At 69.5% G+C, this 55,822-nt stretch carries 49 protein-coding genes and 1 tRNA gene (1 of these 50 running past the window's edge); 30 read left to right on the top strand and 20 right to left on the bottom strand.

Annotated elements, in window-relative coordinates; genetic code table 11:
- Window positions 1-21: 21 nt before the first annotated feature.
- Together RNB18_RS46245 and RNB18_RS46240 are read right to left on the bottom strand one after the other, a co-directional pair.
- Window positions 22-735, bottom strand: a complete 714-nt coding sequence (locus RNB18_RS46245; protein ID WP_311720171.1) for an SDR family NAD(P)-dependent oxidoreductase — start codon at window positions 733-735, stop codon at window positions 22-24.
- Between the two features lie 27 nt (window positions 736-762).
- On the bottom strand, window positions 763-1,644 hold the full coding sequence (locus RNB18_RS46240) for a helix-turn-helix transcriptional regulator (protein ID WP_311720170.1): 882 nt from the start codon (window positions 1,642-1,644) through the stop codon (window positions 763-765).
- 163 nt (window positions 1,645-1,807) lie between these two features.
- On the opposite strand from RNB18_RS46240, the gene RNB18_RS46235 reads away from it, so the two are divergent.
- On the top strand, window positions 1,808-2,830 hold the full coding sequence (locus RNB18_RS46235; protein ID WP_311720168.1) for a zinc-dependent alcohol dehydrogenase family protein: 1,023 nt from the start codon (window positions 1,808-1,810) through the stop codon (window positions 2,828-2,830).
- A gap of 59 nt (window positions 2,831-2,889) precedes the next feature.
- Window positions 2,890-3,759, top strand: a complete 870-nt coding sequence (locus tag RNB18_RS46230; protein WP_311720167.1) for an aldo/keto reductase — start codon at window positions 2,890-2,892, stop codon at window positions 3,757-3,759.
- 162 nt (window positions 3,760-3,921) lie between these two features.
- On the opposite strand, the gene RNB18_RS46225 is transcribed toward RNB18_RS46230, so the two are convergent.
- Window positions 3,922-5,349, bottom strand: coding sequence for an esterase/lipase family protein (locus RNB18_RS46225; RefSeq protein ID WP_311720166.1), 1,428 nt, complete (start codon window positions 5,347-5,349; stop codon window positions 3,922-3,924).
- Between the two features lie 68 nt (window positions 5,350-5,417).
- Between RNB18_RS46225 and RNB18_RS46220 the strand changes: the two genes are divergently transcribed.
- The 6 genes from RNB18_RS46220 to RNB18_RS46195 all read left to right on the top strand — a co-directional run bounded on the left by RNB18_RS46220 (window position 5,418) and on the right by RNB18_RS46195 (window position 12,376).
- Window positions 5,418-7,586, top strand: coding sequence for a hypothetical protein (locus RNB18_RS46220; protein WP_311720165.1), 2,169 nt, complete (start codon window positions 5,418-5,420; stop codon window positions 7,584-7,586).
- The gene (locus RNB18_RS46215) at window positions 7,573-9,930 is read left to right on the top strand and encodes a WD40 repeat domain-containing protein (protein ID WP_311720163.1); all 2,358 of its coding nucleotides are present in this window, start codon (window positions 7,573-7,575) and stop codon (window positions 9,928-9,930) included. The genes RNB18_RS46220 and RNB18_RS46215 overlap by 14 nt, the downstream gene beginning before the upstream one ends.
- A gap of 218 nt (window positions 9,931-10,148) precedes the next feature.
- A complete protein-coding gene (locus tag RNB18_RS46210; protein WP_311720162.1) occupies window positions 10,149-10,835 on the top strand; it encodes an RES family NAD+ phosphorylase in 687 nt (228 codons plus the stop codon).
- A 262-nt stretch (window positions 10,836-11,097) separates the two neighbouring features.
- Window positions 11,098-11,283, top strand: a complete 186-nt coding sequence (locus tag RNB18_RS46205; protein WP_311720161.1) for a hypothetical protein — start codon at window positions 11,098-11,100, stop codon at window positions 11,281-11,283.
- Between the two features lie 231 nt (window positions 11,284-11,514).
- Window positions 11,515-11,916: an XRE family transcriptional regulator gene (locus tag RNB18_RS46200; RefSeq protein WP_311720159.1), complete on the top strand. Its 402-nt coding sequence runs from the start codon at window positions 11,515-11,517 to the stop codon at window positions 11,914-11,916.
- Window positions 11,917-12,303: 387 nt separating this feature from the next.
- Window positions 12,304-12,376: transfer RNA gene (locus RNB18_RS46195), tRNA-Arg, on the top strand.
- Between the two features lie 63 nt (window positions 12,377-12,439).
- Here the strand turns inward: RNB18_RS46195 and RNB18_RS46190 are convergent.
- Both RNB18_RS46190 and RNB18_RS46185 read right to left on the bottom strand, forming a co-directional pair.
- On the bottom strand, window positions 12,440-12,799 hold the full coding sequence (locus RNB18_RS46190; RefSeq protein ID WP_062044321.1) for a hypothetical protein: 360 nt from the start codon (window positions 12,797-12,799) through the stop codon (window positions 12,440-12,442).
- A 46-nt stretch (window positions 12,800-12,845) separates the two neighbouring features.
- A complete protein-coding gene (locus tag RNB18_RS46185) occupies window positions 12,846-13,241 on the bottom strand; it encodes a winged helix-turn-helix transcriptional regulator (RefSeq protein ID WP_394817778.1) in 396 nt (131 codons plus the stop codon).
- An 85-nt stretch (window positions 13,242-13,326) separates the two neighbouring features.
- On the opposite strand from RNB18_RS46185, the gene RNB18_RS46180 reads away from it, so the two are divergent.
- Window positions 13,327-13,689, top strand: a complete 363-nt coding sequence (locus tag RNB18_RS46180) for a DoxX family protein (protein WP_311720158.1) — start codon at window positions 13,327-13,329, stop codon at window positions 13,687-13,689.
- Between the two features lie 16 nt (window positions 13,690-13,705).
- Here RNB18_RS46180 and helR read toward each other — a convergent pair whose 3' ends face one another.
- Entirely contained in the window at window positions 13,706-15,859 is a 2,154-nt protein-coding gene (gene helR, locus RNB18_RS46175; protein ID WP_311720156.1) for an RNA polymerase recycling motor ATPase HelR, read from the bottom strand.
- A 294-nt stretch (window positions 15,860-16,153) separates the two neighbouring features.
- Between helR and RNB18_RS46170 the strand changes: the two genes are divergently transcribed.
- Together RNB18_RS46170 and RNB18_RS46165 are read left to right on the top strand one after the other, a co-directional pair.
- Window positions 16,154-16,822 (top strand): glycoside hydrolase family 11 protein, encoded by a 669-nt coding sequence (locus RNB18_RS46170; RefSeq protein ID WP_311720155.1) that lies wholly within the window; start codon window positions 16,154-16,156, stop codon window positions 16,820-16,822.
- Entirely contained in the window at window positions 16,822-17,499 is a 678-nt protein-coding gene (locus tag RNB18_RS46165) for a polysaccharide deacetylase family protein (RefSeq protein ID WP_311720154.1), read from the top strand. The genes RNB18_RS46170 and RNB18_RS46165 overlap by 1 nt, the downstream gene beginning before the upstream one ends.
- 106 nt (window positions 17,500-17,605) lie before the next feature.
- On the opposite strand, the gene RNB18_RS46160 is transcribed toward RNB18_RS46165, so the two are convergent.
- Window positions 17,606-18,382, bottom strand: a complete 777-nt coding sequence (locus RNB18_RS46160; RefSeq protein WP_311720153.1) for an SAM-dependent methyltransferase — start codon at window positions 18,380-18,382, stop codon at window positions 17,606-17,608.
- A 195-nt stretch (window positions 18,383-18,577) separates the two neighbouring features.
- Here RNB18_RS46160 and RNB18_RS46155 point away from each other — a divergent pair, with 195 nt between their 5' ends.
- Together RNB18_RS46155 and RNB18_RS46150 are read left to right on the top strand one after the other, a co-directional pair.
- Window positions 18,578-19,495, top strand: a complete 918-nt coding sequence (locus RNB18_RS46155; RefSeq protein ID WP_311720152.1) for a peptidoglycan recognition protein family protein — start codon at window positions 18,578-18,580, stop codon at window positions 19,493-19,495.
- A gap of 118 nt (window positions 19,496-19,613) precedes the next feature.
- On the top strand, window positions 19,614-20,759 hold the full coding sequence (locus RNB18_RS46150) for a DUF2235 domain-containing protein (RefSeq protein WP_311720151.1): 1,146 nt from the start codon (window positions 19,614-19,616) through the stop codon (window positions 20,757-20,759).
- A 44-nt stretch (window positions 20,760-20,803) separates the two neighbouring features.
- On the opposite strand, the gene RNB18_RS46145 is transcribed toward RNB18_RS46150, so the two are convergent.
- Window positions 20,804-22,015 (bottom strand): MFS transporter, encoded by a 1,212-nt coding sequence (locus RNB18_RS46145; protein WP_311720150.1) that lies wholly within the window; start codon window positions 22,013-22,015, stop codon window positions 20,804-20,806.
- A gap of 71 nt (window positions 22,016-22,086) precedes the next feature.
- On the opposite strand from RNB18_RS46145, the gene RNB18_RS46140 reads away from it, so the two are divergent.
- Window positions 22,087-23,091 carry an ArsR/SmtB family transcription factor gene (locus tag RNB18_RS46140; protein WP_311720149.1) on the top strand — a complete coding sequence of 335 codons (1,005 nt, stop codon included), beginning with the start codon at window positions 22,087-22,089 and terminating at the stop codon, window positions 23,089-23,091.
- Entirely contained in the window at window positions 23,088-23,591 is a 504-nt protein-coding gene (locus tag RNB18_RS46135) for a glutathione peroxidase (RefSeq protein ID WP_311720148.1), read from the top strand. The genes RNB18_RS46140 and RNB18_RS46135 overlap by 4 nt, the downstream gene beginning before the upstream one ends.
- 144 nt (window positions 23,592-23,735) lie before the next feature.
- Here RNB18_RS46135 and RNB18_RS46130 read toward each other — a convergent pair whose 3' ends face one another.
- The 3 genes from RNB18_RS46130 to RNB18_RS46120 all read right to left on the bottom strand — a co-directional run bounded on the left by RNB18_RS46130 (window position 23,736) and on the right by RNB18_RS46120 (window position 26,067).
- Complete coding sequence (locus RNB18_RS46130) at window positions 23,736-23,927, bottom strand: DUF397 domain-containing protein (protein WP_266518024.1); 192 nt, start codon at window positions 23,925-23,927, stop codon at window positions 23,736-23,738.
- 189 nt (window positions 23,928-24,116) lie between these two features.
- Complete coding sequence (locus tag RNB18_RS46125) at window positions 24,117-24,986, bottom strand: helix-turn-helix domain-containing protein (protein ID WP_311720147.1); 870 nt, start codon at window positions 24,984-24,986, stop codon at window positions 24,117-24,119.
- A gap of 325 nt (window positions 24,987-25,311) precedes the next feature.
- Window positions 25,312-26,067, bottom strand: coding sequence for a GOLPH3/VPS74 family protein (locus tag RNB18_RS46120; RefSeq protein ID WP_057608460.1), 756 nt, complete (start codon window positions 26,065-26,067; stop codon window positions 25,312-25,314).
- Between the two features lie 235 nt (window positions 26,068-26,302).
- Here RNB18_RS46120 and RNB18_RS46115 point away from each other — a divergent pair, with 235 nt between their 5' ends.
- From RNB18_RS46115 to RNB18_RS46085, 7 genes are all read left to right on the top strand, one after another.
- Window positions 26,303-28,876, top strand: coding sequence for a D-alanyl-D-alanine carboxypeptidase (locus RNB18_RS46115; protein WP_311720146.1), 2,574 nt, complete (start codon window positions 26,303-26,305; stop codon window positions 28,874-28,876).
- 154 nt (window positions 28,877-29,030) lie between these two features.
- The gene (locus RNB18_RS46110) at window positions 29,031-30,884 is read left to right on the top strand and encodes an MFS transporter (protein WP_311720145.1); all 1,854 of its coding nucleotides are present in this window, start codon (window positions 29,031-29,033) and stop codon (window positions 30,882-30,884) included.
- A gap of 110 nt (window positions 30,885-30,994) precedes the next feature.
- Window positions 30,995-31,852, top strand: a complete 858-nt coding sequence (locus RNB18_RS46105) for a hypothetical protein (protein WP_311720144.1) — start codon at window positions 30,995-30,997, stop codon at window positions 31,850-31,852.
- 517 nt (window positions 31,853-32,369) lie between these two features.
- Window positions 32,370-34,676, top strand: coding sequence for a protein kinase domain-containing protein (locus RNB18_RS46100; protein ID WP_394817777.1), 2,307 nt, complete (start codon window positions 32,370-32,372; stop codon window positions 34,674-34,676).
- A gap of 548 nt (window positions 34,677-35,224) precedes the next feature.
- Entirely contained in the window at window positions 35,225-36,799 is a 1,575-nt protein-coding gene (locus RNB18_RS46095) for an ABC transporter substrate-binding protein (RefSeq protein WP_311720142.1), read from the top strand.
- 278 nt (window positions 36,800-37,077) lie between these two features.
- The gene (locus tag RNB18_RS46090; RefSeq protein ID WP_311720141.1) at window positions 37,078-37,866 is read left to right on the top strand and encodes an SDR family oxidoreductase; all 789 of its coding nucleotides are present in this window, start codon (window positions 37,078-37,080) and stop codon (window positions 37,864-37,866) included.
- Between the two features lie 126 nt (window positions 37,867-37,992).
- Window positions 37,993-39,567: a sodium:solute symporter family protein gene (locus RNB18_RS46085; protein WP_311720140.1), complete on the top strand. Its 1,575-nt coding sequence runs from the start codon at window positions 37,993-37,995 to the stop codon at window positions 39,565-39,567.
- Between the two features lie 19 nt (window positions 39,568-39,586).
- Here the strand turns inward: RNB18_RS46085 and RNB18_RS46080 are convergent, their stop codons facing one another.
- Both RNB18_RS46080 and RNB18_RS46075 read right to left on the bottom strand, forming a co-directional pair.
- On the bottom strand, window positions 39,587-40,705 hold the full coding sequence (locus RNB18_RS46080) for an ADP-ribosylglycohydrolase family protein (RefSeq protein WP_311720139.1): 1,119 nt from the start codon (window positions 40,703-40,705) through the stop codon (window positions 39,587-39,589).
- Between the two features lie 141 nt (window positions 40,706-40,846).
- Entirely contained in the window at window positions 40,847-41,671 is an 825-nt protein-coding gene (locus RNB18_RS46075) for an NAD(P)H-binding protein (RefSeq protein ID WP_311720138.1), read from the bottom strand.
- A gap of 92 nt (window positions 41,672-41,763) precedes the next feature.
- Here RNB18_RS46075 and RNB18_RS46070 point away from each other — a divergent pair, with 92 nt between their 5' ends.
- Both RNB18_RS46070 and RNB18_RS46065 read left to right on the top strand, forming a co-directional pair.
- Window positions 41,764-42,192, top strand: coding sequence for a winged helix-turn-helix transcriptional regulator (locus RNB18_RS46070; protein WP_394817776.1), 429 nt, complete (start codon window positions 41,764-41,766; stop codon window positions 42,190-42,192).
- A complete protein-coding gene (locus RNB18_RS46065) occupies window positions 42,189-42,590 on the top strand; it encodes a DUF2750 domain-containing protein (protein WP_311720136.1) in 402 nt (133 codons plus the stop codon). The genes RNB18_RS46070 and RNB18_RS46065 overlap by 4 nt, the downstream gene beginning before the upstream one ends.
- On the opposite strand, the gene RNB18_RS46060 is transcribed toward RNB18_RS46065, so the two are convergent.
- The gene (locus tag RNB18_RS46060) at window positions 42,578-45,883 is read right to left on the bottom strand and encodes a tetratricopeptide repeat protein (protein ID WP_311720135.1); all 3,306 of its coding nucleotides are present in this window, start codon (window positions 45,881-45,883) and stop codon (window positions 42,578-42,580) included. The genes RNB18_RS46065 and RNB18_RS46060 overlap by 13 nt on opposite strands.
- Before the next feature lie 89 nt (window positions 45,884-45,972).
- On the opposite strand from RNB18_RS46060, the gene RNB18_RS46055 reads away from it, so the two are divergent.
- The gene (locus RNB18_RS46055) at window positions 45,973-46,485 is read left to right on the top strand and encodes a DUF2165 domain-containing protein (RefSeq protein ID WP_311720134.1); all 513 of its coding nucleotides are present in this window, start codon (window positions 45,973-45,975) and stop codon (window positions 46,483-46,485) included.
- Here the strand turns inward: RNB18_RS46055 and RNB18_RS46050 are convergent.
- The 3 genes from RNB18_RS46050 to RNB18_RS46040 all read right to left on the bottom strand — a co-directional run bounded on the left by RNB18_RS46050 (window position 46,482) and on the right by RNB18_RS46040 (window position 50,628).
- Window positions 46,482-47,042, bottom strand: coding sequence for a hypothetical protein (locus RNB18_RS46050; RefSeq protein WP_311720133.1), 561 nt, complete (start codon window positions 47,040-47,042; stop codon window positions 46,482-46,484). The genes RNB18_RS46055 and RNB18_RS46050 overlap by 4 nt on opposite strands.
- 72 nt (window positions 47,043-47,114) lie before the next feature.
- On the bottom strand, window positions 47,115-49,727 hold the full coding sequence (locus tag RNB18_RS46045; RefSeq protein ID WP_311720132.1) for a bifunctional FO biosynthesis protein CofGH: 2,613 nt from the start codon (window positions 49,725-49,727) through the stop codon (window positions 47,115-47,117).
- 58 nt (window positions 49,728-49,785) lie between these two features.
- On the bottom strand, window positions 49,786-50,628 hold the full coding sequence (locus tag RNB18_RS46040; RefSeq protein ID WP_311720131.1) for an LLM class F420-dependent oxidoreductase: 843 nt from the start codon (window positions 50,626-50,628) through the stop codon (window positions 49,786-49,788).
- 202 nt (window positions 50,629-50,830) lie between these two features.
- Here RNB18_RS46040 and RNB18_RS46035 point away from each other — a divergent pair, with 202 nt between their 5' ends.
- The gene (locus tag RNB18_RS46035) at window positions 50,831-51,964 is read left to right on the top strand and encodes an FAD-dependent oxidoreductase (protein ID WP_311720130.1); all 1,134 of its coding nucleotides are present in this window, start codon (window positions 50,831-50,833) and stop codon (window positions 51,962-51,964) included.
- A 37-nt stretch (window positions 51,965-52,001) separates the two neighbouring features.
- Here RNB18_RS46035 and RNB18_RS46030 read toward each other — a convergent pair whose 3' ends face one another.
- Window positions 52,002-52,388: a hypothetical protein gene (locus tag RNB18_RS46030; RefSeq protein ID WP_311720129.1), complete on the bottom strand. Its 387-nt coding sequence runs from the start codon at window positions 52,386-52,388 to the stop codon at window positions 52,002-52,004.
- A gap of 53 nt (window positions 52,389-52,441) precedes the next feature.
- On the opposite strand from RNB18_RS46030, the gene RNB18_RS46025 reads away from it, so the two are divergent.
- Window positions 52,442-52,606 carry a DUF397 domain-containing protein gene (locus RNB18_RS46025; RefSeq protein WP_311720128.1) on the top strand — a complete coding sequence of 55 codons (165 nt, stop codon included), beginning with the start codon at window positions 52,442-52,444 and terminating at the stop codon, window positions 52,604-52,606.
- Here RNB18_RS46025 and RNB18_RS46020 read toward each other — a convergent pair.
- On the bottom strand, window positions 52,598-53,416 hold the full coding sequence (locus RNB18_RS46020; RefSeq protein WP_311720127.1) for an endonuclease/exonuclease/phosphatase family protein: 819 nt from the start codon (window positions 53,414-53,416) through the stop codon (window positions 52,598-52,600). The genes RNB18_RS46025 and RNB18_RS46020 overlap by 9 nt on opposite strands.
- A 104-nt stretch (window positions 53,417-53,520) precedes the next feature.
- Here RNB18_RS46020 and RNB18_RS46015 point away from each other — a divergent pair, with 104 nt between their 5' ends.
- Window positions 53,521-53,913 (top strand): nitroreductase/quinone reductase family protein, encoded by a 393-nt coding sequence (locus RNB18_RS46015; RefSeq protein WP_311720126.1) that lies wholly within the window; start codon window positions 53,521-53,523, stop codon window positions 53,911-53,913.
- Window positions 53,914-53,982: 69 nt separating this feature from the next.
- Window positions 53,983-54,807 carry a helix-turn-helix transcriptional regulator gene (locus RNB18_RS46010; RefSeq protein WP_311720125.1) on the top strand — a complete coding sequence of 275 codons (825 nt, stop codon included), beginning with the start codon at window positions 53,983-53,985 and terminating at the stop codon, window positions 54,805-54,807.
- A gap of 20 nt (window positions 54,808-54,827) precedes the next feature.
- On the opposite strand, the gene RNB18_RS46005 is transcribed toward RNB18_RS46010, so the two are convergent.
- Window positions 54,828-55,214 (bottom strand): VOC family protein, encoded by a 387-nt coding sequence (locus RNB18_RS46005; RefSeq protein ID WP_311720124.1) that lies wholly within the window; start codon window positions 55,212-55,214, stop codon window positions 54,828-54,830.
- 63 nt (window positions 55,215-55,277) lie between these two features.
- Here RNB18_RS46005 and RNB18_RS46000 point away from each other — a divergent pair, with 63 nt between their 5' ends.
- On the top strand, window positions 55,278-55,822 hold the 5' portion of the coding sequence (locus RNB18_RS46000; protein WP_311720123.1) for a helix-turn-helix transcriptional regulator. The gene runs 427 nt beyond the window's last position; only the first 545 of its 972 coding nucleotides appear in the window; the start codon lies at window positions 55,278-55,280; the stop codon falls past the right edge of the window.

Raw genomic sequence — 55,822 nt, 5'->3', positions numbered from 1 at the left:
GTACGCCGCTTGCGACCCGCCTCAGCCGAGCGGAACGCCTGTGTGGCTCTCCAGGAACCGGATGAGCCGGGCCTGGAACTCTTCGTCCCGCGCCGCCGGGTGCGGTGTCTGCGTCCGCCGGTGGTACCAGTAGCCGCCGGTGCTCGGGGTCACGCCGTCGTGCGTGGCGAGCCACACCTGGGTCCGGTGCCCTTCGATCAGATCGTCCGGTGCGCCGGCACCGCCCATCCGTGTGGGCACCCACCCGGGGTCGACCGCGTGGCTCGTGGTTCCCTCCCACCGGGACGCGAAGGCGAGCGCGAGGGTGGTGACCCACAGCTTGCTGTCGTCGTAGGACGCGGAACCGGCGGCCAGCCGTCGCAGGTCGGTGGAGCCGCCGCGGTGCATGGAACTGCTGAGGTGGACGAGCCTGGCCGGCTTGGCCATCAGGGCCGTCAGCACATAGGGCGCGACCGTGTTGACCGTGCCCGCGTCACGGGTGTTCATGGTGCCGGCGTTGTGGATGACGGTGTCGAAGCGGCCGAACGCGGCCGCCTGCCGGGCGACGTCGCGGATCTCGTCGAGATCGGCGAGGTCACCCGTGACGACGCCCTTCCACCGGCCGGTGTCCTCCGCGTCGGCGAGCCGGGCCGGGTTCCGGACGTGGACGACCACGTCGTGCCCGTCGTCGGCCAACGCGCTCGCCGTGTCGCGCCCCAGCCCGGCGGCTGCGCCGGTCACCAGGATCAGTGCCATGTCGGTCCTCTCCGTCCAGCTGTGCCGTCAGAGGCTGTCGGCAGGGGCGGCATCGTCGTGGGAGGCGGTCCAGGAGGCGAGCAGGCGTAGGGCCTCTTCGGAGGGCGAGCCGGGTTCGGCGGTGTAGATGAGGAGGGTGAGGCCGGGTTCGTCGTCCGCGGCCGAGCCGTGCCAGGCAAGGGTGAGCTCGCCGACGACCCGGTGGTGGAAGCGTTTGATGCCGCTGCCGTGACGGCGCACGTTGTGGGAGCCCCAGCGGGTGCGGAAGGCATCGCTGCGGGTGGACAGCTCACCCACCAGGTCGTGCAGGTCCTTGTCGTGCGGGTTGCGGCCGGCCTCGGTGCGCAGCACGTCCACCGTCATGTCGGCGATGAGGTCCCAGTCCGGGTAGAAGCGGCGGGCCGCCGGGTCGAGGAACTGGAAGCGGGCCATGTTCGGCGGCTGGGTGCCGCTGTCGTACATGTCGGCGAAGAAGGCGCGGCCCAGTTGGTTGGCGGCGAGCAGGTCCTGGCGGCCGTTCGTCACGAACGCGGGCCCGGTGGTGACGGCGTCCAGGGCCCACTGCAGGCTTTTGGGCAAGGTCCGCTGCCGACTTGAACGTGACCGGGGGCGGGCAAGGGTGTCGGAGCCCTCCTGTGCCTGGGCCAGGTGGAGCAGATGCGCCCGTTCGACGTCGTCCAACTGGAGTGCGCGGGCGACCGATTCGAGCACCGCGGGGGAGACACCGGCCAGGTTGCCGCGCTCGAGCTTGCCGTAATAGTCGACGCTGACGTCGGCCAGCGTGGCGACCTCGCTGCGGCGCAGTCCGGGCACGCGGCGCCGGGTGCCGGCCGGCAGTCCGGCCTGCTCCGGGGTGATCTTGGCTCTCCGCGAGGTGAGGAACTCGCGGACTTCGTCACGGTTGTCCACACCCCTGACCGTACGACGTCTGCGCGGCCGTAGGGATGTACTGCCAGTACATGGTTCAACAGCAACTGGTTGACCAACCGGAACACCGGTTACCTGGATGCCGTGGCACCCAGCCCGCCCGGCCGTCCTACCCAGCCGGTCCCCCGTATGCAAGGAGCCCGCCATGCGCGGTGTCGTGATGCACGCCCCCGGTGACTTCCGGGTGGAGGAGCGCGAAGACCCGAAGATCCTCGAGCCGACCGACGCGGTCATCCGGGTGGCGGCGGCCTGTGTGTGCGGCTCGGACCTGTGGCCGTACCGCGGGGCCGAGCCCTTCGAGGCACGCTCCCCGATCGGCCATGAGTACGTGGGCGTGGTGGAGGAGGTCGGCAGCGCCGTCACCAGCGTCGAGCCGGGTCAGTTCGTGGTCGGCGGCTTTTCCGCTTCGGACAACACCTGCGCCAACTGCCGTTCCGGCTACCAGACTTCGTGCGTCCAGCGCGAGTGGATGAACGAGATGGGCGCCCAGGCGGAGCGGCTGCGCGTGCCGCTCGCCGACGGCACCCTCGTCGCCACCCCGGGCGCACCCGACGCCGACCTGATCCCGAGCCTGCTGACCGCCTCCGACGTGCTCGGCACCGGCTGGTTCGCAGCCGTCGCCGCCCAGGCGGGTCCCGGCAGGACGGTCGCCGTGGTCGGTGACGGCGCGGTCGGCCTGCTCGGCGTGCTGGCCGCCCGGCAGCTCGGCGCGGAGCGGGTCATCGCCATGAGCCGGCACGACTCCCGCCAGAAGCTGGCCCTGGAGTTCGGCGCGACCGACATCGTCACCGAGCGCGGCGACGCGGGCGTGGCGAAGATCAAGGAGCTGACCGACGGCTTGGGCGCACACTCCGTCATCGAGGCGGTCGGCACCCAGGAATCGATGCTCCAGGCGATCCGCTCCACCCGTCCCGGCGGCCACGTCGGCTACGTCGGTGTCTCCCACGACGTCACGCTCGACGGCCAGGAGCTGTTCTTCTCCCATGTGCACCTGCACGGCGGCCCGGCCCCGGTCCGCCAGTACCTGCCGCAGCTGATCGACCTGATCTGGACCCGGCAGATCGACCCGGGCAAGGTCTTCGACCTCACCCTCCCCCTCGACCGGGCCGCCGACGCCTACCGGGCGATGGACGAACGCAGCGCCATCAAGGTCCTGCTGAAGCCCTGACCTGATCCGAACACAGGGGGCCCGGACACACATCAACGCGAACGAAGAGCGAGGACACCATGAGCGATCCGACAGTCCGCCCCGTAGCGGCGAGCGGCACCTTCTCCATCGGCGGTGACCTGCCGGTACACCGGCTCGGCTACGGCGCCATGCAGCTCACCGGCCCGGGCGTGTGGGGTGAGCCCGCCGACCGCGACGAGGCGATCCGGGTGCTGCGCCGTGCAGTCGAGCTCGGCGTCACACTCATCGACACCGCCGACGCGTACGGGCCGTACGTCAACGAGAACCTGATCGCCGAGGCGCTCCACCCGTACGCCGACGACCTGCTGATCGCGACGAAGGGCGCGAACACCCGTCCGGGGCCCGCCCAGTGGGTACCGGACGGCCGTCCGGAGTACCTGCGGCAGTGCGTGGACGGAAGCCTTCAGCGTCTGAGGCTGGACCGCATCGACCTCTACCAGCTGCACCGGGTCGACCCGAACGTGCCACTGGCCGAGCAGGTCGGCGCGCTCGCCGAGCTGCGGGATCAGGGCAAGATCCGGCACGTCGGCCTGTCGGAGGTGACGGTCGAGCAGCTGGTGGAGGCGCAGCAGTACGTCCCGATCGTGTCCGTGCAGAACCTCTTCAACCTCGCCGAGCGCGGCTCCGAGGCGGTGCTCGAGCACTGCGAGCGGGAGGGCATCGCGTTCATCCCGTGGTTCCCGCTGGCGACCGGGCAGCTGGCGCAGCCGGGCGGCATCCTCGCGGAGGCCGCCGCCCGCCACGAGGCCACTCCCGCCCAGCTGGCACTCGCCTGGCTCCTGCACCGTTCCCCGGTGATCCTGCCGATCCCCGGCACCTCCAAGGTCGCCCACCTGGAGGACAACGTCGCCGCAGCGACCATCTCGCTGACCGACGACGAGGTCGCGCAGCTGAGCGCCCTCGGCTGACCGTGAACGGGGCGTCCGGCATGCGCTGAAGCGGACCGCATCTTCATGACGGTCGCGGAGCAACTCCAGGGTGGCGGGTGCTCGCTGACGCAGACGGCCGCGGTGAGGCGGGACGCGGCCGGGTGTGCGTCCGGGAGCCAGGCCGGCACCAGTTGGGTGGCTCTATTCCACTTCCCGCATGGCGCCGCCCTCACCGGCCAGCACAAGTTGGGTGATGGTGTGGCCGTCAGCGGTGCGAACCGTGACACGGTACAAGCCAGGAACATTCACGGTAGCCCTGGCCTTGATATGTCCCTCGCCCCAGCCCGCTTTGAGGACCCGCGAGTTCTGACCCGTGGCGTCGGCTATTTCACACCGGAGGCCGGCCAAGGAATCCACGTCGCTGAGCGTGATGTTCCAAACGGTTCCGACTTCTACCAGGTCAGGAACGTCCAGTCCGCAGCCGGGGGCGCCCTGAGGCGGGCCCAAGTGTTCGTCGTCCCGCAGCATTTCCGCTACGGCCTTGAGCGCGACGCGATCGGAAGCAACAGCTCCATGCTGTAGGGGAAGTGGTGTGACCGCGGGTCCGACGGCTGCGGAATCCTTGTAGACGGTGCCGTCGCCCTTGACGTCGTAGAACCTCAGGTCGCCGCGCGAGTCGCGGATGAAGTCACCACTGGTGTGCTGGCGGGCTCCGTGGTGATGCGGGTGAACCACGCCGTCGCGGAGGGTGAGACTCTGCATGGTGGCCTGGTTGGTGCCGGTCACCGCCCAGTGCCCGGGCAGCCTCACGTTGGCCTGCTTTTCTTGGAACTCGACTGCAGCTTGGGCGAGTTCGGCGTTACCGCCGATGCCTTTCACATCGCTGGGGGCGAGTCGACGGACATCGTTCCCGTCGATGAGGCAGGCGTAGTGCGGAAGAAGATCATGAAGGCCTGGCATGGTCGCTGAGATGGATTGCAGTTGCCGGTGCGGCAGCGGGACTGGGCCACCGCGCCCGGTGTTGAGGATCGCGGCTGCCTTCACCGCACCGTAGAAGGGCGTACCAAGGGTGAGTACGGCGCGGGTGTCGTCGGCCAGGGCGCCGTCGTGTGTGGCATCAAGGGCGGCCCGAGTGACGAGGCCTCCCATGGAATGGGCGACGAAGACGAGGCGTGCGGGACGCTCGTCGACACGGTTGCGCCGAGCGGCGTCATGAGCAGGATGCAGTCGCCAGGCGGTCAGGTGCCGGCGGGCGGCCTCGGCCAACAGGCGGCCGTTGACGGCTACAGGCAGGCGCCAGTCGTAGGCGAACTCCAGGACAGCGGCCGAATCGGCGACGCAGGCTTGGACCGCGTTGATCAGGTTGGTGTAGGGCTCGAACCCCTGGAGGTAGGGAGTCCAGGATGAGTGGCGCATCAGTTGAGTGGGCTTGATCCGGGTGGTCTTGCCTTCCAACTCCTCCGGAGTCAGGCGCAGCGGATCGAGGCCCTTGGGTCGTGTCCATGCCTTCAAGAGCCACGACACGCCGGATAAGCCCCAGACGGTCTTCTGGGTGACGGTGTCGTAGAGCTCACTGCCCATGATGCCCGGGACGATGACAACGGCGTCCTGGGTGACGTCGGCAGTCACAGCTGATGCGGCGGAGGAGTTCGCAGGTTCTGGCCCGTGGCGATTCATGGCTGTGAACAATAGAGAACATGCAGGGGGAGCACGGGGAGATTGGCTTAGTCGGGCAGGCCGATCCGTCGAAGGGTGAAGAGGGCGCAGGGCCGGCCGCGGGCTCACTGGTCATCGTGACGGTGGAGGACGGAGACCCCGAGTTCGCCAAGGCGATCGAGGAACAGCTCTCGGTCGTGACTGCGTGGTGGAAGGCAGGGCCGGCACCGGGAGAAGGGTTTGTACAGACCATTCTGCGTGCGCCGGAAGAACGTCACGATGTGGAGCGTTTCTTGCACAGCTCCGGCATCCGGGAGGCGGCAGAAGACGAGGCGCTGGTCCTCTACGTCACGTCACACGGCGCTGTCGGCAGGTCCACCAGACACTTTCTGCTTCTGCCCGGCACTGACACCGATCGGCTGCTGGCGACGGGCATGCCGACCAACGAGGTCGTCATCGCGGCTCTCGACTCGCAGGCTCGCCACGTACTCGTCATCGTCAACGCCTGTGAGGCAGAAGGCATCGATGTAGAGCTCAGGGCCCTGGCCCGCGACCTTGTCCGGCCAGGGACCCCGGAGAGGAGGCTGAACGTCGTGGCGACGACGGGGGCCCGTTCCCCGGTGTTGGGCCGCGAGTTCGCCGTCGTCCTGCGCATGGCCTTCGAGTGGCTTCAGGACGCGGCCGGTATCGCCCGTCCGCACCTGTCGATCTCCGAATTCATGCAGGCCCTCGAGCAGGCCACCGAGCGACTCAACGAAGAACGTGACCTCTCACTCGCGGGTCCCCGCACAGTTCTCCACGGCAAGCTCAGCGCCCCGACCCCTACCCTGCCCAACCCTGGCTACCGGCCCAAACCGCAGGTGGTCACGGAAGCCAGAGAGGAAGTCGCAGCCACGCCCGAAGAACTGGAGTACTGGCTGGACCGCGCCAGCGGCCGCGCCAGCCGCGACGATCCCGGCTGGTACTTCTCCGGCCGGCAGGAACTCAACCGCCGACTGGCAGCCTTCGTCAAAGGCCCCGCGGGCGTCCTCATCGTGACCGGCACCGCCGCCAGTGGGAAATCCGCGGTACTGGCCCGGGCAGTCACGCTCAGCGATTCCGCCTTCCGAGCGTCACCTCGCTACGCGGAGGCAGTGAGCAAGGCACCCGCGGACACCGTCCCGGACGAGGGAACGATCCACGTGGCGGTGTCGGCCCGCAATCGCGGGCCGCTGAGCCTGATCGAAGCCATCGGTACCCGACTGGGCGGTGAACGTGACCGCACGCAACCTGCGGCAGATGCTCTGCGGCAATGGCAGGAAGGACTGCGCACCTTCTTCACGACCCGTCAGAGGGGCACGGTCACGGTGGTCGTCGACGGCCTCGACGAATCTCCGGACGCCGGTGCCTGCATCCGAGATGTTCTCGTGCCTCTCGCCGGCTATGCCGACCGGCCTCGTATTGCGGACAGAATCTCCATCCCCGCGCAGGCTGCCGACTCCACGCCGGCCGAACCGCCCTCTGGCCACAGTTGCCTGCGTCTCCTCCTCGGGGTCCGCAGCACCAGCCCGGGCACGCCGGGGGCAGCCGTCGCCACCGGCCTGAGAGGGCTGTTGCAGGAACTCCAACTTGTCTTCCCGGCAGCGCAGGTGGTGCGGACGGATGGCGAGGGGGTGGAGGCGGATATCGCTGCCTATGTGACTGCTCTGTTGGCCGGGACGCCGTGGGGCACCGACCCGAAGATGATCGCCTCGGCAGCGGAGCATGTGGCACGTCATGCAGGTCGGTCTTTCCTGGACGCCCGCTTGGCCGCCGAACAGTTGCGTCGCAGCGACGGAATCACACTGCTTCGCGACCAGTTGTGGCTCTCGCGGCTCGACCGGGGCACCGTGGGCCTGTTCGAGCAAGATCTCAACCAGGTCGGCGATGACGGCCTGAACAGGGAGGAGGCGCTCGCGCTGCTGCGCGCCACCGCCTTCGGGCTGGGGCGCGGAATACCGTGGGCCCAAGTATGGCCGGCCGTGGCTTCAGCGCTGCTGCAGGCCCGTATCGATCACGCCGACGAGAAGATCCGACGGCTCCTCGAAGGCCGACTTGCCGGATACCTCACGCATGACATTGAGGATGACCACGTTGTGTACCGACCCGCCCACGAGCAACTCGGGGTGATGCTGCGCCACTGGCCTCAGCCGCCGCACGAGATGAGGAGGGCCTTGGATGAAACCGGATGACCGGCAGAGCAATGCCCACGCCGACGAGAAGCAGGCCCATGCACACATCGCGGCGACACTGGCACGTTTGGTCAAGCCTGATGCAGTGGCCGTGCCGCACCCCTATCTGACCCGGCATCTGGCTCACCATGCCGCGCTCGGCGAGGCGCTGGATGACAGCCACGTGCCGCCTGGCCTGCTGCCGTGGATCTCCGGCGACGGGGTCCGGGGACTTCTCGGTCGCTCGCACGCCCACCGAACGGACCGGGCGTGGCTCACCGCATGGGCTGCCATCGAGCCCTACGTCCAGGACGCGGATCTCCCCTCCCGCTGCTCGAGTCTGCATCTGGCCTACACGGCCTTGCAGTTTCCCGGTGTTCCTCGTCAACGCCTGCCTCAGGAAGCCGCAGAGTTCGCGGGCTCCCGTCTGTGTGTCCTCTGGTCACAATGGGCGCCGCCCTCCAACGTACTCGCGACACTCAGCCGTCGCAGTCTCTCGCTGGCCACGGCCGGAGGTCCCGGTGGTGCTGAACTGCTGGCTGTGGGCACTGTGTCGGGCGGCATCGAGCTCATCGACATGGCTACCGGTGCATCCGTCGGGGATCGGATTCCCGCACACGACGGCGACGTGCGGTGCCTGTTCTTCGTGGCGCGCTCCACCCACGGTGGAGCGCTTGTCTCTGGCAGCGCCGACGGCACGGTACGCGTCTGGGACACGATCCGAGGAACGCTGCTTGACCATATGACGTTCGGGGGGCGGACCTGGACCGCTGCTGTCACCGGATACCACAACGACGCAGGGACCTTGACCGTCGCAGCGATCAACGGTGACGGCGCGGTGAAACTCTGGCGCGAGCACTCGGAGGGACTCCACCTGGCCGACATGAGCGCTCACCCGTTGGAACGGGCCGCATTCGCACTGGCCTTCGCCGTGGGCCCCGGCGGTCGACAGCTGCTGCTCGGTGCCGGCCACACGCTGAAAGTCTGGGACACCGCGGATCACCGATTACTGCATGAGTACCCAGTCGGCACTCCGGTCAGGTGCCTGACTGACACGACCTTGCCGGGCCGGGTCGCAACCGGCCACAGCGACGGCTCCATCACCCTGTGGGATACGGACTCAGGCCCCCAAGCCACCTTCCAAGGGGAGGGAGAGCCCGTCACCGCCCTGGCGGCATTGCGCATAGACGGCTCGGACCTGCTCGCCGCAGCCGGCTCAGGATCAACGATCGACCTGTGGGACATGAACACCAGGCACAGGACTGGTCAGCTCACTGGACACACAGACACCGTGACAGCCCTGCGCACGATCTCGGCCGACGACTGTGACCAACTCGCCTCCACCGCTCGGGACAACACCGTCAGGCTCTGGGACACGCCTGCCATCCGCCACGCGATCCGGGGCACCGCCACAGCCCCCGCCGCCGTAGCCGCGGCAATCGCTCCGGAGTCCGTTGCCACCCCGCACGTGGCCGTCAACTACAGCACCGCACAGACCCAGGTCTGGGACACCCTCAGCGGGACGGTCACCGGCTCGTTCGGCAGAGACTCGAAGCATGCCTCGTCCGCACTCAGCTGGGCACCGGAGAACGAGGGCCGCCGCTTACTCCTCTGGGCGGCATCCGACCACAGCATCAGGTCCTGGGACCCTGTACGCGGTACTGCTGCCGGCATCCTTCTCAAGGGGCACTCCCAGCCCATACGCGCCCTCGCCTCGACCGCGGCCTGCGATGGACGGCGGTTGGCCATCAGCGGCGACGATTTCACAGTCCGGCTCTGGGACCTGGACAGAGAACGACCGCTACAGCTGTGGCGGCATTCCTACACGGTCCGAACCGTGTCGGCGGCGTCCGACGGAGTCAGCGCAGACTGGTTCGCTTCTGGCAGTACGGACGGGACGGTGCGCCTGTGGGACGCCACGGACCATGCGCCCCGACACGTTTTCTACTGTCTGCAGGGAATCATCAATGCCGTGGCCATCAACGCAGGCACCTCCCTGTTTCCGCCTTTCCTCGCCAGCGGTGGAGATGACGGCACGGTGCGCCTGTGGGACCTGCGCGCCCTCGCGCCCATCGGCGAAAGGCTTCAAGGGCACACAGATGCCGTCGAAGCCATCGCTACCTGGACAACGTCCGCTGATGTCCCTCGCTCCTACGTCGCCAGTTCCTCTCGGGACGGCACGATCCGAGTCTGGGATGCGGCGACGTCTCGGTGTGTCCTGCAGCTGGCCACGGGAAATCCTGTGCACACGCTGTCCGTGCGCCTCTCAGGCACATCCGTCAACAAGGTCGTCCTCGCCATGGCGGGAGAGGCCGGAGTCGCCGTTCTCGAGTTGGACCTGGAGGACCCGTCGCCTACGAAATAGGCCGTGCGCCCCCTCAAATCCTTCGTGCGCCCCTCATGGGATCGGCAGGACCAGTCGCTCTTGTCTGTCCGGCAGCAGAAAATGATCGTTCGGCTGCGTTCAGACGCCCGGACATCCGGCAGTGCGTGCCGACACCCGTCCCTGCCGCGCACACGGCAAGCAACGAGCCAGACCCAGAACCCACACGTGCAAGTTCGTACCTGAGCGAGGAGCGGCCCATGAGTGAGGGCACACCGTTAGAGGCAAGTCTCATACCGGCACCGGAACGCGGGGTGTGGCGCCTGGGAAAGGCGGAGAACCCTCGCAAGTACAACAAGATCAGCCGGGAAGACGACAGCCGCTCGGGGGGCAACCGGTGGAGCCTGGTGAGCTACGGCACCTTGTACTGCGCTTCCGATCTCGACGGGTGCTTCGCCGAGGCGCTGGCTCCTTTCCGTGTGGATCCCGAACTGCGTGAATTCATCGGCGACGACTGGAACGAGCCCTACTTCATGAGTCCCGGCAACCTTCCCCAGGACTGGCGCACCCGGCACACGCTGGTGCGGTTACAGCCGGCCAAGGAGGCGCGATTCTTAGACGTCGACAACGAGCAGACGATGCGCACGTTGTCGAGAGAGCTCAAGGAAGAGTTGGCGCAGTTCGGCATCGCCGACCTGACCGCCGAACACATCCAAGGCACGAACCGCAGAGTGACACGCCAGATCGCCGCCTGGGCGATCGCGCAGCGCGACCCTCAACAGGGTCGGCTGATCCACGGGATCGCCTACCGCTCCCGCTTCGGGATGCGACAGTGCTGGGCCATCTTCAGCGATGTCGATCTGGAAGAGGTGGAGAGGCAGCCGATCTGGCCGGAGACTGAGGGGCTGCGGAGAGTCGCCGACGAGTACAGACTCACCATCCGCTGACGCCGCGACACCACACTCGCCATCCCCCGCTCGCACCCACCTTGAAACCTCCACCAATCTCGTAGCCCGAACGAAGGAAAACGTCAGTCACCACCTGACGCCATCAGACAACAGGGTGAAGTGAAGCCGCACGTCAGCGCCCCAATCCCGCTTCACTGAAGTGATCTTGACGAACCATCAGGCGGCGGAAGTTAGCGCAAAAACGGTGGAGTTAGCGGTGGATTCTGGGTAGCCTTAACTCATGAACTATTGGGGAGGGACCATGAACACAGTCAGCCACCAGTTACAAGCAGCCGCCATCGCCACACCTGCGATCGCGCTGATACCTCCTGACGGCGCTCCGCAGGCCGGCCAGCCGAGCAACTGGCGTCGCAACAAGCTCCTGCACAGCCTGCACCCCCTCAGTCAGCCCAGCACCGGATCTATCTCCGAGACCGGCATGCAGTAGTGGTGCTGACCACAGGCGTCTAGCGCCGTCGTAGTCCGCAGAGGTCACGCTTCCCCGCGGATCCACCTATCAGAAGCGTCACATCAGTCAGCGGCGCCGAGCCCGCATCTGCACTCCATTGGACGTGCGGCAGGCCGAGTTGTCCGCAATCAAGTCCTGCACCCGTTGCCTGACACGCGACCAGTCGGCCACCGGCCAGGCGTGCAGTCAGAACACGAGGGAGGAAGTGCCATGGCCACCACAGCCAACAATCCTGCAGCCGCCAAGAGCGCAGCAAGCGCCGAGCGAGCCCACGTCACCACTGTACGCATGTCAATCGCGGACATTGCCCGTTTCCTACAGGACAACCTCGGCCAGCGCCTGACAGCTCGCATCACCAACATCAACGATCCCCGACAGGTCGGTAAGTGGGCTTCGGGCGATTCAGCACCACGCCAGGAAGCCGAAGACCGTCTGCGCGCGGCTTTGCAGGTGTTCCAGCTCATCCAGGACGCTGAGAGCCTCTACACGGCACGCGCCTGGATGATCGGGATGAACCCCCAGCTCGAGGACGAGGCGCCTCTCACGGTGATCGCTGACGGCCGCTTCAAGGACGTCATGGTCGCCGCACGTGCTTACGTCGACGGCGGCTGACTCACTGTAGTTGGACACAATGGCAGCGCGAACTTCTGTGCCGCTCCGCAGACAAGGCCGCGGGGCGGCACCACCGCAGACCAGCGCAGGCACCCACCGGCTCAACGACTCAGCCGCGCTCCCGCAAGCTCTCGCTTCGCGGACTGGCCGACGTGGCCTGTGTCCCGCATTTACTGCAGGTCAAGCCCTTCGCAACACCCCACCCCCGGTACTCCACACCTCCGCTCCGCCCCGATCCGCTACGCTGTTCACGTCAGCGGTCAGGTCGCGCAAGATGTTCGCCCGGGAAACCGTCGCGAGCACCAGCGCACCCCCACTGACCAGCGGGCCTGTGCACCTCGGCCGAAGATCCACTCGCTGGGTTTTCTCCAGGGTTTACAAGCCCCCGCCTTCGTAGCTCAGGGGATAGAGCACGGCTCTCCTAAAGCCGGTGTCGCAGGTTCGAATCCTGCCGGGGGCACCCCGCACAACCAGGCGCTCACGCAAACGGCCCCGGACTCCTCGTCCGGGGCCGTTCCGCGTGTCAGTGGTCGGAGTAGCTGAAGTCGCCCACGGTCCAGGCGCTGACGTCCTCGATCGCGACGCGGTACATCCCGCCCGTCTCCGGGATCCCCACCGTGCCCTGAAGGATCCGGGCGACGTGGAAGTGCAGATGCGTGGGCGGACCGTCCTTCTTCACCGGGGTGGCGAAGACGGCGGAGAACTCGCCCAGGTCGGAGGAGTCCGTCAGCACCTCCGAGACCCGCTGCCTCCACAGGGCTTCGGGAGCCAGTCGACCGGTGATGACGGCACCACCGGTAACCACGGTCAGGGACATGTGACTGCTCCGCCCGGACTCCACAAGGGCGGCGATGTCAACGATCAGCTCGTCAGGGTTCGGCATGGGACCGGATTCTATGCACCCTCCCCGGTAGTGCGGCCGGGGGAGGTCAGCCGCGGGTGTCGTAGGCCTGGTGGCTGCGTTCGATGTCGGGGTTGTGCTCGATGGCCCACTCGGCGAGGGTCACGGCCGGTTCGATCAGGGTGCGGCCCACGGGGGTGAGTTCGTACTCCACCCGGGGTGGCACCTCGGCGTAGGCCGTGCGCCCCACCAGGCCGTCGCGTTCCAGGTGGCGCAGGGTCAGGGTGAGCATTCGCTGTGAGATGCCGGGGATGCGGTGGAGCAGTTCGGTGAAGCGCATGCGTTCGCCGTGGAGGGTCGCGACCACCAGGAGCGTCCACTTGTCTCCGATGCGGTCGAGGACGCCTCGGATGGCGCGGCCGCCGTCGCCGCGGATCAGGCAGGTCTTCTCGTACTCCGACATCGCGCTCCTGGTGACGGTCACACACACGCGTGTGCCTTTTGTAAGCCCTTCGACAGTGACCCACGATGGCCCTTCTTACAAGAGGTAACCATTGGAGGGTGACACCATGACCGTCGCGTACTGGATCATCGCCGTGCTGCTGGGTGTCTTCTACCTCTACGCCGGCGGGAAAAAGATCGTCCAGAGTCAGGAGCGGCTCGCGCCGATGATGGGGTGGGTCGACACCGTGCCGATGCCCGCCGTCCGGGCTGTCGGCGTGGTGGAGGTGCTCGGCGCGGCCGGGCTGATCATGCCGCCGGCGACCGGGATCGCACCGGTTCTTGCGATCCTGGCCGCGGTCGGCTTCGTGGTGCTCCAGATGCTCGCGGCCGGGCTTCACCTGTCGCGCGGGGAGGCGAAGGACACCGGCCTGAACCTCGTTCTGATCCTCCTCGCCGCCGTCGCGGCGTGGCTGGCCACCGCGTTCTGACGCCCGGGCCCGACGGTCAGGGCGTGGTCAGTACGACGAGTTGTTGCGTCGCCCGGGTCATCGCCACATAGCGGTCCACCGCCCCCTCGATGCCCTCGCCGAAGTTCTGCGGGTCGACGAGGACCACCAGGTCGAACTCGAGGCCCTTCGAGAGTTCTGGAGGAAGGGAGCGGACCCGGGGCGTCGCCCGGAAGGCGGGGTCGCCGATGACGCAGGCGATGCCGTCGGGGTGGGCGGCGAGCCAGGTGTCCAGCGTCGGGGTCAGGTCGGCGGTCGAGCCGTGGACGACGGGGGTGCCGGTGCTGCGGATGGAGGTCGGGACGTTGGCGTCGGGAAGGACGGCGCGGATGACCGGCTCGGCCTCCTTCATGATCTCTTCCGGGGCGCGGTAGTTGATGCTCAGGGACGACAGGGTGATGCGGTCCAGACCGATCCGTTCGAGCCGTTCCTGCCAGGACTCCGTGAAGCCGTGCCTCGCCTGGGCGCGGTCCCCGACGATGGTGAAGCTCCGGGACGGACAGCGCAGCAGCAGCATCTGCCACTCCGCGTCGGTCAGTTCCTGCGCCTCGTCCACGACGACGTGCGCGAAGGGGCCGGCGAGCAGGTCCGGGTCGGCGATGTGCAGGGCGCTCTCGTCCACCAGGGCGTGGTGGAAGTCCTCGCCGCGGAGCATCGTCACCAGGCCCATGCCGTACTCGTCGTCGGCGACCGCGCTCAGGTTGTCGACGACCGTGGCCATGTGCTCGCGTTGGGCGGCGAGGGTGGCCTCGTTGCGGCGCTTGCGCAGTGAGGTCCGCGGGTCGCCGAGCCGTTGCCGGGCCGCGTCCAGGAGCGGCAGGTCGGACACCGTCCAGGCCTGGCCGTCCGCGCGCTGGAGTCGGCGTACGTCGTCGCGGTCGAGCCAGGGGGCGCACATCCGCAGATAGGCGGGGACCGTCCACAGGTCCGAGACCAGGTCGGCAGCCTCCAGCAGCGGCCACGCGCGGTTGAAGGCCGTGAGCAGCTCCCTGTTCTGGCGCAGGGACTTGCGGAGCAGGTTCTCCGGGGCGTCGCCCTCGTGCCTGTCCACCAGGATCGTGAGCAGTTCGTTCCAGACCTGGTCGCGTGCGTCGTTGTGCGGGGCGCCTTCCGCCGCGTCGAAGGCCTCGGCCCAGTCGGTGGCGGTCAGCGGAATGTCGGACCAGTGGGTCGTGACGGTCATGCCCTCGGTCGGCGGCTCCTCGTAGAACCTGACGGCCTTCTCGATCGCCTTGACCAGGTCCGCGGAGGACTTCAGCCGGGCCGCCTCCGGATCGGTCTCGACCCCTGCCGTGGCTCCCTCGGTCACGAGATCCCGCAGGACGCAGGTCTGTACGCCCTCCTCGCCGAGGCTGGGCAGGACGTCGGAGACGTAGGCCAGATAGGGCCGGTGCGGGCCGACGAACAGCACGCCGCCGCGGCGGTGGCCGAGGCGCGGGTCGGCGTGCAGGAGGTAGGCGGAGCGGTGCAGGGCGACCACGGTCTTGCCGGTGCCGGGACCGCCGTCGACGACGAGCGCGCCGCGGGATCCCGCGCGGATGATGGCGTCCTGGTCGGCCTGGATGGTGCCGAGGACGTCCCGCATCCGTTCCGAGCGGTCGCTGCCCAGACTGGCGATGAAGGCGGACTGGTCGTCGAGCGAGGCGTGGTGCCCGGCGAACCCGTCCGGGGCGAACACCTCGTCCCAGTAGTCGCTGATCCGGCCGCCCGTCCAGCGGTACCTGCGGCGGCTGGCCAGCCCCATCGGGTTGGCGTGGGTGGCCCCGAAGAACGGCTCGGCCGCGGGGGACCGCCAGTCGACGAGCAGCCTGCGGCCCGTGCTGTCGGTGAGGCCGAGCCGTCCGACGTACACCGGCTCGGGGTCGTCGGCGGCGACCATGTGCCCGAGGCACAGGTCCAGGCCGAAGCGGCGCAGGGTGCGCAGCCGGGCGCTGAGCCGGTGGATCTCCGTGTCCCGGTCCATCGCCTCCTGTCCGATGCCGCCGGGTGCCCTGCGGGTGGCGTCGAGGGTGGCGGACAGTTCGGCGATCGTCTGCTCCAGGCACTCCGCGATGGCCGCGAAGTGCCGCTCGTCGGCGGCGGTCAGCGTCGGGTCGGCCTTGGCGGCGAGGCGCTCGGGAAGGGCGAACACGCTGATGGGCAGGGAATTCAAGTCAGCAGCTCCGATTTCGGGTACGGCCGGTAAGTGTGCGCCCACCCCGGGGCCTTGCCGCAAGCCCCCCAGTACGCTATACGTTGAACATGGCAAGGAGGTGCTGACCTCCCTGCCTTTTTCTTTTGCCTCAGCCATCCGGAAGGTCTTCGAAACATTCGAAGAAATACATCGGTTCTTTGAGGCTTCACAAAGGAAAGATGATCAGGTATCACCAGCTCACGGCTACCGAATCATTCGAAACATGTGCCGAAACTGTTGACGCTTGACAGGGGCAGACCAAAACTGTGGGGCATGACTCACACACCCGCACACCCCACGCGCCGCAGCGTCTGCGGCCTCCTGCTGGCCACCGGGGCCACCCTGGCCCTGCCCGGCACCGCCGAGGCGGCCACGGTCATCACCACGAACCAGACCGGAACCAACAACGGCTACTACTACTCGTTCTGGACGGACGCCCAGGGCACGGTCTCCATGACCCTGAACTCCGGCGGGAACTACAGCACTTCCTGGCGCAACACCGGCAACTTCGTGGCCGGCAAGGGCTGGAGCAACGGCTCCCGCAGGACCGTGAGCTACTCGGGCAGCTTCAACCCGTCCGGCAACGCCTACCTGGCCCTCTACGGTTGGACCTCGAACCCGCTCGTCGAGTACTACATCGTCGACAACTGGGGCACCTACCGGCCCACCGGAACGTACAAGGGCACCGTCACCAGCGACGGCGGCACGTACGACATCTACCAGACCACCCGGTACAACGCCCCGTCCGTGGAAGGCACCAAGACCTTCAACCAGTACTGGAGCGTCCGGCAGTCGAGGCGGACCGGCGGCACCATCACCACCGGCAACCACTTCGACGCGTGGGGCCGCGCCGGCATGCCGATGGGCAGCTTCAAGTACTACATGATCCTCGCGACCGAGGGTTACCAGTCCAGCGGCAGCTCGAACATCACGGTGTCCTGATGAGGGCCCGGTCGCACCTCCCGTTACTGGCCGCCGCCGCTCTGGCCGCCGCCGGCACCCTCGCGGTCCCCGCCACCGCTGCCCCCACGCAGGCCGCCGCCTGCACCGGATACGTCGGACTCACCTTCGACGACGGCCCGGGCAGCGGCACCACCACCCTGCTCAACTCCCTCAAGCAGTACGGCCTCAGGGCCACCATGTTCAACCAGGGCCAGTACGCCGCCGCCAACCCGGCGCTCGTCAGGGCCCAGGTCAGCGCCGGGATGTGGGTCGGCAACCACAGTTACACGCACCCGCATCTGACCCAGCAGAGCCAGGCCACGATCGACTCCGAGATCTCCCGCACCCAGCAGGCCGTCGCGAACGCGGGCGGCGGCACGCCCAGGCTGTTCAGGCCGCCGTACGGCGAGACCAACGCGACGGTGAAGGCCGTGGAGGCGAAGTACGGGCTGACCGAGGTCCTCTGGCAGGTCGACTCGCAGGACTGGAACAACGCCAGTACCGACGCGATCGTCGCGGCGGCCGGGCGGCTCACCAACGGGCAGGTCATCCTCATGCACGACTGGCCCGCCAACACCCGCGCGGCGATCCCGCGCATCGCGCAGACACTGGCCGCCAAGGGGCTGTGCTCCGGCATGATCTCGCCCCAGACCGGCCGCGCGGTGGCGCCGGGCTGATCCACGGCCACGGCGACCCCGCCTCGGCGCGGCGGCCGTACCCCCTCGGGCCGCCGCGCCGAACGCGGCTCACCGCATCACTGCGCGAGTACGACGCCCACAGCGCTCAGAGCTTGCGCCCCACCCCGCAGTACGCATCCACCCCCGCCGGACCGGGCTCCTCCGGCCGCCACTCCGTCACCCGCACCACCCCCGGCTCGACCAGCTCCAGGCCGTCGAAGAACGCGGCGATGTCAGCCACGGGGCGTACGTAGTACGGCACCGCCCCGCTGGAGTTGTACGCCTCGGACGCCGCGATCATCCCTTCGCTCGTGGCGGTGCTGTCGCTGATGACCAGGTAACTTCCGGACGCCAGGCCCGACATGAGCCGCTGGACCAGGTCGACGGCCCGGTCGTGGTCGGCGACGTGGCCGAGGGTGTTGAGGATCATCAGGGCGACCGGCCGGGAGAGGTCGAGGGTGTCCGCGGCCGCCTCCAGGACGGACTCGGGGTCGTACAGGTCGGCGTCCAGATAGGCCGTCCTGCCCTCGGGTGCGCTGGTGAGCAGGGCGTTCGCGTGGGCCAGCACGATGGGGTCGTTGTCGACGTAGACGATCCGGGCGTCCGGTGCGACGCGCTGGGCGACCTCGTGGGTGTTGTCGGCGGTGGGCAGGCCGGTGCCGACGTCCAGGAACTGCCGTACGCCCTGGTCCCCGGCGAGATGGCGGACCGCGCGGCCCAGGAACCGCCGACTGGTGACCGCCACGTCGACGAGGCCGGGGAAGATCTCCTTGATGTGGTCGCCGATCTCCCGGTCGACCTCGTAGTTGTCCTTGCCGCCGACGAAGTAGTTCCAGAAGCGGGCGGAGTGCGGCTTGCTGGTGTCGATCGGGGTGTACGGCACGGCAACTCCTGCGGACGAGGGGCGGGGCCCGTTCGGCTGTGAATGCTGCGATTCCCCCCGCGGGGCGCGGTGTTGACGTAATCATGGGCAACGGCGGGGCGAGCACGTCCCACTGAATGCCAACTAAACGTCAACGCACAAGATCCGACCGGTACTTGACGCGTTTTCGACGCACCACCCGGAGGGAACCCGACCATGGCCACACCCCTGTCCGCCGCGAAGATGCTCGCCGCACTGAAGGCCGAGGGCCTCACGGTGCACGAGCACGCCGGCTGGAAGACCCACAACCGCGACGCGGCGTCCGGGAAGTCCTTCGGTCCCGTCATCGGGGTACTGATCCACCACACCGGCGGACACAACGACAAGGAGCTCTGCTACAAGGGCAGATCCGACCTGCCGGGACCGCTGTGCCACGCCTGGCTCGGCAAGACCGCCGGGCTGTGGATGATCGGCAATGGCCGTACCAACCACGCCGGTTACGCCGACATCGATGTCCTGAACGCGCTCCGCGACGAGAAGCCGCTCCCCCACGACGACGTGGCCAAGGCCGACGGCAACGACTGTCTGTACGGCCTGGAGATCGAGAACCTCGGCAAGGGCGGGGACCCCTACCCGAACGCGCAGTACCGGCAGGCCGTGCTGTGGGCGGCGGCGATCTGCCGGGCCCACGGCTGGAGCGAGAAGTCCGTCGCCGGGCACAAGGAGTGCCAGCCGGGGAAGATCGACCCGAGCTTCGACATGGACGACTTCCGGGCCGCCGTGAAGAAGCAACTGGCGGCGGGGCCCGGCAAGACGGAGACGACGAAGCCGGCGGGCAAGCCGCGCGTGGACCTGTCCCGGCTGGTCAAGGCCGCCAAGACCGATCCCGGGGCCAAGCAGGGCCACGTCAGCTACATGGCCGGCACCAACCTCACCGAGGCCGCCCTCGTCGAACTCGGCTACCTCTCCCGGAGTTACGCGGGCGACGGCTCCTTCGGCACCACCACCGTCGCCGCCTACGCCAAGTGGCAGCGCCACCTGGGCTACAGCGGCGCCGACGCCAACGGCATCCCGGGCAAGAGCTCGCTGACGAAGCTGGGCGAGAAGACGGGCCTGTTCACGGTCGTGGCCTGACCACCGGGCCGCCGCCGACCCGCCACCGGGCTCCGAGTTGCGGGTCGGCACGGTCCCTGCGCTACTGGCTGTATCTACCGAGCAGTCGCGGGGTCCTCTCTACAGGGAGAGGAGACACATGATGGCCAAGCGTCTGGTGATCTGCTGCGACGGGACATGGAATCTCGCCGACCAGCCGAGCAAGACCAATGTCGCCAAGGTGGCCCTGGCCGTACGGCGACGCTCCGCTGTCGGAATGGAACAGCGGGTGTACTACCACAGCGGGGTCGGCACGAACCGGCGGGAGAGATTGCGGGGCGCCGCGTTCGGGGTGGGGCTCTCGCGCAACGTGATCGACGCCTACCGCTTCCTGATCCACACCTACGAACCCGGTGACACGCTGTACCTGTTCGGGTTCAGCCGGGGCGCGTTCACCGCGCGCAGTCTGGCCGGGCTGGTGCACAACTGCGGCATCCTGCGCCCGGAACAGGCCGACCGGATCGACGAGGCATGGGCGCTGTACCGCAGCCGCGCAGACAAACCGACCAGCGTGGCCGCCACGTTGTTCCGCAGGGCGTACTCGTACGAGACGGAGATCCGTTTCGTGGGCGTCTGGGACACGGTCGGCTCCCTGGGCATCCCGGTTCCGGCGCCCGGGTTCCTCCAGCCGCTCGTCGACCGCTTCAACCACCGCTGGGCCTTCCACGACACCACCCTCAGCAAGTCGGTGAACGGCGCCTTCCAGGCCCTGGCCGTGGACGAGGAGCGTTCGGCGTTCCCGCCGACGCTGTGGCGGCAGGACGAAGACGCCGCCAAGGGCCAGGAGTTGAGACAGGTCTGGTTCTCCGGGGTGCACACCGCCGTCGGGGGCGGCGAGAAGGACTCGGGCCTGTCCGACATCACCCTCCTGTGGATGGTCCGGCAGGCCGCCCGGTACGACCTCGAGTTCGATCCCTGCGTGCTCAGCGAGCAGGGGCCCGACGCCATGGCCCCGGACGAGTGCATCGACTTCGCCGTCCAGCCGAACCCGATGGGCCCGTGGGACCCCTCCCGGAAGGGGTTCTTCCGGCTCTTCAAGCCGCTGCACCGCCCCATCGGACAGGAGCAGGACGAACAGGGCCACCTCGTCGGCCGAGAGCACCTTGCCGACACGGTCATGCTGCGCCGCAAGGACGACGCCGACTACCGCCCGCCGGCGCTCGAGAGCTACCTGAAGGAGTTCGGGGAGCAGGACGTCGAGACGGTCCCCCTCACCGCCACCGAAGGCGCGGTCGTCATTCCGTAGGGTCCGACGACCGCGCCCCGGGGGCTCGCGCTCCCGATCGCCCTTCACCCGGTGCCGGTCGCCTCCGCGGCGGTCGGCACACCGGCACCCGGCTGTCGTTCCTCGCGCCTCTCCAGCGCGAAGAGCGTCAGGGTCACCGCGACGGACGCGGTCGCCATCAGTGTCATCGCCGTGGGCGGGGAGGTCAGTTGGGCCAGGGTGCCGGCGAGCACGGCGCCGATGCCCTGAAGGGCGACCATGCCGGTGGTGTGCAGGCCGAGGGCCTGGCCGGCGAGGTGGTCGGGGGTGAGGGACATCAGGCGTTCCTGGAGGACCAGGCTCGCGGCGAACCCGACGGAGGCGACGGCGGCGGCCACGACCGACAGCGCCACTGACGGCCGTAGGACGAAGAACAGGTAGGGCGCCGCCAGCAGCAGACGCAGCGGGGTCGCCAGACGGGGGCGCAGCGCGGGCGGCACCAGGCGGCCGACCGCCATGTCGCCCACGAACATGCCCAGCGCCCCGCACGCGTACATCGTGCCGGCGGCCGCGGGGGCATAGGAGACGTAGAGCGAATCGCTGCCGACCACCAGCCCGTTGGGGACCCACAGGCCCAGGTACGCCAGGCGGCGGGGGCGGGAGGACCACAGGAGGGCGTTGGTGCGCCAGGTCGCGGAGAAGGACGGGCGGCCGGCGGAGCGCGGCGGGCGGGGTGTGAGACCCAGGTGATTGACGAGGGCCGACGCCGCGTAGAACGCCGCCGCGAGGAGCAGACAGACACGGGGAGACAGCAGGGTCAGCAGCGCGCCGCCGGTCGCGAAGCCGGTCACCTGCACCAGGCCCCAGAGCATGTTGAACACCGAACGGCCGAGGACGTAGCCGTCCTTGGGCAGGATCTCGTTCATCAGTCCCCCGCGCACTCCCCCGCCGAGCGACGCGACCAGGCCCTGCAGGAGCAGGACGACGAAGACCGCCCAGACCGGCAGGCCGGGCAGCGCCAGCACCGCCGTACCCGCCGCGAAGGCGAGGGAGATCACGGTCAGGATCGCGCGCGGGGGCAGGCGGTCGGCGCCGGAGAGCAGGAACGCGGCGCCCAGTAACTGCGCCAGCTGCGGTCCGAACATGCTCACCGCCGACAGGAGCGGGGAGCCGGTGGCCCGGTAGACCAGCGTGGCCAGGGCCAGGCCGGCGATCGTCTGGGCGGCGGCGTAGACGGCGAAGGAGAGGAGGAAGGGGGCGTATTCCGGGGTGCGGAAGAGGGTGCGGTAGCTGCGCATGCGGGGGAGTCTCGGAGCGGTCGGCAGCTGACGGTTAGTGTTTCGCGCGGTCGCGAAACCAAGGGGGGTCCATGGGCTGGTGGCAGGTCAACGCGGACACCCTCGTCCGCAGCCGGTTCGTGGTCTGCCCGTTCACCGAGACCTTCGCGACCCTGCGGCTGCTGCACACGGGGACCGCCGCCCACCCGGGCGAGGAGGCCTGGCTCCGCACCCACCTGCCCGGCTACCGCGCGCACCTCGCGGCCGACCCGGTGACCGCGCTGCTGGTGCGCTCGGCGATGGGCACGTCCTGGATCGCCGACTTCCTCGCGCCGCTGCCGCGCGACGGCACGCCCCTGGAGGAGACGCTCGCGCGGATCCGGGCGACCGATCCCGCCGAGGCCCGCGCGAACGTCCGGGTCTCCCTGCGCGGCCCGCTGCCCGCCGCCCTGGAGCGCGACGACCTCCCGGAGCGGGCCGCCGCGCTCCTCGCCTACGTCTGGACGCGGACCGTACGACCGTACTGGGACCGTCGGCGGCGGATCCTGGAGGCGGACGTGGTCGCCCGGACCGCTCAGGTGAGCCGGGGCGGCTGGGCGGCCGTCATCGACTCCCTGACCCCGGGCCAGACCCGCTGGCTCGGCGACAACCGGCTCCAGGTGAACCGGCACGAGCGTCCGCCCCGCGAGATCTCCGGCGCCGAACTCGTCTTCGTCCCGGTCACCCCGGGCCGCGGCTGGGCGACGTGGGAGGAGCCGCGACGGTACGCCATCGTCTACGGCTGCACGGGCGCCCTCGCCGACCCGGGCGCCCGGAGCGTGCCCGCGAGCCTCGGCACACTGCTCGGCACCGCGCGGGCCAGGGTGCTGGTCCTCCTGGACTCCCCCCTGAGCACCAGCCAGCTCGTCGCCGTGACCGGGCAGGGGCTGGGGTCTGTGGGACGGCATCTGCGGGTGCTGCTGGACGCGGGCCTGGTGGAGCGGCGGCGGGCCGGGCGGTCGGTGCTGTATGCGCGGACGGCGGCCGGGGAGGTGCTCGTGGAGGCGTCGGGGGCCGGAACCGGGGATTCACTGAGCGGAGTTAGCATCCGGTCATGACGACTACAGATGGTTCCTCTCCCCTGGACGTCGAGATCGGTGCCCTCACGGGCGGTTCCGCCGACCTCGGCCGGTACGCCGGCAACGCCGTCCTCATCGTGAACGTGGCCTCCAAGTGCGGGCTCACCCCGCAGTACAACGGCCTGGAGAAGCTCCAGGAGCGCTACGCGGAGCGGGGCTTCACCGTGCTCGGCGTGCCCTGCAACCAGTTCCTCGGACAGGAGCCCGGCAGCGCCGAGGAGATCGCGGAGTTCTGCTCGGCGACGTACGGAGTGACCTTCCCGCTGACCGAGAAGGTCGAGGTGAACGGCGAGGGGCGGCACGCGCTCTACGACCGTCTGGTGGGCTTCGCCGACGCCGAGGGGCACACCGGCGACATCCGCTGGAACTTCGAGAAGTTCCTGATCGGCCGGGACGGGTCGGTTGTGGCGAGGTTCTCCCCGCAGACGGAGCCGGAGTCGGACGAGATCGTCTCCGCCGTGGAGGGTGCGCTGGCGTAGGCGGCCGCAGGCACACGCCGAGCCCCCTCGGCAAGGACGGCGATCTGGTCGAGAGGGCTCTGTGGTGGTGCTTGTGCTGTTGTCGCGAGCAGTTGTGGTGTGCAGTTGTGGATGAACGGGACGGGGATCAGACCGGTCCGCCCCTCACACCTTGACCGAGGCCACGAAGGCGCTCCACGCCTCGGCGGGGAAGGCCAGCTTGGGACCCTCGGGGATCTTCGTGTCGCCGAGTTCGAGTGCTTCCTCTTCGGTCGACCTCACCATCAGGCACGCCCCGTTGGCGTTGGTGTAGGTGGAGGTCGTCCATGTGTCCAGGTTGCCCAGACGAATTGCCATATTCGCTCCGTAGCCAGATGTGCAGTGTTCGGATCACGCCAACCTTTGTGATCGTTGGCGTGATCGACGCTACTCGCCGACTTCCTCTTTCGGAGCAGCCATTCACTCTTCTGGCGGCATATTCCAAAGGACTCTTCCAGACGGACCGGGCCGGGGTGTACTATCCGGCCCGCCCTGTCGGGAAGCGGTTCAACGGGCGTATTCCCGGGCGTACTCCTTGGCGATGTCCTCGATCAGCTGACGCGACTGTTCGACGTTGAGCGCCTGCGCCCTCAAGTGCTCGTACATCACGGTGTACTTCTGCACGTCGTGCGCCTTCTCCAGGTACAGGTCGCTGGTGACGCCCTCGATGTAGACGACGCTGGAATCGGCCGCGTCCGAGAACTCCAGAATGGAGTACTGGCCGCTGAGCCCGGGGTGCGCGCCGACGTCGAACGGCAGTACCTGCACGGTGATATGGGGCTGCTGGGACATCTCGACGAGGTATTCCAACTGCTCGCGCATCACCTGCCGGCTGCCGACGACCCGGCGCAGGGACGCCTCGTCCAGGACCACCCACAGCCGCAGCGGATCCCGCTCGGCCGCGACCCGGCTCTGCCGCCGCAGCCGCACCTCGACCCGCTTGTCGTTCTCCGTCTCCGTCGCCTCGGGCGCGCCGCCGCGCACGATGGCCTCGGCGTACGGCCGGGTCTGCAACAGGCCGGTGATGATCTGGGGTTCGTACACCCTCAGCGACTCGGCGTCGGTCTCCAGACCGATGTAGACGCTGTACGGGATGTCCCCGAAGGCATGCCACCAGCCCTGCTGCCGCGAGTCCTTGGCCATCTGCATCAGCGAATCGACGATGCGCTGGTCCTCGACCTCGTAGACCCCGCACAGGTCGCGGACATCGCGCTGGCTGATACTGCGCCGGCCGTTCTCCAGCCGGCTGATCTTCGACTGCGACACGAGCAGCCGCTCCGCCACCTCTTCGGCCGTCATGCCCTTGAGCTCGCGGAGCCTGCGCAGCTCCTGGCCCAGCCGGCGCCGCCTGACGGTGGGATTGACATTGGACGCCACGGGACGTGCACCTCCGGCTGCGTGCCTCGTTCTTGACTTTGCGTATCTGCTGTTGAGCAGACTGCCACCAAGGTGCTCATTACCGCTGGGAAACGGTGTATATGCGCTGCGTACACGACAGTCGAGGGACGCGGGCCGACCGCGCCCGGACATGCGGCCGCGCGGGGCGGCGGAACCCGGTGACGCCCGATGTACGGACGTACGGTTCCGTCGCCCCGCGCGGACCAGCGGCTCCCGAACCGGTCTTTGGGGACTGACGGTGCGGCGGCTGAGTGGTGCGTGGTGCGGGTCGTGCTGTCGGCGGTGCGTGCCGTGGAACTGCGGCTCAGTGAGCCACGGCGCGCGCCATCGGTCCTCGGCGCGGTTGCATCGGAACGCCACGAGCGGGCTCCGGTGCGGGCCTGGCTCCCGGGGCGGCCTGGCGGCCGGCGGGTGCCGGGCTACGACGTGGCTGTGCGGCCACACCGTTCTGGACGTCCATCACGGCGTGCGCGACGAGACCGCCCATCGGGTCGTGCCTGATGAGGTCCCGCAGCCGGGACCTCGAGGACCGTCCCTCGTTGCCCGGATACAGGTGCTTGCCGAGGCCGACCGCGTGTGCCAGGGCGGCGAGCGCGGCGGTCCGCGGGTCCGGCGGTACGCCGGTGCGGATCGCCGAGTCCAGTCGGGACTTGATCTCCCGGCTGATCTCGTTGTCCGTCGCCTGGTAGCGGGTCGTCGGCAGCACTCCGCACATCTGACCCGCCACGGCATGAACCATGCCGCACCGCTCCAGATGCGAGAGGTATGTCTGGCGGAGCCCCAGTCGCGGCCCGCCGATCCAGTTCACTGCCCGCACGGGAGCGCCACGCCTTCGCAGCAACTCCAACGCGCAGTCCAAAGTCGGATCTCCAGTCGGCCGTGGGGCTACCACGGCGATACGATCCCCGTCTGGGGCTATCCGTCCGGCCAGCGCCAGCTCCACTAGCTGTGCTCCGGCCAGACCGAGGTCGAGCGACTGCGGCTGTGCGGTGGTACCCGTGGTCGGGTCCAACGCCAGCAGCAGAAGCTCTTCCGGAAGTGTTCTGCGGCTCCTGCCCATCCATGCCTCCCCGCGTGGATGAAAGACAGGGTGACCCCTCTCACATTGGTCTGTCGAGGGTGCGTGACCTCTTTGTAGTGGAACCGGTAGGTATGTCGTTCTCGTCTACCGCTTGGGACAGGGCCACACACAGGACACTGGTACATGGTTCGGACAGCGTGGTGTGGCGGCTGCCCGTACGGCGATTCAACGGTTCGGCAGACGCAGGGTGACGGATACCGATCACCCGCGGCACATGGAGGAGGCATCGGTGGCGGGCGAGTCCCCCGACAGGTCGAAGCAGCGCGAGTCGTCGGCAGAACCGACGTCGGGGAGCGCGAGTCCGGTTCCCGAGGCGAGGAGTTCCGCCCGCGATCCCCGGCTCGCGGTGGCACGGGAGTCCATCTCCCTCGGCGGCGTCGACACGGCCACGAGGGTCTTCTCGGTACGTGACCTCCCGGAGACCCCCGAGAAGCCCTCCGAGGGCCCCACAGAGGCCGGAACGGGCGGATCCGACACCGGGGAGCCCGACGACGCCCCCGCGGCCGCGGAGGAGCGTCCTGAGGACGCCGACGGGCCGGAGGGTCCTGAGGACGCCGACAGGGCGGAGGAGCCAGAGGACACCGCCAGGGCGGAGGGGCCGGAGGATTCGGCCACGGCCGAGAGCCCCGGCGACTCCGGCACGGCGGAAGACCCGGACACCACGGACACGACCGACGACCCGGACGATTCCAGCACGGCCGAGAACTCCGACGACTCCGGCACAGCGGGAAACCCGGATGACACGGACATGACTGAAGAACCGGATGATTCGGCCACGGCCGAGGGCTCCGGCGACTCCGGCGCGCCCGACGCGCGGCTGCGGGACGCGGTGGCGGCGTGGGTCCGCACAGGGGACGAGAAGACCGGACCCGAGGGCGGCTCCGGCAAGGCGGAGCCCGCGAAGAAGCCCGAGGACGAGGTCACCGAGCCCGCCGACGACGCCTCCGAGGACGAGTCCGCCCGGGACGCCGGGCCGGAGACCCACTCGGAGACCGACAGCAAGCCGGAGCCGGCCACGGACACCGACGCGGCATCCGAGACCGACGCCGCCGAGACGGCCGTAGCCGACGACGAGGACCACGTCCCGGACACCGGCGACTCGGACTCCCCAGGGGCACGGGGAACTGCGCGACCAGCCCCCACCGACCCGCAGACGGACGACGAGACCGGCGACGACGGCGAGACCTCCGAAGACGGTGGGTCCGGTGACGCGGGCGCGAGCGACAAGCGCCCCGTCGACCAGCCCACCGCCGTCTTCAAGGCACCCCGGCCCCCCGTGGACCAGCCCACCACCATGCTGAAGCTCGGCAAGGCGGCGGAGGCGGCGGCAGCAGAGCCCAAGGATGCCGACGCGCCCCCCAAGCCGGAGACCCCCGCCGAGCGGACGAGCAAGTTCGTCGCGCTGAAGGCCCTCGACGAACCGCGTGAGTCGCGGCCGAAGCCGGACGTGACCGCCGCCGTCCCCCAGGTCGGCCAGGTCGGCCCGGAGCGGACCACGCAGCAGCCCCTGCCGCCGAAGCCGCCCCTCGACCTGCTCGCGGAGCTCACCAACACTCCGCCGCCCCCGCCCAGCCCCCTGCGCACCCTCGGCCGCCGGGTCAAGATCTGGACCCCGATCCTCATCCTCCTGGTCGTCGCGTTTGCGATCGCGCAGTCCCTGCGCCCGCTGCCGACCCCCACGCTCAGCCTCACCGCCGAGGACTCCTACACCTTCGACGGCAGCAAGGCCACCCTCCCCTGGCCCACCCAGGGCCAGGGCTGGCTGGACATCAACGGCGTCGGCACGATGGGGAACTTCGGCAAGCAGACCCCCGTCGCGATCGGCTCCGTGGCCAAGGCCATGACCGCCTACATCGTCCTGAAGGACCACCCCCTCAAGTCCGGTGAGGAGGGCGCGAAGATCACCGTCGACGCGCTCGCCGAGACGGAGGGCGGCTACAACAAGCAGGGCGAGTCCACCCTCAACACCGTCAAGCAGGGCGACGTCCTCACCGAGCGGCAGGCGATCGCGGCGATCATGATCCCCTCCGCCAACAACATCGCCCGGCTGCTCGCCCGCTGGGACTCCGGTTCCGAGGCGGCGTTCATCAAGAAGATGAACGACACCGCCAAGGAACTCGGTATGAAGAACACGAAGTACACCGACGCCTCGGGCCTGAAGGAGACCACCGTCTCCAGCGCCGAGGACCAGGTGAAGCTCGGCAACGAGCTGGTGAAGATCCCGGCGCTGATGGAGATCACGTCCATGGGACAGTGGATCGATCCGTCCGGACAGAAGTGGTACAACTACAACTATCTGGTCCCCTACACCGGCATCGGCATCAAGACCGGCACCACCACCGCCGCCGGCGGCAACCTCCTCTTCGCGGGCCGCAAGGAGGTCGGCGGGGAGACCGTCACCGTCGTCGGCGCGATCCTCGGCCAGCACAAGGCGCCGATCATCAAGACCGTCAACGACGTCAGCAAGGTCGCGCTGCTCGCCGCCGAGGACGCCCTGACCTCGACGAAGATCCTGAAGAAGGGCGACGTCGTCGGGTACGTGGACGACGGCCTCGGCGGCCACACCCCCGTCGTGCTGACCAAGGACGTCACCGCCGTCGGCTGGGCCGGCTTCAAGGTGAAGCTGTCCTTCGCCGCCGACGACGTACCGCACACCGCGAAGGCCGGCACCAAGGTCGGCAGCCTCACCGTCGGTGACGGCGAGGGCGGCGCGGTCAAGGTGCCGGTCACCCTGCAGAAGGATCTGACCGAACCGGGATTCACCGACAAGCTGACCCGCGTCGGCTGATTACGAACCGGGACGGACACCTCACGCGGTCCACCGGCCGGACCCCGCCCGGGTTCCGGACGGCGGGCCGCGTGCTAGCGTCACGAACCGGGGCAGGTCGACGCTGGGGCGCGGCCGGGACATGAAGACGGGACACCACGGGGAGTGCCTTCAGGTGGCCACTGCGGAGCCGACACGCGCCGACGACACCGACCCGGGCCCGGGTACCGGCCCGCGAATACGCGAGCCCGCAGAACCTGAGACCGGGAACGGCAGCCCGCCCACGGGCTTCAGAGCCAGGACCTGGACCGCTCTCCTCGCACTGCGTGAGCGGCTGCTGCGCCACCCCGTCCTCTCCATGACCGCGCTGTCCGGCGTCCTCCACATCGTCTGGTTCTTCACGTTCGCGAACAGCGGCGGCGACCTCGCGGCACAGGACGCGTGGGCCGAGTTCGTCGGCCGGCACCCGGACTCCGCGTACAACCTGGCCTGGTACGGCGGCATGCACCCGGTGTCGTACAGCATCGTCTCGCCGTATCTGATGTCGGTCCTCGGCGTCCGTACGACGATGATGCTGGCCGGGACGGTCTCGGCCGGGCTGCTGACGCTGATCCTCCTCCGCAGCCGGTCGGTGAAGAACCCGCTGTGGGCCTCGCTGGCGGGCGTGTACGCCTTCCTGTGCAACGCGGCCTCGGGCCGGGTGACCTTCGGACTCGGCACGATGTTCGCGCTCGGCGCGGTCGCCGTCGTCTTCTGCTGGCCGCACCGCTGGCGCTACAAACGCTGGGCGAAGGCCCTGTGCGCGGCCCCGCTCGCCGCGCTCGCGACCATGGCCTCACCGGTCGCCGGCCTGTTCGTGGGCCTCGTGGCGGTCGCCCTCTTCCTGCAGAAACGGCGTCCCGGCGCCTGGGCGCTGGGCATCGCGCCCACGGTCGTCGTCGCCCTGTCCGCCTGGCTCTTCCCGTTCGCCGGCACCCAGCCGATGAAGATCGCCTCGGTGCTCCTGCCGCTGGCCTACGGCCTCCTGGTCTTCCTCCTCGTCCCGCGCGAGTGGACGACGGTCCGGATCACGGCCGGGGTCTACAGCCTGTCGGTCGTCCTGGTCTGGCTGGTGAGCTCCCAGATCGGCTCCAACATCTCGCGCCTGTCGATGCTGTTCGCGGGGGTGGCCCTGGCGGCCGCGCTGCCGTTCGCGGTGCCGCGCACCCGCAAGTGGTACGCCCTCGTCGTCGCCTTCGTCGGCTTCACCACCTGGATCGGCTTCAAGTCCGTCGACGACGTCGTCCACACGACCCCCACGGCGTCCTGGGCACGCGAGCTGGCCCCCCTCGTCAACGAGCTCCAGGAGGTCGGCGCCGAGAAGGGCCGCGTCGAGGTCGTACCGGCCGCCTCCCACCGCGAGGCGTCCGCGCTCGCGCCGTACGTCAACCTCGCCCGGGGCTGGAACCGGCAGGCCGACATGGAGCGCAACCCGCTCTTCTACGACGACACCCTGAACTCCGCGAACTACCACGAGTGGCTCCAGCGCTGGGCCGTGCACTTCGTGGTCGTGCCCAAGGACGAGCCCGACGGGGACGGGGGCGAGCGGGAGCGGGAGCTGGTCCAGCGCGGGATGCCGTACCTGAAGCAGATCTGGGGCGACGCGAACTGGCAGCTGTTCCAGGTGACCGACCCGGCGCCACTCGCCTCCCCGAACACGGTGGTCGACCGGGCAGCGCAGGGCGAGATGACGATGCGCGTGAAGAAGGCCGGGCGCATCCTCATCCGGATCCCCTACTCGCCCTGGCTGTCGATCGTGGACGCGGAGGGCAACAAGCTGAAGCCGCCGCAGGAGACGGACGCGTCGAAGGAGCGGGAGGACGGGGAGCCGAAGACCTTCGACAACGTCAACGGGTGCCTGATGGAGACGCCGGAGGACGCGGACGGGGACAAGTGGACGATGCTGCTCGCGCCGAAGGCGGGGACGTATCGGTTGGCGGCTCCCTATACCGTGCCCCGTGGGACGCCTTGTCCGGATGAGTTGAAGTGATCAGCGCAGCGTGATCAGCGCAGTTGATCCACATGGGCCTCCGCGCCAGGGAGACGGAGTCGAACGAAATCCCTCTCCAAATCTGATGCTCAGTCAGGTAGACCGGACTCATGACAGAGGATGCGACGTACACCGATGAGACCCTCAGCCGCACGTATGCGGAACTGGCCGCCGTCGGCCCCTATGGAGCCGACCTCGGGCATGCCCTGATCACCATGGTCGAGCCGCACCCGGGCCAGGAACGACAGTACAACCGTTGGTACGAAGACGATCACTTCATTGCCGGCGCGATGGCCATGCCGTGGATGTACGCGGGCCGCCGCTGGGTCGCCACCCGGGACCTGCAACTCCTGCGCTACCCCGCGGCCTCCTCGGTCGCACAGCCGGTGACGGCAGGGTGCTACATCTCCGTCTACTGGATGACCGCCGGCCGCTACGACGACCACATGCGGTGGACCGTGAGCATCAACAAACGTCTCAACCGTGACCACCGCGTCTTCCAGGAACGAACGCACGTTTTCACCGCCTTCCAGGACCACGCCGTGACGGTCTACCGCGATGGCGACCACGGCCCCCGGGACATCCACGCCCTCGACCACCCCTACGCCGGGCTCATCGTCCAGGTCATCGACAGCAACTCCCCCGACCAACGCGGGGAACTACTCGCATGGCTGCGCGACGACCACCTTCCGAAACGGCTGGCAGGCTCGACCGCGGCCCTGGTGACCGTCTTCGCGCCGACGCCGTTGCCCCTGGACCGGATGACCTATGTCAAACAGGTCGAGGGGGTCGGGACCCGGCTGACCCTGCTGTGGTTCCTCGAAGACGATCCGCGCGGCAACTGGCGCGACCACTTCGCGGACCTGGACACGGCGGTGGCGGCGTCCGGGCTGGGCGAGGTGCAGTTCGTAGCACCGTTCATACCAACGGTGCCCGGGACCGACCGCTATGTGGACGAGTTGCGGTGAGCCCGGGCTCCGGTCGTGGCGATCCGTGACACCGCCCGCGACGGCCGCTTCAGGACGGCCGCCGTGTCGGGGTCATGGAGAGCTGCACGGCGCACGCTGGTCCCAGGGCCACGAGGCGAGAATGCGGGGTGACCTTCGACACATCAGAAGTCTTCCGCCGGGCCGGCGGTTTCATCCTTCACTCATTTCCCCGCCAGTTGCTCCCAGTGCACTGTTCCCGCAGGACGGGCACGTGTCACCCGATCTCTGACGCAATGTCAAATCAACGATCCAGGGCATGAGTTGTGCGGAACGTCGTCGTCCGGGGAACTTCGACGGTTGCCGCCAAACACTCTCATGGGCCGTTTCAGCCTCTAGTCTGCTGCCAGACCCCCCACAGGGCCTTCCCCTGCGGCGTGGGCGGGATTCCCGCCCGTGCCACCGAGAACAGGCGGCCGAGGGCATGCAACCACTGCACCCAGAAGATCCCGAGCAGCTAGGGCCCTACCGTCCGGTGGCCCGTCTTGGAGCAGGCGGGATGGGCCGGGTCTATCTGGCCACCTCGTCGGCCGGCCGCACCGTCGCGGTCAAGGTCATCCGTCCCGAGATGGCCGAGGACAAGAACTTCCGCATCCGCTTCCGGCGCGAGGTGGCGGCCGCGGCGGCGGTCGGCGGCGCCTACACGGCGTCCGTGGTGGACGCCGCTCCGGACGAGCAGACGCCATGGCTCGCCACCGCCTACGTACCCGGCCCCACCGTGGCCGAGGCGGTCGCCGCCCACGGGCCGCTGCCGGTGGAGACGGTCCTCGCGCTGGGCGCGGGCATCGCCGAGGCGCTGATCGCGGTGCACGCCGAGGGGCTGGTGCATCGCGACCTCAAGCCGTCCAACGTGCTGCTCGCGGCGGACGGTCCGCGCGTCATCGATTTCGGCATCGTCCGGGCCCGGGACGGCTACCAGCTCACCGGCTCCGGCGGCCTGTTGGGCTCGCTCGAGTACGTCTGTCCCGAACAGGCCACCGGCGACCCGGTGGGACCGGAGGGAGACGTCTTCTGTCTCGGCTCGGTGCTGGCGTTCGCGGCGTCGGGACACGCGCCGTTCAGCGGGGCCTCCGCGGCCGCCCTGCTCTACCAGGTGGTCCACGGTTCGGCCGATCTGACCCGGGTGCCCGAGCCGCTGGACAAAATCATCAGCCTCTGTCACGCCAGGGACCCGGCCCTTCGTATCAGCCCCGACCGGCTCTCTGCGGCCTGTGCGCCGGGCGGTGCCGACCAGGTGCTGACGGAGGGCTGGCTGCCCGCGCGGGTGGCCGCCGTGGTCGACGAGCGCCGGGCGGCCGCGACGGATCTCGAGCGTCTCGCGCGGACCCTGACGTCCGCACGGCCCGCGGCCGACGCAGCCGCCAGGGCCTCCATCGCGCCCGGGGGACACGGGGCGGGCCGGACGCCGATGGGACCGTCGTCGCGCGGCACCGACAGCAAAGCCGGCGCGGCGGATGCAGACCGCATCCTCCCGGCCGGGGACGCCGACAACCGCGCCGCCGGTAGAGCCGGAGCCACCGGTGGAGCGCCACCCACCGCCGATCCGCCGGAGCGGAGACCCCCGGCGGCCGCGGGCGAACCGGCGGAATCGGCGGAACCGGCGACGGAACGTTCCGCCGCACCCGCGCACCGCCGTGCCCCCGAACGCTCCCGTATCGGTCGGCGCACCCTCCTCGCCGTGACCGCGGGCGCGGCCGTCGTCGGGGGCACCGCCCTCGTCGTCGGAGGAAGGGCCGGCAGGCAGCCGGCCCGCCGGCCCGGCCCCGCCCCCGAGCCGACCTGGGTGTACCGCGGCGGCCCACTGCTCCAGACCCCGGCCGTCTTCAACGGCGGCACGGCCCTGCTGAAGAGCCGCCCGGGCAACATGATCTGCCTCGACCTGAGGAACGGATCCCAGCCCGAATGGGTCTACCAGGGCATCAGCGTCTCCCCCAGTCCCGTCCTGCTGGCCAACGACGCCGCGGTCGCCCTCGGCACCGGTGCGACGGTGATCGGCGTCGACCTGGACGGCGGCACCGAGAAGTTCACCCTCGACTTCGGCCCGGACTGCCAGTTCGATCAACTCCTCGGCGGATACGACGGCTACGTCGTCTCGGTCCTCGGCGCCAAGCTGGAACGCCGGTCAGAGGAACAAGGCGTCGCGACCTCCACCAGCGCGGTCTTCGGCGTCGACCTCAGGGCCCGCCGGGCCGTCGTCATACCCATCGACCCCGAGGACGTCGGGATTCCCCTCAAGCCCGTCATCACTTCCGACTACTTCGTCTACGCCGACGGACTGCGCAATGTCACGGTCCGCAGCACCCGCGACGGTGGTGGCCTGCTCTGGCGGCTCCCGGTGGGCTACGACCTGCGGCCGGGTCTCGCGGTGCTCGGCCGAACCGTCTTCGCCATAGGCTCCGAGTTCATCGCCCTGGACCTCGCCACCGGAAAGCTCCGCTGGAAGGTGAAGGCGGAACGCGGCACGTTCGCAACCCTCGGGGCGGGCGGCAACACGGTCTACGCCACGGGCACCGATCCCTACGGCGTCCACGCCTTCAACGCGGCGACCGGTGCCCGGCGCTGGTTCTGCGAGACCCCCCGCCTCAACGCCGACCATCCGGTCGCGGTGGGAGCGCGCACCGTCCACGTGCCGGCCTTCGAGAACAGGAACGGCTTCTACGCGATCGACGCCGCCTCCGGCCGTCTGCTGTGGAACTTCACCGACGGCCGCGAGACCGGCGTCAACGACTGGCAGCTCTCCTGCGACGGGGCCGGACACCTCGTGGCCCAGCACTTCGACCGGGCCTACGGACTGCCCGTCACCTGAGGAACTGGACCCGGACAGCCACTGCCGGCGAGCCATCGGCGGGCAGGCGGTGAGCCTCCTTGTGCGGCGGCGCGGTTCAGTCGTTCGGCGTCCTGGAGATGGCTTTGGGCCGATTGACCCCCGGCCCAGTACGCGGCCCGCAGACAGGGAGCACGGCCGCGCTCGTACCAGTCGAAGGTGCAGATGGCCTTCGCGGAGTGGCGGTCAGCCTCACGCTCTCCTTGATCCCGAGCGCCGCGTACGCCTCCTTGTCGGCGATGTCCTGCGGTAGCGGGCCTTCAGCCGCCGACGGCGCAGGACCTCACCTGCAACGGGCGTCAGCTCGGCGCGTTCCCCTTTGTCGCTGGGACCGCGTGAGCCGGCGATCACGGAAACGTCACAAGCAACGATCGAGACCGCTCTTCGTCGGGCGCACGGTGGCGGACACACCGGGATGACGGCGTCCACACAGCACATTCCGGCAACAACGCGCTTTCGCGGCGGTTCGGGTCGGGGTGGCACTCAGTACGTTCTGCCGACCTTGGAACGGCGGATCGAGGAGTGCGCGCGTGTTCAACCAGAACCGAGTCCTGAGAAGAGTGGCCGCTGTCGCCTCCATATCCCTGCTGACGGGCTGCGGCATGGTCTCCAGCAGCGCGGGGGCCGACAGGCCGATAGTCGTCGGGACGACCAGCGCCCCCAGCACCCTCGATCCCGCCGGATCGTGGGACGGCTCCTGGGAACTGTTCCGGAACATCTACCAGACATTGCTCGCCTACCCCAACGGGGCCATCACCCCCCAACCCGACGCTGCCAAGAGCTGCGCCTTCACGGACTCGGGCAACCGCACATACCGATGTGAGCTGCGCTCCGGCCTGAAGTTCACCGACGGCGACACACTCGACGCACGGGCCGTCAAATACTCCATCGACCGGATCCGGGACATCAACGCGCCGAGCGGGCCGGCCGGACTCCTCGGCAGCCTCGACCGGGTGCAGACGCTCGGCGACCACGAGGTGCTGTTCCATCTCGACAAGGCCGACGCCACCTTCCCGCTCGTGCTCGCGACCCCGGCCATGTCGATCGTCGACCCTGACGACTACCCCGCCAAGTCGCTGCGCAAGGAGGAGTCGGTGCAGGGCTCCGGGCCGTACACGCTCAAGTCCTACGAGGACGGCAGGCAGGCGGAACTGGCCCGCAATGATCGCTACCACGGCTTCGCCGATCGGCAGAACGACGCGGTGACCATCCGCTACTTCCATGATTCGGCCACGATGGTCGCAGCCCTTCGGTCCGGGGCGATCGATGTCACCTACCGCGGTCTTGCCGCGTCCGACATCGTCGCCCTGCAGTCCTACAGAACCTCGGACCTGCAACTGATCGACGGAAGCGGTATCAACATCAACTATCTGGTGTTCAACCCCAAGGCGCCATGGGTCAGGATTCCGGCCGTACGCAAGGCCGTTGCCCAGATCGTGGACCGTCCCGCCATCGCCTTCAAGGTCTACCAGGGCACCGTCGACCCGCTCTACTCCATGGTCCCGGCCGGGCTGACCGGCCACACCGCCAGTTACTTCGACGCATACGGCGACCCGAGCACCTCCAAAGCCCGCAAGATCCTTGCTGACGTCGGCATCACCCAGCGGGTCCCGCTCACCTTCTGGTACACGACCGACCGCTACGGCTCGGAGACTGCGAAGGAGTTCAAGGAACTCAAGCGGCAACTGGACCGCTCGGGCCTGTTCGCCATCACCCTCAAGAGCCGGCCGTGGAAGACGTATGTCGCCGGTTACCAGACGGGCAAGTACCCGGTGTTCGGGCGCGGTTGGTCCCCCGACTTCCCCGACGCCGACAACTTCATCGACCCCTTCGTCGGCGACCACAACACCCTCGGCACGCCCTACTCGTCACCGGTGATCACCGGCAAGCTGCTGCCCGAGTCGCGCGCCGAGAGCGATCGCGGCGCGGCCGTGGGGGACTTCGAGGAGGCCCAGCAGATCCTCGTCGACGACGCCCGCCTGATCCCGCTCTGGCAGGGGCGGCAGTACATCGCGGCCAGTGACGGCATCTCCGGTGGCGAACAGGCGCTCGACCCTTCGACGATCATGATGACGTGGGAGCTGTACCGCAAGGTCAGTTGGTGAATCGGCAGCCCGGCCCTGCTCGCCGGTGATACCTGATGCGAAGCCGCCTATCCACGTGCCGGCCCGCCTGCGCGACACTGGCGAGCCACCGATCGGAACTCATGCGCGCACGTGCCGCGTGGCGCCGCTTCCCCCGGTGCGGGAACTCGGCAGCCGGCCCGTCCACATCGGCGGACTCCAGGGTGGGTCTCTTCTGACATGGGACCTTCCCTCCTCCAGCACTCGCCCATACTCTGACGCCCCGTCAGATAATGCGCCAGAGCAGGGAGGCCGCCGGTATGTCACTTCTCTCCGGGAAGACCGTCGTCGTGTCGGGCGTCGGCGCCGGGCTCGGTCATCAGGTCGCCGCGGCCGTCGTGCGGGACGGCGGGAACGCCGTACTGGGGGCGCGGACCGAGGCGAACCTCGCGAAGAGTGCCGCCGAGATCGATCCGGACGGGGCGCACACGGCGTACCGGTCGACGGACATCACCGACGAGCAACAGTGCGTGCGGCTCGCGGAGTTGGCGGTGGAGCGGTTCGGGCGGCTGGACGCGGTCGTGCAGGTGGCCGCGTGGGACAGCTACTTCGGGGGGCTGGAGGACGCGGACTTCGCGACCTGGCAGTCGGTCATCGACGTGAACCTGCTGGGATCGCTGCGGATCACCCGGGCCTGTCTGCCGGGGCTGAAGGCGGCGGGCGGCGGTTCGGTGGTGTTCGTCGGGACGCAGTCGGCCGTGGCCGCCCCCTCACAGGTGCGGCAGGCCGCGTACGCCGCCTCGAAGGGGGCGCTGACCAGCGCGATGTACTCGCTGGCGCGCGAGCTCGGGCCGCACCGGATACGGGTCAACACCGTGTTGCCCGGCTGGATGTGGGGGCCGCCGGTGCAGGCGTACGTGCAGTTCACCGCGCATACGGAGAAGGTGCCGGAGGCGGACGTACTGAAGCGGCTCACCGACCGGATGGCGCTGCCCGAGCTCGCGACGGACGGGGATGTGGCGGACGCGACGGTGTTCCTGGCCTCGGACCGGGCTCGGGCGATCACCGGACAGTCGTTGCTGGTCAACGCCGGGGAGCTGATGCGGTGAGTTCATGTAGGTGAACGCAGGCCATCACCTCGAATATCTTTACCTCCCTTTGACCCTACACCAGCTTGTCGTGTCCACGCGGTGGCGCCCACGATGAGCGCCGGGCTGATCCCTGGGAGGGCGCATATGAACGGTCTCGACTGGGCCGTGCTCATCGGCTATTTCGGCGTGATGGTCGCGATCGGCGTCTGGTCGCACAAACGGGTGGACGACGTCAGTGACTTCTTCACGGCCGGCGGCAAGATGCCGTGGTGGCTGTCGGGCATCTCGCACCACATGTCGGGCTACAGCGCGGTGATGTTCACCGGGTACGCGGGCATCGCCTACACGTATGGCGTCACCTCGTTCGTCACCTGGTCCTTCCCCATCGCACTCGGCATCGCCATCGGCTCGAAGCTGTTCGCGCCGCGTATCAACCGGCTGCGCTCACGGCTCCATGTGGCTTCCCCACTCGAATACCTCAAGAACCGCTACGACTTGAAGACGCAGCAGGCGCTGGCATGGTCCGGCATGCTGCTGAAGATCGTGGACGTGGGCGCGAAGTGGGCCGCGATCGCGACCCTGTTGTCGGTGTTCACCGGGATGTCGCTCAACCAGGGCATCCTCATCACCGGCGGCATCACGGCCATCTACTGCACGATCGGCGGCCTGTGGGCCGACGCGCTCACGGAGTTGGGCCAGTTCGTCATCCAACTCCTCGCCGGTATCGCGATGTTCATCGCCGTGGTCCTCAAGCTCAACGACAAGGGCATCGGCTTCTTCGGCGCCTGGGACGAGCCCGAGCTCCAGGGGCACGGAGAGCCGCTGGTGGGGCCGTACGGCACGGTCTTCCTGCTCGCCTTCCTCTTCATCAAGCTCTTCGAGTACAACGGCGGCATGCTCAACCAGGCCCAGCGCTACATGGCCACGGCGAACGCGCACGAGGCCGAGCGCTCGGCACGGCTGTCGGCGATCCTCTGGCTGGTGTGGCCGGTCGTCCTGTTCTTCCCCATGTGGATGTCGCCGCTGCTGGTCGAGTCGCAGAAGACGGACGGCTCCGACTCCTACGGCCTCATGACCGAACAGCTGCTTCCGCACGGCCTGTTGGGCCTGGTGATCGTCGGCTTCTTCTCGCACACCATGGCCATGTGCTCCTCCGACGCCAACGCGATCGCGGCCGTCTTCACCCGGGACTGCGCGCCGGTGGTGTGGCGCAGGGCGCGCAGCTGGAGCCAGGGTCAGGGTCTGCGGGTCGCGCGCATCACGACGGTCGTCTTCCTCGGCCTGTCGATGGCGGCGGCGACCCAGGTCAACTCGCCCACCTTCAAGGACATCATCACGGTGGTCATCAGGTGGGTCGCCGGTCTGATGGGCCCGATGGCGATCCCGATGATGCTCGGCCTGCTCCGCCCCTTCCGCCGCTCCGGTCCCACGGCGGCGCTCACCAGCTGGTCGATGGGTCTGCTCGCCTTCTGGCTGGTCAACTACCCGATCAGCTGGAACGTCGAGGGCGGTGTCCCGCTCCAGTACCAGGTCTCGATCCCGCTGGTGGTCTCGCTGATCCTGTACATCCTCGTCGGCTTCATCAAGCCGGAGGACACCCCGGAGCGCCTCGCGATCATCGAGAAGATCAACACGGACGGGGACGGGGCGGCGGCCGCGGCGATCCCGACTCCGGTGGGCGGTGTGGAGGACGTGATCGGTACGAAGGTCAAGGACTAGAGGTTCCGACCGGACCGGTCTAGGCCCTCGGATAGCGGGCCAGCCACCCCGGTGACGCCCCGGCCGGCCCGTGCAGGGCCGGCCCCTGGGTCATCTCCATGGCGAAGTCGTCGGCGAGTTCCAGGAGAGTGGGACGGCCCTCCAGCTCGGCCAGCCAGGCCGGCGGGAGGGCCGTCTCGCCGTGCAGGGCGCCCAGCAGGCCGCCGGTGAGGGCGCCGGCCGCGGCCGAGGGGCCGTCGTGGTTCACGGCGAGGCACAGACCGTGCCGTACGTCCTCCCCGACCAGCGCGCAGTACACGGCGGCGGACAGCAGCCCGTCCGCCGAACCGTCGGCCGCGAGTTCCTCCACCCGCGCCGGGGTGGGCATCCCCTGCCGTACGGCACCCAGCGCGTGCTGGAGCGCGTCCGACACGGGCTCGTGCCCGGGCCGCGCGGTCAGCAGTGCGAGTGCCCGCTGCACCGCCCCGTCGAGACTGTCGCCGAGGGCCAGAGCGTGCACGATCACGGCGTACGCGCCCGCCGACAGATAGGCGACGGGGTGCCCGTGGGTCTGCGCGGCGCACTCGACAGCCAGCTGTACGACGAGTTGCGGCTCCCACCCGACCAGCAGCCCGAAGGCCGCGGACCGGGCGGTGGCCTCGGGCCCGAGTTCGTTCGGGTTCTTGGGCGACTCCAGCGTCCCCATGGTGTCGTCGCCGAACCCGAGGAGAAGGGACCGGGTCGCGTCGCGGCGGGCGTACAGCCACTCCTCCCGGGCGAGCCACCCGTCGTCCTTGCGCCGCTCGTCGGGCCCCCAGTCCCGCTGCGTGGCGGCCCACCGCAGATACGCCCGGTGCAGATCGGTGGGCGGATGCCAGGCGCCGGTGTCCCGTCGCACCTGGGCCCGTATGAGCCCGTCCACGGTGAAGAGGCTGAGCTGGGTGAGATGGGTGACGGCCCCGCGGCGGCCGTACCCGAACCCGAGGTCCACGAGCCCCTCGGCGCCGTACGCCTCCCGGATCTCGTCCAGTCCGAGTCCGTCGATCGGCGCACCCAGCGCGTCACCCACGGCCACCCCGAGGAGCGTCCCACGCACCCGGCTCCGGAAGTCCTGCTGCTCGGCACGCCCCCAGACGACGGCCCCGGCTGTCGCACCCACCAAGACCTCCCATGGCGACCGTCCGTATGTACGACGCTCAGCACTGTAATCGACGGGGGGTGGGAGGTTCAGGGGGCGTGCGGGTATGCGAGGTGAGACCAGATTGATCCGTGAAGTCCTGTCATCACCCGGAATCGCCTGTCACCGAAAGGCGGAGGCGTTGCGGGCCGCCCAGTCGGCGAAGGTGCGGGGCGGACGGCCGAGGACCCGCTCGACGTCCGGGCTGACGCGGCGCAGGCCCGGTGACGGGTCGCCGAGGATGTCGAGGGTGGCGTCCGCGATGGGCTCCGGCATGAACCGCACCATTTCCGCCCTGGCCTCGCCCCGGGTCTGTTCGACGAACCGCACCGGCTCGCCCACCGCGTCCCCGATCGCGACGGTCTGCTGCCGGGGGGATATCGGGGCGGGCCCGGTCAGTTCGTGGACGCGCCCGGCATGGCCGGGATCCCGCAGCGCCACGGCGGCGACCTGGGCGATGTCCTCCGGATCGACCGTCGGCAGCGCGACGTCCCCGAACGGTGCCGCCACGGTCCGTTCGGCGCGCACCGCACCGGCCCACTGGAGGGTGTTGGAGTGGAACCCGCCGGGCCGCAGCATGGTCCATTCGAGCCCCGACCGCCTTACGGCGTCCTCGAGTTCGGAGGGATGGTCGCCGGTGGCGACGCCCTGCGAGGACAACAGCACGACCCGCCGGACACCACCGGCCCGGACGACTTCGAGGACGTCGTCGAGGTTGCCGCCTCGCGCCACGAAGTCGCCGGAGGTCAGGAGGAAGAGCGCTTCGGCCCCGTCGAGGGCGGGCTTGAGGGTCTGGGGTGCGGCGAGGTCGGCCTGGTGATGCCGTAGCCCTGCCGGGTTTTCACGGGGGCTCCGCCGGGACACGCCCGTCACCCGCTCCCCCGCCGCGAGGAGTTCCCTCACGAGGGGCCGCCCGACGTTCCCCGTAGCACCGGTCACCACGATCATGTTGCTCCCCTTTTCCGAGGTCCCTGGACTGGTTCCTGTGGACACACGGCGAAGCTACTATCGGGATGACAGTAGGTACCTAGAGGAAAGTAATGGCGGAGAGGGTTGATGTGACGGAGACCACAGCGCACGGCCGCGGGCCCAGGACCGATGTCCCGCCGGAGAACGCCTGCCCCATCGCCCCCGTGGTCGACATCGTCTTCAGCCGCTGGACCACACCGATCCTCTGGGCCCTCCACGAGTACGGCCGTCAGCGCTTCGTGGAAGTGGAACGCCGGATCGCCACCATCACCCCGAAGGTCCTGACCCAGCGCCTGCGCCAACTGGAACGCGACGGCCTGGTCCACCGCACGTACCACGCGGAAGTCCCGCCCCGGGTCGAATACGAGATCACCGAACTGGGCCGCAGCCTGGCCCCGCTGTTCGCGACGCTGGCGGAGTGGTCACCGAATCTGGAGAGGGTGGAGGAGGCTCGGCGGGCTTATGACGCCAGGGACGGGGGCGGGGGCCGGGCGGGGTGACGCCGCGAGCTGGGAGGGTTCTGGTGAGTACAAGCGGGGCCCAGGCAGCGGCATTCTTCCGTGAGATCGCTCGGACGCGCACCGTTTGGTGGGTTCGAGACGACGACGGCAGTCCGACCCCGGCCTCAAGTTCTGGGCAGCCAACTTTCCCCTATTGGTCGTCGAAGACCCGTGCGCAGCGCGCCGCTCAGCTGTGGGGACCTCAATTTCGAGCTGTTTCAATGCCGCTGGATCATTGGCGAAGCGCGGCTTTGCAGGATCTGGCCAAGGACGACTTCCGCGTAGGGATCAACTGGAGCGGACAGCGCCTGACCGGATGGGACTTCACTGTCGCTGACGTAGTCAACCGTCTCGTTCACGCGCTCGACGAGTCGCCTGGAACCGATCATCCCGCATAGCGATCCCGTATCGCGTCCCTCGCCTCGACCACCGCCGTCAGGCATGTGGTCGTGTGGGAGGGCCGGTCCGTCGCAGGGACGGTGAGCAGTTCGGTGAGGACGCCGGCCAGGGTGGCCAGGTCGTCCCATTCCGGGGTGAGGGTGAGGAGTTCGGACAGGCCCCGGTCCGCCGCCGGGCCGTCGGACAGGGCGCAGCCCAGGAAGCAGTGGGCCTGGGCTCGCATGACGGGCGCCATGTCGGGGTCCTGCTCGACCAGGTGGGAGAGGTCGCGCCAGAGGGGTTCGGCGGCGGTGGGGCCTTCGGAGCGGTGGACCGTCATGGCCAGTTGGAAGGTGCCGACGAGGGGGTCCGTGGTGCGCAGGCGCTCGGCGAGAGTGCGGGCCTGCGTCCACTCGCCGTCGTGGCGGTGGAGTTCGGCCCGTACGTCGTCCAGCTCCGCGGAGTCGGTCGCCGCCAACCGCTCCCTCGCCTCCTCCCCTCGTCCGCACCACAGCAGCAGTTCGATCGCCGCGCCCCGCTCCCACGTCATCCCGGCGTCCAGCGCCACGCAGCGGTCCAGGTCGGACAGAGCCTGCTCCGTGCGGCCGATCGCCAGACACACCCGGCCCCGCCGGCCGTAGGCCCAGGCGTACTCGGAGTCGGCGGTCACGGCGCGGTCCAGGTAGCGGAGGGCCTCCTCGTAGGACTTGCGGGTGTGGTGGATCGCTCCCAGTCCGGCCAGGGCGGTCTCGTGGGCGGGGTCCTGTGCCAGAACGGCCTGGAGGGCGGCCGACGCCTCGTCGTGCCGCCCCGCGAGCCAGTACGCCCAACCCAGCTCGGCCTGGATCCACTCGGCATCCGGCTCCGCCTCGGTGGCCCGCCGCAGATCCTCGAACATGCCGTCCCGGTCGTCCAGTCGACTCCTCACCCGGGATCTCATCGCCAGCGCCCAGGCGTAGTCGGGGATCAGCTCGACGGCCCGGTCGAAGTCGGCCAACGCCTCCTCGTACCGGTCGAGTTCGTACAGGGACTGGGCGCGGCTCGCAAGCGCCGACGCGTAGCCCGGCTCCAGGGACACGGCGCGCTCCAGTTCCGTCACCGCCTCCTCGTACCGCCCGGCGAGCCGGTACGCGTCGCCGCGTTCCGACGCGACCCAGGCCAGCTCGGGCGCGAGCGCGGCCGCCCGGTCGAGGTCGGCGAACGCCTTGTCCAGGTCACGCCGCGCGCGGTGCAGCCGCGCCCTGCGCACCAGCGCCCACAGGTATTCGGGGTCGATGCTCAGCGCACGGTTGAAGTCGGCGAGCGACTCGTCGAGCCGGCCCATGCCGTGCCGGCACACCGCCCGCCCGGTCAGGGCGATGTCGTCGGTGGGGTCGAGGGCGACGGCACGGCTGAAGTCGGCGTCCGCCTTGTCGAGACGGGACGCCAGACGGTAGGTCTCGGCCCGCTCGGCGAGGATCCACCCGTTGTCGGGGGCCAGTTCGACGGCTCGGTCGAGGGCGGCCAGGGCTGCCGGGTAGTTCTCGAGCAGCTGGTGGGTGACGCCCCGGCCGTAGTGGGCCAGCGGTTGCTCCGGGTCGAGCTCGACCGCACGGTCGTAGTCCTCGAGGGCCTGCGCGTACTCCTGGCGGTTGCGCAGGTCCCTGCCGCGCAGCGCGTGCGCCTCCGCCCGGCCGGCCGGGTCGAGACCGGGACGGGCCAGGAGCAGGTCCGTCGCCCTCGTCACCCCGCTCTCCTCGTCCGCGAGCGCCGCGGCCAACGACCTTCCCCACTCGCGCAGTACGGTGTTGTCCGCCGCGTCGCCCGCCTCCTCCAGCATCCGTGCCCAGCGGCGGGCGACGACCTCGTCCTCGCGGCAGGCCACGACGAACCCGCGCAGCGCCTCAGCGAGCGCCGCGGGCGGGCGGGCGCACAGCAGGTGGTACATCTCCTCCAGGCGCAGCTCGCACCATTCCTCGTCGGCCCACAACTCCTCGGCGCGGCGGCCGAATCCGGCGTCCTCCCGCCACTCGGCGAACGCCTCCGCGAGCCGCCGGTGCCGGGACGCCCACTCGGTCCGGGACCGGCGCCGCTCCAGCCGGAGCATCTGCGCGCGTACGACGTCGTGGTACTGGAGCCGGTCCCCGCGCTGTGCGACGAACGGCAGCCCGGTCAACCACGCGTACTGGGTGTCCAGTTCGTCTTCGGGGGCGGCGACGAGCACTCGGAAGACGTCCGCGTCCAGCCGTCTCGGCAGCGCGCAGGCCCTGGCGACCTTACGGCGGGCCTCCGGTTCCGGCTTCAGGAACCGTTCCACCGCCGTCTTGCTCGGGTCGATCACATCGTCCGGACCGTCGGGGCGTCTGGCCGCGAGCGTCGACACGAGGACCGGGAGACCGCCCGTCAGACGCAGCACCTCCTCGACGACAGGTTCGGCCACGACCCCCTGCGCGGCGAGCAGGCGGCGCGACTCGGCCTCGGTGAAGGGAGCGAGCGGCACCTCCGCCACCGAGTCCAGGCCGCCCCAGCGGGCGCTGTCCAGGGGGCGCTGACCCGCGGTGACCACGACGACGGCGGCGGGCAGCCGGCCGTGCTCACGGGGCTTGGTGAGGACGTCGTACAGCCACGGGTCGAGGAAGGGGCCGGTCCGCTCGTACGTGTCGAAGAACAGGACGATCCACGGTACGGCGGAGGCGGCGGCCCTCAGTTCGCCGAGCAGCACGGGGGTGAGGACCCGCTCCGGGGTGAGCACCAGGTCGACGTCGTCGAGGTTGCGGAAGCGGGCGCCGAGGCCGGCCCGCAGCCGGTCGGCCCCCTGGGCGAGCCGGTCGGCGGGAAGGGCCCGGGTGACCAGGCCGGCGCCCGGCAGGGCGGCCTCCAGTGCGCCCAGGCCGAGGTCCACCGCCATCCTGCTGCCGGCCGACGCCGGCTCCGGCGAGGACTCGGGCGCGAGCGCGGCGAGGGTGGCCGCCTCCGCCTCGCGCCGCCGCTCCCGCCAGGTCGCCAGGCGCCGCTCCAGATCCTTCAACCGCCGTCCCTGGTCGACGAATTCACGGCAGAGGGTCTCCAGCGCTTCCGGCACGCTGCCGACGCTGTCGTCGATGAAGGCGGTGAGCGCCCCGCGTTCACGGGCGAGTTGCGCCAACTCCTGAACCAGGGAGGTCTTTCCGATGCCCGCGCTGCCGTGGACGTGGAACCGGAAGCGGTGCCGGGCGTCGGTGGCCGGGATGTCGAAGTTCCGCAGGAACGCTGCCCGTTCGGTCTCGCGGCCCACGAACCCGGCCCGTGTGCGCCGCAGGATCAGCTCCTGCAGCGACGGCTCCGCCTGCGCCATGCGTCTGTCCCCTCGTCGCGGCCCGTCCGTGTCTCATTCTGGCGCAACCGATCTGGATCACGCCGTCCCGCACAGGGAAGATGGCCCCCATGGCATCGACACCCCCACGCACCCCACGCAGCGCACTCCACCTCTCCGCCACCCTCCTCACCGCGAGCGTCGCGCTGTACATAGCGCTCGTGGCGTTCGGGAACATCACGGACTTCGGGACCAACCAGGCGTTCGTGCAGCACGTTCTCGCGATGGATACGACGTTCAAGGACGACGATCTGATGTGGAGAGCCATCACCAGCAAGGGACTTCAGAACACGGCGTACGTCGCGATCATCGTCTGGGAGACGCTCTCGGCGCTCGTGCTGATCTACGGCACGTGGCTGTGGGTGCGCGGGGACGATCCGCGGGCCCGGCGCTTCTCCACCTACGGCCTGCTCATGCTCATGCTGCTCTTCGGCGCCGGGTTCATCGCGATCGGCGGGGAGTGGTTCTCCATGTGGCAGTCGGACACCTGGAACGGGCTGGACGCGGCGCTGCGGGTGTTCGTGCTGAGCGGGGTCGTGCTGCTGGTGGTCAATCTGCCGGACCGCAGCGCCAGTCAGCGCTAGTCGACGACGACGACCTTCGTCCCCGTCTCGCCGAACGTCCACAGCGCCGAGCCGTCCGCCGTCTTCATGCGGACGCCGCCGGTCTGGACGCCGTTCGCGGGCGGGGGCGAGGAGCCGTCCACCGCGTTGGAGAAGGCGACGTTCACGCCGCCCACGGCGGTGAAGTACACGATGTGCTCGATCCGCACGCCGTCGGACCCGGTCGTCGGGTCTCCCCGGCGCAGCGAGACCGAGTAGGTGCCGGGGGCCGGGTCCACCGTCCCCGGCCAGACGGCGAAGGTCCGCCGGGCCGCCTCGCTCGCGTCGATCAGCCAGACCCGCTTGTCGCCGAGCGAGTAGACGATCCGGCGGCCGGTCCCGGAGGCGTCCGGGACCGCGGTCGCCGACGGCTCCGGCTGCGCGGACGCGCGCGGGGACGCCGACACGCTCGGCCGGGCGGTGGCGGCCACGCTCGGCTTCGTTCCCTTGTCGGCCTGTACGGCCAGGGTGACGACGGCGGCGATCGCCCCCACGGTCAGACCCGTCACCCAGACCTTCGGGGCTGGCACGGCACGCATCTCCTCGGCTAAGGATCCCCGTCGAACGGGGGTCGGATCATCGTACCGGCCCCCGCCGAGACACCTTTCCCGTCAGTCCAGCACCGGCAGCAGCTCCGGCAGGTGCCCGTCGGAGACCTGCGCCGCCTTCTGCCGCTCCTCCGACACCTCCCCGTACAGGGTCGTGCGCGGACGTGCGGGACGGCCCGCCGCCTCCGCCACCGCGATCAGGTCCTTCACCGACTTGTACGAGCCGTACGACGAACCCGCCATCCGCGAGATCGTCTCCTCCATCAGGGTGCCGCCCAGGTCGTTCGCTCCCGAGCGGAGCATCTCCGCCGCGCCCTCCGTGCCCAGCTTGACCCAGCTGGTCTGGATGTTCGGCACCCAGGGGTGGAGCAGCAGGCGTGCCATCGCCGTCACCGCCCTGTTGTCCCGCATCGACGGGCCGGGGCGGGCGATGCCGGCCAGGTACACCGGGGCGTTGGTGTGGATGAAGGGGAGCGTCACGAACTCCGTGAAGCCGCCGGTGCGTTGTTGGATTCCGGCCAGCGTGCGCAGGTGGCCCAGCCAGTGCCGCGGCTGGTCCACATGGCCGTACATCATCGTCGACGAGGACCTGATGCCGACCTCGTGCGCGGTCTCGATCACCTCGATCCAGGTCGCCGTCGGCAGCTTGCCCTTGGTCAGGACCCAGCGGACCTCGTCGTCGAGGATCTCGGCGGCCGTGCCGGGGATGGAGTCGAGGCCGGCCTCCTTGGCCGTCGTCAGCCACTCGCGGATGGACATGCCGGTGCGGGTCGCGCCGTTGACGACCTCCATCGGGGAGAAGGCGTGCACATGCATGCCGGGCACCCGCTCCTTCACCGCGCGGGCGATGTCGAAGTACGCCGTTCCCGGCAGGTCCGGGTGGATCCCGCCCTGCATGCAGACCTCCACCGCGCCCACCTCCCAGGCCTGTTGGGCGCGGTCGGCCACCTGGTCCAGGGACAGGGTGTAGGCGTCGGCGTCGGTGCGCCGCTGGGCGAAGGCGCAGAACCGGCAGCCCGTGTAGCAGACGTTGGTGAAGTTGATGTTCCGCGTGACGATGTACGTGACGTCGTCGCCGGCCACCGACTTGCGGACGTCGTCGGCGATCCCGGTCAGCGCGTCCAGAGCGGGCCCGTCGGCGTGCAGCAGCGCGAGGGCTTCCGCGTCGGTCAGCTTCGTGGGGTCGTCGGCGGCTGTACGCAGCGCGTCCCGTACGTCCGTGTCGATGCGCTCGGGCACCATCCCGGGGGCGGCCGCCTCGCGCAGGGCGCCCCAGTCGCCGTAGACCTCGTCGAAGTCGTCGCGGCGGTCGGACGTACGGCCCTCGGTGTCGATCGTGGCGTGCAGATCCGTGCGGCCGGACGGGACGAAGACCTCCTCCGGCTCCTGCCAGGGCAGTCCCCGCGGAAGGGCATCGGGGCGGGCGAGGCCCGTCTCCGGGTCCGCCAGTGCCGCCACGTGCGGTCGCAGCCGTGGGTCCAGCCAGGGCTCGCCGCGCTGCACGAACTCTGGGTACACACAGAGACGTTCCCGCAGCTCGAAACCGGCCGCCGCGGACCGCTCGGTGAGCTCCTCGATCTGCGGCCAGGGCCGCTCGGGGTTCACATGGTCGATGGTGAGCGGACTGACCCCGCCCCAGTCGTCGATCCCCGCCCCGATCAGCCGCTCGTACTCGCTGTCGACGAGGTTCGGCGGGGCCTGGATGTTGGCGGCCGGGCCCATGATGAGGCGGGCGACGGCCACCGCGGCGACCAGCTCGTCCAGTTCCGCGTCCGGCATGCCGCGCATCGCGGTGTCCGGCTTGGCGCGGAAGTTCTGGATGATCAGCTCCTGGACGCTGTGATACGCCCGTGCTGTGCGCCGGAGCGCGAAGAGGGACTCGGCGCGCTCCTCGTACGTCTCCCCGATCCCGAGGAGGATGCCGCTCGTGAAAGGCACCGACGAACGCCCGGCGTCCTCCAGGACCCGTAGCCGTACGGCGGGCTCCTTGTCAGGGGAGCCGTAGTGCGGTCCGCCGGGCTCGGACCAGAGCCGCTCGGCGGTCGTCTCCAGCATCATGCCCATGCTCGGCGCGACGGGCTTCAGCCGCTGGAAGTCGGTCCAGGACAGCACGCCCGGGTTGAGGTGGGGCAGCAGGCCCGTCTCCTCCAGGATGCGGATGGAGATGGCCCGGACGTAGGCGATGGTGTCGTCGTAGCCATGGGCGTCAAGCCATTCCCTGGCCTCCGGCCAGCGGTCCTCGGGCTTGTCGCCGAGGGTGATCAGGGCTTCCTTGCAGCCCAGCGCGGCGCCCTTGCGGGCCACCTCCAGCACCTCGTCGGGGGACATGAACATGCCGTGGCCGGCCCGGCGGAGCTTGCCGGGCACGGTCACGAAGGTGCAGTAGTGGCACTTGTCCCGGCACAGCCGGGTGAGGGGGATGAAGACGCTCTTCGAGTACGTGATGACACCGGGTCGGCCCGCCTGTGCGAGGCCCGCGTCCCTGACGCGGGCGGCCGACGCGGTGAGGTCGTCCAGGGCCGGGCCGCGGGCCTGGAGCAGCACCGCGGCCTCGGACACGTCGAGGGCGACGCCGTCCCTGGCACGTTTGAGAGCGCGACGCATGGAGTTCTCGGTGGGGCCGGTACCGCCGGGGCGGTCGGTGGGGCCGGTTCCGGAGGTCGCGGAAGTCGTCATCCTTCGAGCATACGAGCGGTGTGATCAGGGCAGAGGTGTCGTCCGAAGGTGGGTGACGTCACACACCCTCACCCTCGCCCTGGACATAACGGGCATACTCGTCGAGCACCTTGAGCACCTCGGCCTCCCCCGCCGGGGGCAGCTGCAGCACGACCTCCTCGATCCCGAGCTCAGCGTAGTGGGCGAGCTTTCCGGGGGTGGGGACGACGGCGTACGGGACGACCTGGAGCGTGGCCGGGTCGCGGCCCGCGTCGGCCCAGGCGGTGCGCAGCACGGGCAGCGACTCGGTCAGACCGCGTCCGCCGATGGGCAGCCAGCCGTCTGCGTACTCGCAGATGTGGGAGAACAGCTTGGGCCCTGCGGCGCCGCCCACAAGGGTCCGCTTCCGGACAGGCTTGGGGAAGGCGTGGCTGGCCCGGACGCTCCCGAACTCCCCTTCGTAGGCGGTCGGCTCGTCCGCCCAGAGCGCCTGCATGAGCGCCATCCGGTCGCGGACCAGCTCCCTGCGCGTCCGCCACTCGACGCCATGGTCGGCGGCTTCCTCGACGTTCCAGCCGAAGCCGAGTCCGAGCGTGAACCGCCCGCCGGAGAGGTGGTCGAGCGTCGCAATCTGCTTGGCGAGGTCGATCGGGTCGTGCTGGGCGACGAGCGTGATGCCGGTGCCGAGTCCGAGCCGCTCGGTGACGGCGGCGGCCTGGCCGAGCGCGACGAAGGGGTCGAGGGTACGGCCGTACTCGCGCGGCAGGTCACCGCCCGCCGGGTACGGGGTGATCCGCTCGACGGGGATGTGGGTGTGCTCGGGCAGATACAGCCCGGCGAAGCCCCGCGCCTCCAGCTCACGGGCGATCCGGGTCGGGGTGATGGTCTCGTCGGTGAGGAAGATCGTCACGGAAATTCGCATGACTGCATCTGTACCGGGCGGGGGCCGGGATGTCCATACCGACTGGTCGGCATCAGCGCCGTGATCGAGTCCGCTGCCGTGTGTCGGTCATCTGTCGGAGCTGTCGGTCGGATGTCGGGGGCTTGTCGACGGGGGCCCGGAGTCTTGTCTCAGATCCCGCCGGGTGACCGCCCGACGGCCCTGCGACCTCCCAGGAGTCACCATGACCACCCACGTCACGATCATCGGCGCCGGACTCGGCGGCCTCACGCTCGCCCGCGTCCTGCACGTCAACGGCATCCCGTCCACCGTCTACGAGGCGGAGTCCTCGCCGACGGCGCGTGCACAGGGCGGGATGCTCGACATCCACGACTACAACGGACAGCTCGCCCTCCAGGCGGCCGGACTGATGGACGAGTTCCGCGGTCTGATCCTGGAGGGCCGTGAGGCGACGCGGTTGCTCGACCGGGACGGGACCGTCCTGTTCGAGAAGGCCGACGACGGCACCGGCGGCCGCCCCGAGGTGCAGCGCGGCGAACTGCGGCAGCTCCTGCTGGACTCGCTCCCGGCCGGGACGGTCCGCTGGGGCCACAAGGTCAGCGGCACGCGTGCGCTCGGCGAGGGCCGCCACGAGGTGACGTTCGCCGACGGGAGCACCGTCGTCACCGGTCTGCTGGTCGGCGCGGACGGTGCCTGGTCGCGGGTACGGCCGCTGCTCTCCACCGCCACACCCGAGTACACCGGCATGTCGTCCGTCGAGACCTATCTGTTCGACGCCGACACCCGGCACCCGGCCGCCGCGAAGGCGGTCGGCGACGGGGCACTGTTCGCGCTGATGCCGGGAAAGGGGCTCACCGCGCACCGCGAGAAGGGCGGCACCCTGCACACCTACGCGATGCTCGCCCGGCCGCAGGACTGGTTCGCCAACATCGACTTCACCGACCCCGCCGCGGCCACCGCCCGGATCACGGCGGAGTTCGCCGGCTGGGCCCCGGAACTCACCGCGCTGATCACCGACACCGACACCGCGCCGGTCCTGCGTCCCCTCAACGCGCTGCCGGCCGAACACCGGTGGGACCGGGTACCTGGCGTGACCCTCCTGGGCGACGCCGCCCACCTCGCGGCCCCCAACGGCGAGGGCGCCAACCTGGCCATGCTCGACGGCGCCGAACTCGGCCAGGCCCTGGCCGCCCACCCCGACGACCTCGAGACCGCGCTCACCGAGTACGAGCGGGCCATGTTCCCGCGCAGCACGGAGGCCGCGACCGAGGGGGCCGAACTGTACGAGTTCATGTTCGGCGCGACCACGCCTCATGGGCTGCTCGACATGTTCACGGGGGAGGAGCGGGGCGAGTGAACCACTCGGGCCGACTTCCACGTTCGGAACCGCTCGGTCATGCGTTGAGGTAGCGGTGTCTGCCATCGCTCGGCAAGACGAAGAGTTGGCCGTCCCGAACCTGCCATTCAGTCGTGCCGTTGACTTCATGGCTGGCGAGGAAGAGGCCTGTTACGCGGTCTCCGTCCTCGTTGGCCGGGATCCTCGCCATGTCCCGGATCTGGTGAACGAGCCAGTCCAGGCCCGACTCGCGGATGTCGGCGCCGTAGAACAGGTAATGAGTCCAGTTGACGTGCCGGCGGGGTGTGCCCCATCCGTTGGAGTAGTGGTCGTCTTCATGGGACGAGATGATCTCCTGGGCTGCGGCGAGTTGTTCCTCGTCGCACTCCAGCCTTCCTCTCCCCATGTCGGCCGACGTCACAGCGTCGGCACGTGAGCTCGGCATCGCCCCGTTCACCATGATCCATTCCATCGCCCAGAACCTGTGAGGGAGCCGACATGATCACGGACCGTTGGCAGAAGTCGTCCTACTGCCAGGAAGGCGACGCCTGCGTCCACATATCCACCGACCTCAACAAAGTTCACATCACGGACTCCGACGCCGCCCAAACCATCATCACCGTCAGCCACAGCGCCTTCGCCGCCCTGCTGAAGTCACTCTGACCCGTCCGCCAGGTCCGCCACCACCGCCGCATGGTCCGACGGCCACACCCCGTCCACCGGACCGTCGCCCGCGCGCCGGACGCCCAGGACATGGCCCAGCCCCCTCGCCCCCGGCGGGCCCACGTGGATGTAGTCGATGCGGACCGGCGGGTCCACGCGGACGTACGGGTTCGCCGGATCCCAGGTCGCCGAGGGGGCCGTAGGATCCGCGTACTCCCAGGCGTCCAGGAAGAGTTGGTCCGGTGCGGCGGGGGCCGTCTTGTAGCCGCCGAAGAGGCGGACCTCGTCGGAGTCGGGCCAGGCGTTGAAATCGCCGGTGATGACGGGCGGGAAGTCGGTGCCCGACCTGTGCGTCGCCACGAACTCCGCCAGCGCCGTGACCTGCTGGCAGCGGATCGCAGACGCGGTGGGGGCAGAGGTGAGGTGGGTGGTGAAGAAGGGGATGTCGTACGACGGGCCGGCCAGCCGGGTGTGGAAGGCGAGGCGGCCGTCGTCCAGCGCATCGGGGGCCGGCAGCCGCAGGACGGCCTGGTCGACCACCGGCCAGCGGCTCAGCACCGCGTTGCCGACCTCCACCCCCGGGTCGCCTATGCGCCGCTGCCAGCGCTCCGAGGCGGGCGACGCGGCCCACGCCCAGTGCAGGCCGAGCTCGCCGGCCAGCCACCGCGCGAGATTCTCGGAACCCGCCGACCACACCTCCTGCAGTCCCACCACATCCGGCCGCAGCTCCCGCAGCACCGCCAGGATCGCCTTCTGGCGTTCCTCCCACGGGCCGAAGCGCCACCACAGGTTCCAGGTCACCACACGCATCGCCGACACCCTTCGTCCACCCGGCCGCACCCTGAGATCATCGAGGCCGTCGGTCAGGTTACGGAAGACCGGAGAGAAGACCAGAGACAGGAGTCTCACCACCCATGTCCCGCAACGCCGAGCGCAAGTACCGCGCAGCCACAGCCCTTCAGCGACGCTTCAACCCGCTCATGCGCCGACTGCCGCTCCAGACCGTCCTGGAGACCACCGGCCGCACCTCGGGCCTGCCCCGCAGAACCCCGGTGGGCGGCAAGCGGGTCGGCGGATCCTTCTGGCTGGTCTCCGAGTTCGGCGAGCGTTCGCAGTACGTCCGCAACATCAAGGCGGATCCGCGGGTGCGGGTGCGCATCCGGGGGCGGTGGCACGCCGGGACCGCCCATCTCATGCCGGACGACGACACCGCCGTACGACTGCGCTCGCTGCCACGGATGAACAGCGCGGCGGTACGGGCCATAGGGGCCGGTCAGTTGACCGTACGGGTGGATCTGGACCAGTGAAGAGATACGGTGAATTCGCCGACCGGACATCCCTCGGCATGTGTCTCGTTCGCGGAGGATGAGAGAAGGATGGACCGGGCGCTGCTGGCCGACTTTCTCCGCGCGCGCCGGGAGGTGCTGCAGCCGGAGGACGTCGGGCTTCCCCGCGGTCCGCGGCGTCGTACCGGGGGGCTGCGGCGCGAGGAGGTCGCCGCACTGGCCGGCATGTCGGTCGACTACTACAGCCGGATCGAGCAGCAGCGCGGCCCGATGCCGTCCGAGCAGGTGCTCGCCGGGCTCGCCCGGGGACTGCACCTCAGCCTGAGCGAGCGGGACCACCTCTTCGAACTCGCCGGGCACTCGGCACCGCGACGGCAGCTGCGCGACGACCACGTCAGCCCCACCATGATGCGCATCGTCGAACGGCTCGCGGACACACCGGCATTGGTGATGTCACGGTTCAACGAGACGCTGCTGCAGAATCAGCCGGCGGTCGCCCTGCTGGGCGACTACACCCGCTTCAGCGGCATGTCCCGCTACCTGGTCTACCGCTGGTTCACCGACCCCGCGCAACGCGACCTCTATCCCATCGAGGACCACGACCTACGAGGCAGGGTCTTCACCTCGGAGATCCGGGCGGCGTACACGGCGGACCCGCAGGGAACCGCCGGCGAGATCGTCGCCGCGCTGCTGGAGGTCAGCCCCGAGTTCACCGAGGTCTGGCGGTTGCACGAGGTGGACGTCACCCACCACAACGACCTCAAGCGCTACCGGCATCCCGAGCTGGGTGAACTGGAGCTGTACTGCCAGCGCCTCGTCGACCCCGACCAGGCCCAGGAACTCCTGGTCTTCTCCGCCACACCCGGCACACCCAGCTACGAAAAGCTCCAACTCCTGTCCGCCGTGAGGGACTAGGCCGTGTCTCTCCGATCTGTTCAGACCAGGGTGGATATGCAGAACGGGTGGCCTGCGGGGTCCAGCAGGACCCGCCACCGGTCGGGGTCCGGCTGGAACTCGGGCTTGACGGCCCCCAGGGCCAGCAGCCGGGCCTGCGCGGCCTCCAAGTCATCGACGCCCAGGTCGATGTGGGCCTGCTTTTCCTGGGAAGCAGCCGGCCAGGTGGGACGGCGGTAGTCGGCCAGCCGGTTGAACCCGAGTCCGGCCGCGCCCTCCTGGCCGAGGAGGACGAAGTCGTCGGTGGAGAAGACGACGGGCAGACCGAGGGCCTCGCCGTAGAAGCGGGCCAGTTCGGCGGGGTCCGGGCAGTCGAAGGTGACGGCCGAGTAGCGGAACGTGGGTGCGGAGGTGTTTTCCGTGGTCATGAAGAGGACCCTAGGCCGGGACCAGGACAGATTCGGTCCTGGTCATGTGGAACACTTTGGAACGTGATCAGCGCATCCGCCCGCCTGCTGCGACTGGTCTCCTTGCTTGCCGCCAAGCCGTCGTGGACCTGCGGCGAGCTGGCCGACCGGATGGCGGTCACCGACCGCACGGTGCGGCGGGACATCGCCAAGCTCCGGGAACTCGGCTACGCCATCGAGTCCGACCCGGGACCATGGGGCGGTTACCGTCTCCGCGCCGGAGCCCGGACGCCGCCGCTGATCCTCGATGACGAAGAAGCACTCGCCGTTGCTGTCGGACTGCGCGAGGCCGCGCTCAGCGGTGCTCTCGGCGGCGACCAGGCCGCGCTGTCGGCGCTGCTGAAACTGCAGCAGGTTCTGCCCCAGCGCATCGCGGACCGGCTGACCGAGATGGACGACGCCTTCGTACACACCCCCAGACCCGACGAGCCGCAGATCACGCCCGGCATGCTGCTGGAACTGGCCGCCGCGTGCCGTCGAGGCGAGCGTGCCCAACTGTCGTACCGCGACTGGGAAGGAAAAGCCACGGTCCGGGACATCGACCCGTACCGCCTCGTTCACACCGGACG

The sequence above is a fragment of the Streptomyces doebereineriae genome, assembly GCF_031845645.1.
Taxonomy (GTDB): Bacteria; Actinomycetota; Actinomycetes; order Streptomycetales; family Streptomycetaceae; genus Streptomyces; species Streptomyces canus.
Note: the sequence above shows the minus strand (reverse complement) of the source record. Positions and strands in the feature narration are given on the sequence as shown.

What these genes read in the sequence shown, in the direction of transcription:
- RNB18_RS46010 (WP_311720125.1), top strand. Translation starts at nt 53,983, where the DNA reads ATGGACCGGGCGCTGCTGGCCGACTTTCTCCGCGCGCGCCGGGAGGTG.
- RNB18_RS46100 (WP_394817777.1), top strand. Translation starts at nt 32,370, where the DNA reads ATGGGCCGGGTCTATCTGGCCACCTCGTCGGCCGGCCGCACCGTCGCG.
- RNB18_RS46135 (WP_311720148.1), top strand. Translation starts at nt 23,088, where the DNA reads ATGACGACTACAGATGGTTCCTCTCCCCTGGACGTCGAGATCGGTGCC.
- RNB18_RS46230 (WP_311720167.1), top strand. Translation starts at nt 2,890, where the DNA reads ATGAGCGATCCGACAGTCCGCCCCGTAGCGGCGAGCGGCACCTTCTCC.
- RNB18_RS46085 (WP_311720140.1), top strand. Translation starts at nt 37,993, where the DNA reads ATGAACGGTCTCGACTGGGCCGTGCTCATCGGCTATTTCGGCGTGATG.
- RNB18_RS46055 (WP_311720134.1), top strand. Translation starts at nt 45,973, where the DNA reads ATGGCATCGACACCCCCACGCACCCCACGCAGCGCACTCCACCTCTCC.
- RNB18_RS46130 (WP_266518024.1), bottom strand. Translation starts at nt 23,927, where the DNA reads ATGGCAATTCGTCTGGGCAACCTGGACACATGGACGACCTCCACCTAC.
- RNB18_RS46090 (WP_311720141.1), top strand. Translation starts at nt 37,078, where the DNA reads ATGTCACTTCTCTCCGGGAAGACCGTCGTCGTGTCGGGCGTCGGCGCC.
- RNB18_RS46190 (WP_062044321.1), bottom strand. Translation starts at nt 12,799, where the DNA reads ATGCCGAACCCTGACGAGCTGATCGTTGACATCGCCGCCCTTGTGGAG.
- RNB18_RS46170 (WP_311720155.1), top strand. Translation starts at nt 16,154, where the DNA reads ATGACTCACACACCCGCACACCCCACGCGCCGCAGCGTCTGCGGCCTC.
- RNB18_RS46060 (WP_311720135.1), bottom strand. Translation starts at nt 45,883, where the DNA reads ATGGCGCAGGCGGAGCCGTCGCTGCAGGAGCTGATCCTGCGGCGCACA.
- RNB18_RS46075 (WP_311720138.1), bottom strand. Translation starts at nt 41,671, where the DNA reads ATGATCGTGGTGACCGGTGCTACGGGGAACGTCGGGCGGCCCCTCGTG.
- RNB18_RS46205 (WP_311720161.1), top strand. Translation starts at nt 11,098, where the DNA reads ATGAACACAGTCAGCCACCAGTTACAAGCAGCCGCCATCGCCACACCT.
- RNB18_RS46020 (WP_311720127.1), bottom strand. Translation starts at nt 53,416, where the DNA reads ATGCGTGTGGTGACCTGGAACCTGTGGTGGCGCTTCGGCCCGTGGGAG.
- RNB18_RS46220 (WP_311720165.1), top strand. Translation starts at nt 5,418, where the DNA reads ATGCAGGGGGAGCACGGGGAGATTGGCTTAGTCGGGCAGGCCGATCCG.
- RNB18_RS46040 (WP_311720131.1), bottom strand. Translation starts at nt 50,628, where the DNA reads ATGCGAATTTCCGTGACGATCTTCCTCACCGACGAGACCATCACCCCG.
- RNB18_RS46050 (WP_311720133.1), bottom strand. Translation starts at nt 47,042, where the DNA reads ATGCGTGCCGTGCCAGCCCCGAAGGTCTGGGTGACGGGTCTGACCGTG.
- RNB18_RS46120 (WP_057608460.1), bottom strand. Translation starts at nt 26,067, where the DNA reads ATGGGCAGGAGCCGCAGAACACTTCCGGAAGAGCTTCTGCTGCTGGCG.
- RNB18_RS46115 (WP_311720146.1), top strand. Translation starts at nt 26,303, where the DNA reads ATGGAGGAGGCATCGGTGGCGGGCGAGTCCCCCGACAGGTCGAAGCAG.
- RNB18_RS46210 (WP_311720162.1), top strand. Translation starts at nt 10,149, where the DNA reads ATGAGTGAGGGCACACCGTTAGAGGCAAGTCTCATACCGGCACCGGAA.
- RNB18_RS46235 (WP_311720168.1), top strand. Translation starts at nt 1,808, where the DNA reads ATGCGCGGTGTCGTGATGCACGCCCCCGGTGACTTCCGGGTGGAGGAG.
- RNB18_RS46015 (WP_311720126.1), top strand. Translation starts at nt 53,521, where the DNA reads ATGTCCCGCAACGCCGAGCGCAAGTACCGCGCAGCCACAGCCCTTCAG.
- RNB18_RS46165 (WP_311720154.1), top strand. Translation starts at nt 16,822, where the DNA reads ATGAGGGCCCGGTCGCACCTCCCGTTACTGGCCGCCGCCGCTCTGGCC.
- RNB18_RS46200 (WP_311720159.1), top strand. Translation starts at nt 11,515, where the DNA reads ATGGCCACCACAGCCAACAATCCTGCAGCCGCCAAGAGCGCAGCAAGC.
- RNB18_RS46150 (WP_311720151.1), top strand. Translation starts at nt 19,614, where the DNA reads ATGATGGCCAAGCGTCTGGTGATCTGCTGCGACGGGACATGGAATCTC.
- RNB18_RS46030 (WP_311720129.1), bottom strand. Translation starts at nt 52,388, where the DNA reads ATGCCGAGCTCACGTGCCGACGCTGTGACGTCGGCCGACATGGGGAGA.
- RNB18_RS46180 (WP_311720158.1), top strand. Translation starts at nt 13,327, where the DNA reads ATGACCGTCGCGTACTGGATCATCGCCGTGCTGCTGGGTGTCTTCTAC.
- RNB18_RS46035 (WP_311720130.1), top strand. Translation starts at nt 50,831, where the DNA reads ATGACCACCCACGTCACGATCATCGGCGCCGGACTCGGCGGCCTCACG.
- RNB18_RS46025 (WP_311720128.1), top strand. Translation starts at nt 52,442, where the DNA reads ATGATCACGGACCGTTGGCAGAAGTCGTCCTACTGCCAGGAAGGCGAC.
- RNB18_RS46070 (WP_394817776.1), top strand. Translation starts at nt 41,764, where the DNA reads ATGGCGGAGAGGGTTGATGTGACGGAGACCACAGCGCACGGCCGCGGG.
- RNB18_RS46145 (WP_311720150.1), bottom strand. Translation starts at nt 22,015, where the DNA reads ATGCGCAGCTACCGCACCCTCTTCCGCACCCCGGAATACGCCCCCTTC.
- RNB18_RS46045 (WP_311720132.1), bottom strand. Translation starts at nt 49,727, where the DNA reads ATGACGACTTCCGCGACCTCCGGAACCGGCCCCACCGACCGCCCCGGC.
- RNB18_RS46105 (WP_311720144.1), top strand. Translation starts at nt 30,995, where the DNA reads ATGACAGAGGATGCGACGTACACCGATGAGACCCTCAGCCGCACGTAT.
- RNB18_RS46140 (WP_311720149.1), top strand. Translation starts at nt 22,087, where the DNA reads ATGGGCTGGTGGCAGGTCAACGCGGACACCCTCGTCCGCAGCCGGTTC.
- RNB18_RS46215 (WP_311720163.1), top strand. Translation starts at nt 7,573, where the DNA reads ATGAAACCGGATGACCGGCAGAGCAATGCCCACGCCGACGAGAAGCAG.
- RNB18_RS46155 (WP_311720152.1), top strand. Translation starts at nt 18,578, where the DNA reads ATGGCCACACCCCTGTCCGCCGCGAAGATGCTCGCCGCACTGAAGGCC.
- RNB18_RS46005 (WP_311720124.1), bottom strand. Translation starts at nt 55,214, where the DNA reads ATGACCACGGAAAACACCTCCGCACCCACGTTCCGCTACTCGGCCGTC.
- RNB18_RS46245 (WP_311720171.1), bottom strand. Translation starts at nt 735, where the DNA reads ATGGCACTGATCCTGGTGACCGGCGCAGCCGCCGGGCTGGGGCGCGAC.